At 73.5% G+C, this 56110-nt stretch carries 47 protein-coding genes and 1 pseudogene; 33 read left to right on the top strand and 15 right to left on the bottom strand.

The annotated features are described in order from the left end of the window. Positions 1-271: 271 nt before the first annotated feature. Both ABTZ17_RS14140 and ABTZ17_RS14135 read left to right on the top strand, forming a co-directional pair. A complete protein-coding gene (locus ABTZ17_RS14140) occupies positions 272-2200 on the top strand; it encodes an AMP-dependent synthetase/ligase (protein ID WP_352195849.1) in 1929 nt (642 codons plus the stop codon). A 158-nt stretch (positions 2201-2358) separates the two neighbouring features. After that, complete coding sequence (locus ABTZ17_RS14135; protein WP_352195848.1) at positions 2359-4017, top strand: alpha/beta hydrolase; 1659 nt, start codon at positions 2359-2361, stop codon at positions 4015-4017. Positions 4018-4069: 52 nt separating this feature from the next. Here the strand turns inward: ABTZ17_RS14135 and ABTZ17_RS14130 are convergent, their stop codons facing one another. Continuing rightward, positions 4070-5260 (bottom strand): lipase family protein, encoded by a 1191-nt coding sequence (locus ABTZ17_RS14130; RefSeq protein ID WP_352195847.1) that lies wholly within the window; start codon positions 5258-5260, stop codon positions 4070-4072. Positions 5261-5412: 152 nt separating this feature from the next. Next, the gene (locus tag ABTZ17_RS14125) at positions 5413-6426 is read right to left on the bottom strand and encodes an AraC family transcriptional regulator (RefSeq protein WP_352195846.1); all 1014 of its coding nucleotides are present in this window, start codon (positions 6424-6426) and stop codon (positions 5413-5415) included. Positions 6427-6561: 135 nt separating this feature from the next. On the opposite strand from ABTZ17_RS14125, the gene ABTZ17_RS14120 reads away from it, so the two are divergent. Then, positions 6562-8316 (top strand): AMP-dependent synthetase/ligase, encoded by a 1755-nt coding sequence (locus tag ABTZ17_RS14120; protein WP_352195845.1) that lies wholly within the window; start codon positions 6562-6564, stop codon positions 8314-8316. A gap of 43 nt (positions 8317-8359) precedes the next feature. Here the strand turns inward: ABTZ17_RS14120 and ABTZ17_RS14115 are convergent, their stop codons facing one another. Next, positions 8360-8767, bottom strand: coding sequence for a hypothetical protein (locus tag ABTZ17_RS14115; RefSeq protein ID WP_352195844.1), 408 nt, complete (start codon positions 8765-8767; stop codon positions 8360-8362). Between the two features lie 125 nt (positions 8768-8892). Here ABTZ17_RS14115 and ABTZ17_RS14110 point away from each other — a divergent pair, with 125 nt between their 5' ends. Together ABTZ17_RS14110 and ABTZ17_RS14105 are read left to right on the top strand one after the other, a co-directional pair. Then, the gene (locus ABTZ17_RS14110; RefSeq protein ID WP_352195843.1) at positions 8893-10128 is read left to right on the top strand and encodes an FG-GAP-like repeat-containing protein; all 1236 of its coding nucleotides are present in this window, start codon (positions 8893-8895) and stop codon (positions 10126-10128) included. Positions 10129-10413: 285 nt separating this feature from the next. After that, positions 10414-12132 carry a lytic transglycosylase domain-containing protein gene (locus ABTZ17_RS14105; protein WP_352195842.1) on the top strand — a complete coding sequence of 573 codons (1719 nt, stop codon included), beginning with the start codon at positions 10414-10416 and terminating at the stop codon, positions 12130-12132. A gap of 202 nt (positions 12133-12334) precedes the next feature. Here ABTZ17_RS14105 and ABTZ17_RS14100 read toward each other — a convergent pair whose 3' ends face one another. Beyond that, positions 12335-12538 (bottom strand): cold-shock protein, encoded by a 204-nt coding sequence (locus ABTZ17_RS14100; protein WP_007265804.1) that lies wholly within the window; start codon positions 12536-12538, stop codon positions 12335-12337. A 238-nt stretch (positions 12539-12776) separates the two neighbouring features. On the opposite strand from ABTZ17_RS14100, the gene ABTZ17_RS14095 reads away from it, so the two are divergent. The 4 genes from ABTZ17_RS14095 (at position 12777) to ABTZ17_RS14080 (ending at position 17715) form a co-directional block, all read left to right on the top strand. Beyond that, positions 12777-13631 carry a menaquinone biosynthetic enzyme MqnA/MqnD family protein gene (locus ABTZ17_RS14095; protein ID WP_352195841.1) on the top strand — a complete coding sequence of 285 codons (855 nt, stop codon included), beginning with the start codon at positions 12777-12779 and terminating at the stop codon, positions 13629-13631. 325 nt (positions 13632-13956) lie between these two features. Continuing rightward, positions 13957-15729, top strand: a complete 1773-nt coding sequence (locus ABTZ17_RS14090; RefSeq protein WP_352195840.1) for a serine/threonine-protein kinase — start codon at positions 13957-13959, stop codon at positions 15727-15729. Positions 15730-15857: 128 nt separating this feature from the next. Continuing rightward, the gene (gene mqnC, locus ABTZ17_RS14085) at positions 15858-17057 is read left to right on the top strand and encodes a cyclic dehypoxanthinyl futalosine synthase (protein ID WP_352195839.1); all 1200 of its coding nucleotides are present in this window, start codon (positions 15858-15860) and stop codon (positions 17055-17057) included. Positions 17058-17064: 7 nt separating this feature from the next. Then, positions 17065-17715 carry an imidazolonepropionase-like domain-containing protein gene (locus ABTZ17_RS14080; protein WP_352195838.1) on the top strand — a complete coding sequence of 217 codons (651 nt, stop codon included), beginning with the start codon at positions 17065-17067 and terminating at the stop codon, positions 17713-17715. Positions 17716-17785: 70 nt separating this feature from the next. Here the strand turns inward: ABTZ17_RS14080 and ABTZ17_RS14075 are convergent, their stop codons facing one another. Beyond that, positions 17786-18184, bottom strand: a complete 399-nt coding sequence (locus ABTZ17_RS14075; protein ID WP_352195837.1) for a hypothetical protein — start codon at positions 18182-18184, stop codon at positions 17786-17788. 297 nt (positions 18185-18481) lie between these two features. On the opposite strand from ABTZ17_RS14075, the gene ABTZ17_RS14070 reads away from it, so the two are divergent. Both ABTZ17_RS14070 and ABTZ17_RS14065 read left to right on the top strand, forming a co-directional pair. Then, entirely contained in the window at positions 18482-19180 is a 699-nt protein-coding gene (locus ABTZ17_RS14070) for a demethylmenaquinone methyltransferase (protein WP_352195836.1), read from the top strand. Between the two features lie 22 nt (positions 19181-19202). After that, positions 19203-20138, top strand: coding sequence for a glutaminase (locus ABTZ17_RS14065; RefSeq protein ID WP_502994672.1), 936 nt, complete (start codon positions 19203-19205; stop codon positions 20136-20138). A 68-nt stretch (positions 20139-20206) separates the two neighbouring features. Here the strand turns inward: ABTZ17_RS14065 and ABTZ17_RS14060 are convergent, their stop codons facing one another. Then, the gene (locus ABTZ17_RS14060; RefSeq protein WP_352195835.1) at positions 20207-20731 is read right to left on the bottom strand and encodes a GNAT family N-acetyltransferase; all 525 of its coding nucleotides are present in this window, start codon (positions 20729-20731) and stop codon (positions 20207-20209) included. A 97-nt stretch (positions 20732-20828) separates the two neighbouring features. Here ABTZ17_RS14060 and ABTZ17_RS14055 point away from each other — a divergent pair, with 97 nt between their 5' ends. Beyond that, positions 20829-22112: a geranylgeranyl reductase family protein gene (locus ABTZ17_RS14055; protein WP_352195834.1), complete on the top strand. Its 1284-nt coding sequence runs from the start codon at positions 20829-20831 to the stop codon at positions 22110-22112. Between the two features lie 68 nt (positions 22113-22180). On the opposite strand, the gene ABTZ17_RS14050 is transcribed toward ABTZ17_RS14055, so the two are convergent. Genes ABTZ17_RS14050 through ABTZ17_RS14040 form a run of 3 tightly spaced genes read right to left on the bottom strand, consistent with a single transcriptional unit; the run spans position 22181 to position 25943 of the window. Beyond that, a complete protein-coding gene (locus ABTZ17_RS14050) occupies positions 22181-23491 on the bottom strand; it encodes an ABC transporter permease (protein ID WP_352195833.1) in 1311 nt (436 codons plus the stop codon). Beyond that, the gene (locus tag ABTZ17_RS14045; RefSeq protein ID WP_352195832.1) at positions 23488-24219 is read right to left on the bottom strand and encodes an ABC transporter ATP-binding protein; all 732 of its coding nucleotides are present in this window, start codon (positions 24217-24219) and stop codon (positions 23488-23490) included. The genes ABTZ17_RS14050 and ABTZ17_RS14045 overlap by 4 nt, the downstream gene beginning before the upstream one ends. Then, positions 24216-25943, bottom strand: coding sequence for an efflux RND transporter periplasmic adaptor subunit (locus ABTZ17_RS14040; RefSeq protein ID WP_352195831.1), 1728 nt, complete (start codon positions 25941-25943; stop codon positions 24216-24218). Before ABTZ17_RS14040 ends, ABTZ17_RS14045 begins: the two co-directional genes overlap by 4 nt. Before the next feature lie 247 nt (positions 25944-26190). On the opposite strand from ABTZ17_RS14040, the gene ABTZ17_RS14035 reads away from it, so the two are divergent. Continuing rightward, a complete protein-coding gene (locus tag ABTZ17_RS14035) occupies positions 26191-27345 on the top strand; it encodes a hypothetical protein (protein WP_352195830.1) in 1155 nt (384 codons plus the stop codon). A 194-nt stretch (positions 27346-27539) separates the two neighbouring features. Here ABTZ17_RS14035 and ABTZ17_RS14030 read toward each other — a convergent pair whose 3' ends face one another. Further along, complete coding sequence (locus ABTZ17_RS14030; RefSeq protein ID WP_352195829.1) at positions 27540-28424, bottom strand: C40 family peptidase; 885 nt, start codon at positions 28422-28424, stop codon at positions 27540-27542. Positions 28425-29152: 728 nt separating this feature from the next. On the opposite strand from ABTZ17_RS14030, the gene ABTZ17_RS14025 reads away from it, so the two are divergent. The 14 genes from ABTZ17_RS14025 to nuoN are packed head-to-tail and all read left to right on the top strand — an operon-like array spanning position 29153 to position 44982. Next, complete coding sequence (locus tag ABTZ17_RS14025; RefSeq protein WP_352195828.1) at positions 29153-29512, top strand: NADH-quinone oxidoreductase subunit A; 360 nt, start codon at positions 29153-29155, stop codon at positions 29510-29512. Between the two features lie 12 nt (positions 29513-29524). Continuing rightward, a complete protein-coding gene (locus ABTZ17_RS14020; RefSeq protein WP_352195827.1) occupies positions 29525-30079 on the top strand; it encodes a NuoB/complex I 20 kDa subunit family protein in 555 nt (184 codons plus the stop codon). Then, on the top strand, positions 30076-30792 hold the full coding sequence (locus tag ABTZ17_RS14015; RefSeq protein ID WP_352195826.1) for an NADH-quinone oxidoreductase subunit C: 717 nt from the start codon (positions 30076-30078) through the stop codon (positions 30790-30792). The genes ABTZ17_RS14020 and ABTZ17_RS14015 overlap by 4 nt, the downstream gene beginning before the upstream one ends. Beyond that, positions 30789-32111 carry an NADH-quinone oxidoreductase subunit D gene (locus ABTZ17_RS14010; protein WP_352195825.1) on the top strand — a complete coding sequence of 441 codons (1323 nt, stop codon included), beginning with the start codon at positions 30789-30791 and terminating at the stop codon, positions 32109-32111. The genes ABTZ17_RS14015 and ABTZ17_RS14010 overlap by 4 nt, the downstream gene beginning before the upstream one ends. Beyond that, positions 32108-32845 (top strand): NADH-quinone oxidoreductase subunit NuoE, encoded by a 738-nt coding sequence (gene nuoE, locus ABTZ17_RS14005; RefSeq protein WP_352195824.1) that lies wholly within the window; start codon positions 32108-32110, stop codon positions 32843-32845. The genes ABTZ17_RS14010 and nuoE overlap by 4 nt, the downstream gene beginning before the upstream one ends. After that, positions 32845-34218, top strand: coding sequence for an NADH-quinone oxidoreductase subunit NuoF (nuoF, locus tag ABTZ17_RS14000; RefSeq protein ID WP_352195823.1), 1374 nt, complete (start codon positions 32845-32847; stop codon positions 34216-34218). Before nuoE ends, nuoF begins: the two co-directional genes overlap by 1 nt. Beyond that, positions 34215-36728 (top strand): NADH-quinone oxidoreductase subunit G, encoded by a 2514-nt coding sequence (locus ABTZ17_RS13995; RefSeq protein WP_352195822.1) that lies wholly within the window; start codon positions 34215-34217, stop codon positions 36726-36728. The genes nuoF and ABTZ17_RS13995 overlap by 4 nt, the downstream gene beginning before the upstream one ends. Next, positions 36725-38086 (top strand): NADH-quinone oxidoreductase subunit NuoH, encoded by a 1362-nt coding sequence (gene nuoH, locus ABTZ17_RS13990; protein WP_352195821.1) that lies wholly within the window; start codon positions 36725-36727, stop codon positions 38084-38086. The genes ABTZ17_RS13995 and nuoH overlap by 4 nt, the downstream gene beginning before the upstream one ends. Then, complete coding sequence (gene nuoI / locus ABTZ17_RS13985; protein WP_352195820.1) at positions 38079-38702, top strand: NADH-quinone oxidoreductase subunit NuoI; 624 nt, start codon at positions 38079-38081, stop codon at positions 38700-38702. Before nuoH ends, nuoI begins: the two co-directional genes overlap by 8 nt. Beyond that, the gene (locus tag ABTZ17_RS13980; protein ID WP_352195819.1) at positions 38699-39511 is read left to right on the top strand and encodes an NADH-quinone oxidoreductase subunit J; all 813 of its coding nucleotides are present in this window, start codon (positions 38699-38701) and stop codon (positions 39509-39511) included. Before nuoI ends, ABTZ17_RS13980 begins: the two co-directional genes overlap by 4 nt. Then, entirely contained in the window at positions 39508-39807 is a 300-nt protein-coding gene (gene nuoK / locus ABTZ17_RS13975) for an NADH-quinone oxidoreductase subunit NuoK (RefSeq protein ID WP_352195818.1), read from the top strand. Before ABTZ17_RS13980 ends, nuoK begins: the two co-directional genes overlap by 4 nt. Before the next feature lie 12 nt (positions 39808-39819). Then, entirely contained in the window at positions 39820-41715 is a 1896-nt protein-coding gene (gene nuoL, locus ABTZ17_RS13970; protein ID WP_352195817.1) for an NADH-quinone oxidoreductase subunit L, read from the top strand. A 1-nt stretch (position 41716) separates the two neighbouring features. Further along, positions 41717-43288 (top strand): NADH-quinone oxidoreductase subunit M, encoded by a 1572-nt coding sequence (locus ABTZ17_RS13965; protein ID WP_352195816.1) that lies wholly within the window; start codon positions 41717-41719, stop codon positions 43286-43288. After that, positions 43288-44982: an NADH-quinone oxidoreductase subunit NuoN gene (gene nuoN, locus ABTZ17_RS13960; RefSeq protein WP_352195851.1), complete on the top strand. Its 1695-nt coding sequence runs from the start codon at positions 43288-43290 to the stop codon at positions 44980-44982. The genes ABTZ17_RS13965 and nuoN overlap by 1 nt, the downstream gene beginning before the upstream one ends. 79 nt (positions 44983-45061) lie before the next feature. Here the strand turns inward: nuoN and ABTZ17_RS13955 are convergent, their stop codons facing one another. From ABTZ17_RS13955 to fahA, 3 genes are all read right to left on the bottom strand, one after another. After that, positions 45062-45673 carry a Uma2 family endonuclease gene (locus ABTZ17_RS13955; RefSeq protein WP_352195815.1) on the bottom strand — a complete coding sequence of 204 codons (612 nt, stop codon included), beginning with the start codon at positions 45671-45673 and terminating at the stop codon, positions 45062-45064. 137 nt (positions 45674-45810) lie between these two features. After that, on the bottom strand, positions 45811-46419 hold the full coding sequence (locus ABTZ17_RS13950; RefSeq protein ID WP_352195814.1) for a hypothetical protein: 609 nt from the start codon (positions 46417-46419) through the stop codon (positions 45811-45813). Positions 46420-46553: 134 nt separating this feature from the next. Then, positions 46554-47774, bottom strand: coding sequence for a fumarylacetoacetase (gene fahA / locus ABTZ17_RS13945; RefSeq protein ID WP_352195813.1), 1221 nt, complete (start codon positions 47772-47774; stop codon positions 46554-46556). 148 nt (positions 47775-47922) lie between these two features. On the opposite strand from fahA, the gene ABTZ17_RS13940 reads away from it, so the two are divergent. Continuing rightward, positions 47923-48717 carry an HAD family hydrolase gene (locus ABTZ17_RS13940; RefSeq protein ID WP_352195812.1) on the top strand — a complete coding sequence of 265 codons (795 nt, stop codon included), beginning with the start codon at positions 47923-47925 and terminating at the stop codon, positions 48715-48717. A gap of 140 nt (positions 48718-48857) precedes the next feature. Here ABTZ17_RS13940 and ABTZ17_RS13935 read toward each other — a convergent pair whose 3' ends face one another. Together ABTZ17_RS13935 and ABTZ17_RS13930 are read right to left on the bottom strand one after the other, a co-directional pair. Continuing rightward, positions 48858-50915 carry a CocE/NonD family hydrolase gene (locus tag ABTZ17_RS13935; protein ID WP_502994671.1) on the bottom strand — a complete coding sequence of 686 codons (2058 nt, stop codon included), beginning with the start codon at positions 50913-50915 and terminating at the stop codon, positions 48858-48860. Between the two features lie 15 nt (positions 50916-50930). Then, complete coding sequence (locus tag ABTZ17_RS13930) at positions 50931-52445, bottom strand: peptide MFS transporter (RefSeq protein WP_352195811.1); 1515 nt, start codon at positions 52443-52445, stop codon at positions 50931-50933. A 178-nt stretch (positions 52446-52623) separates the two neighbouring features. Here ABTZ17_RS13930 and ABTZ17_RS13925 point away from each other — a divergent pair, with 178 nt between their 5' ends. The 5 genes and pseudogenes from ABTZ17_RS13925 to ABTZ17_RS13905 form a co-directional block, all read left to right on the top strand. Continuing rightward, positions 52624-53634, top strand: coding sequence for a polyprenyl synthetase family protein (locus ABTZ17_RS13925; RefSeq protein WP_352195810.1), 1011 nt, complete (start codon positions 52624-52626; stop codon positions 53632-53634). A 276-nt stretch (positions 53635-53910) separates the two neighbouring features. Continuing rightward, the gene (locus ABTZ17_RS13920) at positions 53911-55179 is read left to right on the top strand and encodes a LolA family protein (RefSeq protein WP_352195809.1); all 1269 of its coding nucleotides are present in this window, start codon (positions 53911-53913) and stop codon (positions 55177-55179) included. 155 nt (positions 55180-55334) lie between these two features. Beyond that, on the top strand, positions 55335-55538 hold the full coding sequence (locus ABTZ17_RS13915) for a hypothetical protein (protein ID WP_352195808.1): 204 nt from the start codon (positions 55335-55337) through the stop codon (positions 55536-55538). Next, the gene (locus ABTZ17_RS13910; RefSeq protein ID WP_352195807.1) at positions 55535-55996 is read left to right on the top strand and encodes a hypothetical protein; all 462 of its coding nucleotides are present in this window, start codon (positions 55535-55537) and stop codon (positions 55994-55996) included. The genes ABTZ17_RS13915 and ABTZ17_RS13910 overlap by 4 nt, the downstream gene beginning before the upstream one ends. 19 nt (positions 55997-56015) lie before the next feature. Further along, positions 56016-56110, top strand: a pseudogene (locus tag ABTZ17_RS13905) (TerD family protein); the annotation flags it as partial.

The raw sequence follows: 56110 nt of genomic DNA, 5'->3' as shown, positions 1-56110 counted from the left end.
GGTGTCGCCGGCCTCCGCCTCGGCCTGGTGCCGCTGGTAGGCGTCGTGCAGCAGGCCGAGGGCGCGTTCGAGCAGGTGCTGCCGCCGACGGGGGCCGCGGCGCGTTCCGGCGCGGGGTGCGGGCCGGGCCGGCTCCGGTGGTGCGGAGGGGGTGGCTCCGGGGTGGGGTCCGCGTGGGTGGGGTGTGCGGGTTCGGTGCGGGGGGTGGTCAGGTCGGTTACCGATGGGTAAATTACCGGCGGTAACTCGCTGCTGAGGTGAGGAGACGCCCGTGCCGCACGACCGCACCGACCCCGCCGCCCCGCCCCGGCTCGTCGAACCCGCCAAGCGGCTGGTCGACGGAGTCGTGCGCGAGGTGTCCGTACCGGCGCTGGCCGCGTCCCCGCCGCGCGGCGGGCTCGGCGACACCCCGTTCACCAACGCCGCCGAGGCCCCCGCCGAGATCGTCGTGTCCCGGAAGACGCCCGGCGGGGGCCCCGGCAGCGCCTGGACCGACCTGAGCGCCACCGCCTTCGCCGCCGAGGTGCTGGCCGTGGCCAAGGGGCTGATCGCCGAGGGCCTCCAGTGGGGGGACCGGCTGGCCGTCATGGCCCGCACCAGCTACGAGTGGACCCTCATCGACTTCGCGGCCTGGGCCGCCGGGCTGATCACCGTGCCGATCTACCCCACCTCCTCCGCCCTCCAGGCCCGCTGGATCATCCAGGACTCCGGGGCCGTGGCCTGCGCCGTCGAGGACACCGCCCAGGCCCGGCTCATCAGCGGGGAACGCGCCCACCTGCCCGCCCTGGACCACCTGTGGGAGTTCGACACCGGCGCCCTCGACCGGCTGAAGCGCGCCGGCGAGCGGATCACCGACGCCGAGGCGCACGCCCGCCGCGGGCTGACCACCCCCGGCTCCGTGGCCACCGTCATCTACACCTCCGGCACCACCGGCCGCCCCAAGGGCTGCGTGCTCACCCACGGCAACTTCTTCGCCGAGGTGGACAACGCCATCGAACTGCTCCACCCCGTCTTCAAGAGCCTCAGCAAGGAGCCCGCCGCCACCCTGCTCTTCCTGCCGCTCTCCCACGTCTTCGGACGCATGGTCGCCGTCGGCTGCCTGCGCGCCCGGGTCCGCCTCGGCCACACCGAGTCCATCGCCTCCGAGGACCTCCTCAAGGACCTCGCCGGCTTCCGGCCCACCTTCCTCCTGGCCATCCCGTACGTGCTGGAGAAGGTCTTCAACACCGGCCGCGCCACCGCCGAGACCATGGGCCGCGCCTCCTCCTTCGACCGGGCCGCCCGCATCGCCCAGCGCTACGGGCTCGCCGTCGAGGCCGCCGAACACGGTCGGGGCCCCGGCCCCGGACCCCTCCTGCGGGCCGCCCGCGCCCTCTACGACCCCCTGGTCTACCGGCGCATCCGCACCGCCCTCGGCGGCCGGGTCCGCTACGTCATCAGCGGCGGCTCCCCCCTCGGACAACGCCTCGCCGCCTTCTACGCCGGCGCCGGCATCGAGATCTTCGAGGGCTACGGCCTCACCGAGACCACCGGCGCCAGCACCGTCACCCCACCGCTGCGGCCCCGGCTGGGCACCGTCGGCTGGCCGCTGCCCGGCACCGGCGTCCGCATCGCCCCCGACGGGGAGGTGCTGCTGCGCGGCGGCCACGTCTTCAGCGGCTACTGGGACTCCGCCCGCGCCGAGGTCGTCCCCGCCACCGACCGGGAGCACTGGCTGCCCACCGGCGACATCGGGGAACTCGACCCCGAGGGGTACCTCACCATCACCGGCCGCAAGAAGGACATCCTCATCACCTCCGGCGGCAAGAACGTGGCCCCCGCCCCCCTGGAGGACTGGCTGCGCGCCCACCCCCTGGTCGGGCAGTGCATCGTCATCGGCGACAACCGGCCCTACGTCACCGCCCTCATCACCCTGGAGCCGGACGGCCTCGCCCACTGGCGCCGGATGCGCCGCAAGGAGCACCTGCGCACCGCCGAACTGATCCGGGACGAGGAGCTGCGCGCCGAGCTCCAAAGGGCCGTGGACGAGGCCAACAAGCTGGTCTCCCGCCCCGAGTCCATCCGCCGCTTCGGGGTGCTGCCGGGGGACTTCACCGAGGAGCGCGGCCACCTCACCCCCTCGTTGAAGCTCCGCCGCTCCGCGATCGCCCGCGACTTCGAGGACGAGATCGAGGCGCTCTACCGGCGCTCCACCCCCTGAGGGACCGAGGGCGGAGGCGGGGGCGGCTCCCCGGCCCCGGCCCGGCCCCGACCCGGCTCCCGATCCCGCTCCCCGGCCCCGTTCCCCGCTCCCCGGTCCGGGGGCGGGTCGGGGCCGGGGACCTTATCGTGGTCCGGGGGCGTCCCGAGGAGGGTGCCGTGCACCGAGTCCGTTCCCGTACCGCGGCCGTCTGCGCGGGCCTGCTGGCCGTGGTCCCGCTGGTCGCCGCCCCGGGCCCGGCCCTCGCGGCCTCCGGCCCCGCCGCCGCCCCGGACCCGAGCGGTTCCACCACCCCGGGCCCCGACGGGACCACCCCCGCGACCACCCCTCCCGCGACCGGCACGCCCGTGCCGAGGAGCACCGCCTCCGGGACCGGGCCCGACCTGAGCCGCTTCTACGGGCAACGGCTCGACTGGGCCCCCTGCGAGGGCGCGGTCCCCGCCGCGATGCGCTGCGCGGACCTGACCGTCCCGCTCGACTACGCCGACCCGGCCAAGGGCACCACCACCGTCGCCGTGGCCCGGATGCCGGCGACCGGGCCCGGCGGGGCCGGCGGCTCCGTGGTCCTCAACTTCGGCGGGCCCGGCGGGCCGGGGGTGGAGATCCTGGGCGCCCTCTCGAAACGGTTCGCCGACCTGAACAAGACCCGCGACCTGGTCACCTTCGACCCCCGCGGCGTCGGCCGCAGCACCCCCGTGACCTGCGGCGGTTCCCTGGAACCTGCCCCGGCCCGGGACGCCGCGGGCCAGCTGGCCGCCCTCCGCGAGGTGGCCCGCCGCTGCGCCCGCGCGTCCGGGCCCGTCCTGCCGTACGTGGGGACCGTGCACGTGGCCCGCGACCTCGACGTGCTCCGCCAGGCCCTCGGCCGCCGCACCCTGGACTACCTGGGCTTCTCCTACGGGACCCGGCTGGGGGCCGTGTACGCCGCGCAGTTCCCCCGCCGCACCGGCCGGATGGTCCTGGACGGGGTGGACACCCTCACCGAGTCCCTGACCGAGCAGGCCCTGGTCTCCGCGCAGGGCCAGCAGCGGGCCTTCGACAACTTCCTCACCTGGTGCGCCCACCAGCGGGGCTGCGTGTACGGGACCAACACCCGCACCGCGAAGGAGCGGGCCGCCGAGCTGGTCACGCGCCTCGACACCGAGCCGCTGACGGGCTTCGACGGGACCCCGTTCACCGGGCAGGACGTCGTGAGCGCCGTCTCCCAGGCCCTGTACAGCCGGGAGGCGTGGCCGGCCCTGGCCCGCGGGCTGGCCCTGGCCGAGCAGGACGGGGACCCCTCCGGGCTGCTGGAGCTGGGCGGTCCGGTGGGTCCGCCCGAGGACGAGGACCCCGGCGCCGACGACTCCGGCGAACCGGTGCTCGTGCCCGCCGACAACGAGGCCGCCGCTCTCACCGCGGTCAACTGCGCCGACGATCCGGACCGGTCGGCCGAGGGCAAGGACCCCGAGGCCGTGGAGCGGGAGATCGAGGACCTGGTGGCCGAGTTCACGGCCGCCTCCCGGATCTTCGGCCCGCGCCAGCTGATGACGGTACTGGCCTGCTACGGCCGCCCCGCCGGGACCGGCTTCATCCGGTCCATCGACCACCCGGGCGCCCCCCGGATGCTGTTGGTCGGCACCCGCGGCGACCCGGCCACCCCGTACCGCTGGACCGAGGAGACCGCGGCCCGGCTGGGTTCGGCCGTCGTCCTCGACTACAAGGGCGACGGGCACGGCGCCTACCTGGCCTCGCCCTGCGTGCGGGGTTACGTGGACGCCTTCCTCGTCGACGGCCGGCTGCCGCACGGCACCCGGTCCTGCCCGGCCGGGGAATGAGACCCGGGCCGGGCGGGAGGGGGGCGCCGGCCCTCTTCGGGGGCCGGCCGGCTCAGCAGTCGCCGCGTTCGGGGCGACCCGCGAAGCGGTCCGCGAGCCAGGAGGCGGCGGAGGCGGTCTCCGTGATCACCCCGGAGACGTGCTCCCCGACCAGGATCGTCTTCCACTGGACCCGGGCCCCGAGCCCGCACCAGTCCGCGCGGAGCCGCCGCCCCACGCCGTACGGGATCAGCTCGTCGCCGAGGGCGTGGTACTGGTACACCGGCGCGGCGGGCGCCGTCCCGCCGAGCCGGGAGCGGCCCAGCCGGTCCTGCCAGTCGGGGCGGTCCAGCGGGTTCGAGGTGGTGAGGTCCGAGATCTTCCTGAAGGAGCCGGCCACCGCGTCCACGATCACGCAGTTCTCCTCGAAGAAGCCGACGAGGGCCTTCCCGGCCGGGTTCAGGTAGGAGTCCAGGTCCAGCTCGGGGAAGGCGGCGTCCTGCCCGGCGGCCGCCATGAAGATGAGGCCCGAGCCGTACGAACCGTCGTTGAAGTCGGCCACCTCCATGAGGTCGGCGGGGATGCCGCCGGCGGCCGTGCCCTTCACGTTCAGCTCGGGGGCGTACGAGCCGGACAGCTGGGCCGCCCAGCCGGCGGCCTGCCCGCCCTGCGAGTAGCCCATCACCCCGACCGGGGTGTCCGCGCCGAGCCCCGCCTCCGGCAGCCGGATCGCGGCCCGCGCGATGTCCAGCATGGCGTGCCCGGCGGACGGGCCGACCGTGTACGTGTGGGTGCCGGGCATGCCCAACCCCTCGTAGTCGGTCACGGCCACCGCCCAGCCCCGCAGGGTCAGTTGCTGGATGAGGTTGGCCTCCATCGCGGTCCCGTAGGGCAGGTTCGCGCTCGGCGCGCAGGAGTCGCCGAGGCCGACCGTGCCCACGGCGTACGTGACCAGCGGGCGGGGCCCGGTCCGGCCGTCCCGCGGGACGATCACCGTGCCGGAGACGAGGTTCGGCCGACCGTCGGCGGCCGTCGAGCGGTACCGCACCTTCCAGGCCCGGGTGTTCGTCCACTGGCCCGGCAGCGGGTGGAAGGCGGAGGGCTCCACGTGGACGAGATCGCCGGGGGCGAGAGCGCCGGGGCCCGGGGCGGGCGTCGCCGCCGTGGCGGGCGGCGCGGCACCCAGCAGGAGGGCGGCGACGACGGGAACGAGGTGGCGGAGACGAGGACGGACGCGGGTACGGACGCGGGTACGGATACGCATGGGCGGCTCTCCCAAGGGTCCGGTGGGGGTTTCCGGCCAAGGTAGTGACCGGTGCCGCACCGGGTGCCTGACCGTACGGCTCAGGTTCGTTGACCGGGATGCCGCCGGGCGGGGCCGGGCGCGGCCCCGGCGTCCGGGTGCGGGCGCGCCCCTCACCCGCCCGGACCGCGCACGCGGTAGGCCGCCGGCGTCGTCCCCGTCCACCGCCGGAAGGCCCGGTGGAAGGCGGTGTCCTCGGAGAACCCCAGCCGCTCGGCCAGCTCCCCGATCGCCTCGCCGCCCTCCACCAGCCCCGCGATGGCCGCGTCCCGCCGCACCTGGTCCTTGAGCTGCTGGAAGGAGGTGCCCTCCCGCTGGAGCCGCCGCCGCAGCGTCGCCGGGCTCACGGCCAGCCGCGCCGCGACCTCGCCGAGCTCCGGAAGCCGCGGCGAGACGCGGAGTCCGCGGGACAGCGCCCGCCGCACCTGCTCGGCGACGGTGGTGCCGTACTCCGGCCGGGTCAGCAGGTCGAAGGGGGCCCGGCCCAACATCTCGTCCAGCCCGGCCTCGTCCCGGACCAGCGGGGCCGACAGCCACCGGGCCTCGAACACCGCCCCCGTCCGCTCCGCCCCGAACCGCACCGGGCAGTCGAAGAGCACCGCGTACTCCTCCCGGTGCGGGGGCGCCGGATAGGCGAACTCGGCCCGGACCAGCGGGATCCGGCGCCCGATCAACCAGCTGCTCAACCGGTGCCAGATCGCGAGCAGGCACTCGGTCAGGAAGCGTTCCTCGTCCCCGGCGGGCGCGCTGCGCACGGTGAACCGGGCCTCCGCCCCGGACCGTTCCAGCCCCAGATCGGGTCCACCGGGGAACAGCCCGTAGAAGGCGGCGCCCCGCTCGACGGCCGCGCCCAGGTCGGGGCAGGGCAGGGCGGCGTAGCACATCATCGCGAAGGTGCCGGGCCGGCTGGGGACGGTGCCCAGGCCCAGGAACTCGTCGCGGGTGGTCCGGTAGAGGGCCCGGAACAGCCGGGCGAACTGGGCCTCGGTGACCCGGGCCCGGTCGTCCCCGAGGAGGGAGGCCGGGATCTGCGCCGCCTGGAGCAGGGGCACCGGGTCGAGGCCGGCCCGGCGCACGCCCGCGAGCAGGGCCCGCACCTGGTGCACGGTGATCGTCCGCCTCCCCATGGCGCCGACGGTAGCCGCCCTGAGCGCTGTGGTCAGCGGGGCTGACGCTTCCGGTCATGCCGGGGCGGGGATCCGGCTCCTTAGCGTCGGTGTGCGGGCCGGAACCGGCCCGCCCACCGGCACCGGGAGGCGGAGATGGGCGAGGCACGGCCGAGGACCCTGGCGGTGTTCACGGACTGGGCGGCGGAGCGGTACGGCCCGGAGCCGGCCCTGCGCTTCCGGCCCCGGACCCCGGCGGCGGGCGCGGACCCGCTCTGGGAGACCCGCGACTACGAGGAGCTGCGGGAGGCGGCGTCGGCGGTGGGCCGGGCGCTGCTGGCGCGCGGGGTGGCGGCCGGGGACCGGGTCGCGGTGCTGGCGGAGACCTGCCCGGAGTGGACGTACGCGCACTTCGGGATCCTGGCCTGCGGGGCGGTGCTCGTCCCGGTGTATCCGACGGCCGGGGAGGAGGAGCTGGCCTGGGTGCTGGGGGATTCCGGGGCGGTGGCCGTGTTGTGCGAGGACGGGGCGCAGGAGGGGCGGGTGGCGGCGCTCCGCGGCCGGTTGCCCGCCCTGCGAGAGGTGCTGCCGTTGGACGCGGGGGCCGGGCCGGACGGGCACCGGCACCTGGCGGGGGCGCTGGCCGCCCGGGCCGCCGCGGTGGTCCCGGGGGACGGGGCGGCGATCGTGTACACCTCGGGGACCACCGGTCCGCCGAAGGGATGTCGGCTGACCCACGGGAACCTGGGCGCGGTGCAGGACGCCACGCTGCCGTTGGTCCGGGGCGGGCCGGGGGATTCCACGTACCTGTACCTGCCGTTGGCGCACCTGTTGGCCCAGCTGATCCAGTTCACCACCCTGCTTGAGGGCGGGGAGCTGTGCTACTTCGGCGGTCGGATCGAGGAGGTGCTGGGCGAGTTGGCGGAGGCGCGGCCCACGCACCTGCCGTCCGTGCCGCGGCTGTTCGAGAAGGTGCACGCGGTGGTCCGGTCGCTCGCCGAGTCCGAGGAGGGCGGGGCGGAGCGCTTCCGGGAGGCGGTCCGGCTGGGGTTGCTGGCCGCGGAGGGGAGGCTGCCCGCGGAGTCGGCGGAGGCGCACCGGGCGGCGGAGGAGGTCCTGTACGGGCCGGTGCGGGCCTCGTTCGGGGGCCGGCTGCGGTGGGCGCTCACGGGCGGTGCCCCCATCGATCCGGAGACCCTGGACTTCCTGCGGGCCTGTGGGATCGCGGTGTTCGAGGGGTACGGGATGACCGAGTCTGCCGGGGTGATCTCCCTGAACCATCCGGGTGCGGTCCGTCCGGGTTCGGTGGGGCGTCCGGTGGCCGGCTGCGAGGTCCGGATCGCGGCGGACGGGGAGGTGTTGGCCCGGGGGCCCATGGTCTTCCCCGGCTACCACGGCGACCCGGCGGGCGGCGGTGAGGTGCTGGACGCGGCGGGCTGGCTGCACACCGGCGATCTGGGACGTCTCGACGAGGACGGCTTCCTGCACATCACGGGTCGCCGGAAGGAGCTGGTCATCACCTCGGCGGGGAAGAACCTGGCTCCCGCGGAGGCGGAGTTCGCCCTCCAGCGCAGCCGGTACGTCTCCCGCGCCGTGCTGATCGGCGACCGCCGCCCGCACCCGGTGGCGCTGATCACCCTGGACCGGGAGGAGGTGGCGGCCTGGGCGGCCCGGGAGTCGGTGGACGCGGGGGCGGCGCCGGAGGAGCATCCCGCGGTGCGCGCCCTGGTCGAGGAGGCCGTGGCGCGGGCCAACGAGGGGTTGTCCCGGCCCGCGCGGATCCGGGCCTTCCGGATTCTGCCGGGGGAGTTCACGGTGGCCGACGGGCTGCTGACCCCCACCCTGAAGCTCCGCCGGGCCGCGGTGGCCGCCCGCTACGCCGCCGAGATCGAGGAGCTGTACGCCCCCTGAGGGGTGCCGCGCCGAACCGGGGCCGGGAGGCGTGGCCGGCCGGTCACCGTCCGCCCGGCCACGCCTCCCGGGCCTGCGGGACCTCGTCCGCCTCCCGGCCGCCGTGCAGGTACAGCAGCGGTTCCGCCCGGTTCAACGGGCAGCACAGGTAGGCCCGGTCCTCGCAGACCTCCACGACGGCCGGGTGCGCGTGGCCCGGACAGGGCGGGAAGGGCTCCCCGTGGTACAGGTCCTCCTGCACGATGTCGATGACCCGGTCCGCGATCCACCAGGCCAGCACGGCCGGGTCGTCGGTGTCCGCGGCGAAGGCCCGCAGGCGCTCCCCGGCGACCTCCACGTCGATGGGGATGGTGGAGCCGTCCCGTTTCGCGACCACCGCGGTCAGCCGCACGGGCCGTCCGCCAGCGGTGCTCAGTCCCCGGGCCACCGCCGCCGTCACCGACTCGATCATCCGTGTACCCCCTCCTCCGGCCCGCCCGGAGCACCGGAACGCGCCATCGCTATGATCTCGCCACCACGAGGGCCCGTTCCGGCCCTCGTTCCTTCATTCTTCACGCGTTTCCACGGGGGGAATCCGTGCGTCCGTCCATCCTTCGCCGTGCCGTCGGCACGGTCGCCGCCGTCACCGCCGCGCTCGCGGGGCTGCTCACCACGGCCCCGCAGGCGGCCGCCGCCGACGGCCGTGACCGCTGCCCGGCGAACCGGCTCTGCCTGTTTCGGTACCCGGACTTCCAGGGCGAGATGAAGGTGCTCTCCGCGAGCGCCGCGAGCCTGGGGGCCTTCGACGACAAGGCGTCGTCGCTGGTCAACAAGACCCGCCTGTACGGGATGCTGCACACCCGGCCCGGCTACGACTGCGCCGTGTACTGCGCCTGGATCGAACCGGGCGCCTCGATGTGGCTGAACGGGCCCGAGTACGAGGGACGGCTGGACAACGCCGTCAGCTCGGTCCGGCTCGCGAGCACGGAGTTCGAGATCGCCACCGGGCTGCCGTACCTGCGTTGGTACCGGGAGCCCGCCTTCCGGCGGCCCGCGGACCTGCCCGCGGCCGGTCGGTTCGGGGACCTGGACGGCGACCGGCGCCCCGACCTCCTGGAGCGGGCCGCCGACGGCCGCCTGTGGTTCCTGGACGGCGGCACCGACGCCCGCGGCACCGCCCGCGGCAGCCTCGTCGGCGGCGGCTGGAACACGATGACCCAGCTCGTCCGGCACGGGGACTACGGCACGGACGGCCGCGAGGACCTGTTCGCCCGGGACACCGCCGGGGTCCTGTGGTTCTACCCGGGCGACGGCAAGGGCGCCTTCGGCACCCGGAGCCGGGTGGGCGCCGGTTGGAACACCATGCGCGAGATCGCCGCCGCCGGGGACCTCACCGGGGACGGCCGCGCGGACCTGCTGGCCCGGGACACCGTCGGAGTGCTGTGGACCTACCCCGGCGACGGCAAGGGCGCCTTCGGCACCCGGGTCCGCGTGGGTGCCGGCTGGAACACCGTGAACCGGCTCGTCACCCCCGGGGACTTCGACGGGGACGGCCGCGCCGACCTCCTCGCCCGGGACGGTGCGCGCGCCCTGTGGCTGTACCCGGGCAACGGCGAGGGAGGGTTCGCCGCCCGCAAGAAGCTGTCCGGTACCTGGCCCGCCGACGCCCCCGTCATCGCCACCGGCGATGTCACCGGGGACGGCCGCTCCGACCTGATGACCCCGGAGGCGTGGAGCCGGCTGACGGTCCTCCCCGGCACGGGTCGCGGGGGACTCGGTCCCGCCCGTACCGAGATGGACTGGGACGACTCGGACGCGGTGCGGGTGTTCTGACCCCCGGCCCGCCGTCGGCGGGCTTGTGCGGACTTCCGTGGACGTTCCGTGCGGACGTTCCGTGCGGACCGTCCACGGGAACTCCCGCACGGGACGGGGTCAATACGGGACCGATCGGCTCATTTCGACTGTCCGACGGGTGGCTTGTGCCCGGAGGAGAGAACCCCGTATGCGAAAGGGCCGTCATATAACCGGGGGGGACGGCGAGTCTCCCTCGATTACCTGATAGACAGTGGATATTCACGGCTCGACCGGCCTGGTCCGTCTTGGGGGGAACGCCGCACTGTGAAGCCTCTTCACCGTCATCTCGTCAGCACCTCGCGCAAGGTGCTGTGCACCGCCGCGCTCGCGGCGAGCCTGACCACGGCCGCCGTGGTCGGCGGCAGCGCGCCCGTGGCCGGTGCCGGCGAGTCCGAGCCCACCGGTGACAGCCCCCAGGCCCAGGACCGCGGCAACGCCCGACTGGATCTGCCGGACCTCGTCGCCGACCCCCCGGTGGACCAGAACACCCCCGCGCCCGCCGGCTCCGGCGAGATCCCGGCCACGGCCCTCGACGCCTACCAGCGCGCCGCCAACTCCGTCGCCGCCGCCCTGCCCGGCTGCAAGCTGCCCTGGCAGCTCCTCGCGGGCATCGGCCGCGTGGAATCCGTGCACGCCTCCGGCTACGGCCTCAAGCCCGACGGCACCACCGAGAAGGTCATCCGCGGCCCCCGCCTCGACGGCGTGCAGTTCGCCCGGATCCTCGACACCGAGCAGGGCCGCTGGGACGGCGACGCCCAGTTCGACCGGGCCGTCGGCCCGATGCAGTTCATCCCCTCCACCTGGGCGCAGTGGGGTGCCGACGGCAACGGCGACGGCGACCGCAATCCCAACAACATCTACGACGCCGCCCTCGGCGCCGGGCTCTACCTGTGCGCGGGCGACCGCGACCTCAGCCAGGCCGCCGCCCTCGACCGGGCCGTCCTCAGCTACAACAACTCCCGCGAGTACGTGAACACCGTGCTCGGCTGGATGCGCCGGTACCAGCAGGGCGGCGGCACCACGGTGCCCAACCCGCCCGTCACGGTCCCGCCGCCGGTGATCACCCCGACCCCGCCGCCCGTGGTGGTCCCGCCGCCGCGGCCCCCGGTCACCACCCCGCCGGTCCGGCCCACCCCGCCGACCCGGCCCACGCCCCCCGTCACGCCGCCGGTGGTCGTCCCGACCCCGCCCGCGACGGTGTCCGGGCTGGAGCGGCTGGGCGAGGGCACCCTGGTCACCCAGGCCGGGTCCCGGTTCACCACCCCCGCCCAGGTCAAGGCGAAGCTCGGCAACGGCAAGCCCGCCGTCCGCGAGGTCATCGTCTTCGAGATCGAGGGCGACGACTCCGGCACGGTCTTCGAGGGCAGCGGGAAGACCCACGCCGTGGTCCGCACCGACGGCACCGGCACCGCCACCGCCCCCGTGCTCAAGGCGGGGGTGAAGGCCGGGGAGAAGCCGGGCTCCTTCACCCTCCGGGCCACCCTGTACGGCACCCGCGAGTTCACCGTGAAGTTCGCCGGCACCGTCACCCCGAAGCCCGTCGTGGCCAAGGCCGACCAGCTGGTCCGGCTCGGCGGGGACCCGCTGGAGGCCGTCGCCGGCGGCGCCTTCGACCACCCGGTGGAGCTCTCGGCCCGCGCCAAGGGCAAGCCCGTCGCCGGTACGGTGGCCACCGCCGCCATGGCCGTCCGCGACGACCGGGGCCAGTGGGTCCCCGCCGAGTCCGGCCCCTTCTTCAAGGACGCCCGGGGCAAGGAGGTGCGGACGGTCGTCCTCGCCCCGTCCGGCGCCGACGGTCGGATCGCGCTCCCCGAGGTCTTCGCGGGCGCCCAGGCCGGCACGTACAAGCTGCGGCTGACCACCCCCGAGGGCGTGGAGCTGGTCCTGGACCTCGTGGTGAAGGCCGCCCCGGCCTCCGAACCGACCCCGACCACCCCCGCCCCCACCACCTCGGCCCCCGCCGGCGAGGCGGTCAAGCCGTAGCCCCGGCCGCACCGGGCCCGGAACGCACCGAGGGGCCGCCACCCGCACACCGCGGGTGGCGGCCCCTCGGCCGCGCCCCCGCGGCCCGGCGGAGGCCCGCCACAAAGGCAGGAGCCCTGCCCCCCGCTCGCGCGGGGGGCAGGGCTCCTTGGGTACTGCGCTCAGAGGTGCCGAACCGTCCCCGGAGGGACGGAAGAGCAACTTAGGCGGGGGTGACGTTCTCCGCCTGCGGACCCTTCGGGCCCTGGGTCACGTCGAAGTTGACCTGCTGGTTCTCCTCAAGGGAGCGGAAACCAGAGGCGTTGATCGCGGAGTAGTGGACGAAGACATCCGGGCCGCCGCCGTCCTGGGCGATGAAGCCGAAGCCCTTTTCAGCGTTGAACCACTTCACGGTTCCGGTAGCCATGAGCCCTCCTATGGGCCAAAGGGTTGCCCTGCTCCAGAACCTGCTAAGAAGTCTGAAAACTACAAAAGCCTGCGGGGTCACATGCTCCGCAGGCTCTGTACTGCAAGGGAAACCAAACTGCAACTTGCGTCGAGCCTAGCACGCACTGTGCGCGGGAGACCAGAGGGAAAGATCACGTCACCCGGACGTTTGAGACCCTCGGCGGGGCTGACGCCGGACCTCCGGCTAGTCTCGCGATGTGGACGCCAATCGCAGCCGGCCCCGGGTCGGCCACATCCAGTTCCTGAACTGCCTGCCGCTCTACTGGGGCCTGGCGCGCACCGGCACGCTCCTCGACCTCGAACTGACGAAGGACACCCCCGAAAAGCTGAGCGAGCGCCTCGTCGCCGGTGAGCTGGACATGGGGCCCATCACCCTCGTGGAGTTCCTGCGTCACGCCGACGAGCTGGTGGCCTTCCCCGACCTCGCCGTGGGCTGCGACGGCCCGGTGATGTCCTGCGTGATCGTCTCCCAGGTGCCGCTGGCCTCCCTGGACCGGGCCCGCGTCGCCCTGGGCTCCACCTCGCGGACCTCGGTACGGCTGGCCCAGCTGCTGCTCTCCGAGCGGTACGGGGTCAGCCCCGACTACTACACCTGCCCGCCCGACCTGGGGCTGATGATGCAGGAGGCCGACGCCGCCGTCCTCATCGGGGACGCCGCCCTGCGGGCCTCCCTGCACGACGCGCCCCGGCTGGGACTGGAGGTCCACGACCTCGGCCTCATGTGGAAGGAGTGGACGGGGCTGCCCTTCGTCTTCGCCGTCTGGGCCGCCCGCAAGGACTACCTGGAGCGCGAGCCGCTGCTCGTGGAGAAGGCCCACGAAGCCTTCCTCGCCTCCCGCGACCTCTCCCTCGAAGAGGTCGCCAAGGTGGCCGAGCAGGCCGCCCGCTGGGAGTCCTTCGACGCGGATCTCCTGGAGCGCTACTTCCGCACCCTCGACTTCCGCTTCGGCCCGGAACAGCTCGCCGGAGTACGGGAATTCGCCCGCCGCACCGGCCCCACCACGGGTTTCCCCGCGGATGTCGACGTGCGGCTCCTCGGGCGAATGCGCTAGCGCACTCCGTACGCGTTCGGCGCGTACTCCCCGTGCGCCCGGCGCACGGACGGGAGGGGAATTCCCGGTGAATTCCGACCTCCATTCCGACGTGCCCCTTTCCGCTTACCGTGCGCCTTCCGGCCGGAAAGGATCGGTTCTCCGCCACGGGTGGGGCCCCCGCCCCCCGGCCCGCCCCGGCGTGCTCCCCGCGCACCGGATCCGGCCGATCACCCCGGTGGCGGCCGCCCGCGGGGCTAGGGTCTCTTCGACCGGTCACGGCCCGCCGGACGGACCCGGGTACCGCCCCGGTCAGGGCTGAGCCGGCACGTCAGGAGGGGGCGCCATGCAGCCGCTGGAAGCGGGGGATCCACGGACCGTCGGGGCCTACCGGCTGCTGGGGCGGCTCGGCGCCGGGGGCATGGGCGCGGTCTACCTCGGCCGCAGCGAGGGCGGCCGGACGGTCGCCGTGAAGGTGGTCCACCCCCACTTCGCCCTGGACGAGGACTTCCGGGCCCGGTTCCGGCGCGAGGTCGCCGCCGCTCGCCGGGTGGGCGGCTCGTGGACCGCTCCCGTGCTCGACGCCGACCCGGATGCCCCGGTGCCCTGGGTGGCCACCGGATACGTGGCGGGACCCTCCCTGGACCGGGCGATCGCGGCCCACGGCCCGCTGCCGGAGTCCGGGGTCCGGGCCGTCGGCGCCGGCCTGGCCGAGGCCCTGACCGCGGTGCACGGCCTGGGGCTCGTCCACCGCGACGTGAAGCCCTCCAACGTGATGCTCTCCCTGGACCGGCCCCTCCTGATCGACTTCGGGATCGTCCGGGCCGCCGACGGCACCGCCTCCCTGACCTCCACCGGCGTCTCGGTGGGCTCGCCCGGCTACATGGCCCCCGAGCAGATCCTGGGTCGCGGGGTCACCGCCGCCGCCGACGTGTTCTCCCTCGGCGCCGTCCTCGCCTTCGCCGCCACCGGGGTGCCCCCCTTCACCGGGGACAACTCCGCCACGCTCCTCTACAAGGTGGTCCACGAGGACCCCGAGATCGGTGCCGGGCTGCCCGCCGGGCTCCGCGAACTGGTCCTGGCCTGCCTGGCCAAGGACGCCACGGCCCGGCCCACCCCGGCCGAGGCCGTCGCGGTGCTCGCCCCGGCGGGCGCGGCCGCCCTCACCGGGCCGGGCTGGCTGCCCGCCCCCGTGCTGGAGGACATCTCCCGGGCCGCCGTACGGCTCCTGGACCTGGAGCCCGGCCCCGAGCCCGCCGACCGCTCCGGCCCCGTCCCCTTCACCAGCCCCTCCGAGCCCGGCCCCGACGCAGCCCCCGGAACCGGCGCCACCGGGACCCCCGCCGCAGAGGCCCCCGACGCACCCGCGAAGACCCCCGCGGGCGTCTTCGGCCCGCCCGACCCCGGGTACGGGGCCGCCGCCCTCGCCGCGGACGGACCGGGCGGCGACCCCGGGGCCGCGACACCTGCCGGGACCGGCCGGCAGCTCAGCATCACCGCCCGCGCGGGCCGCCGTACGAGCTGCACCCTGGCCCTCGCGGTGGCCGGCGCCCTGGCGGCGGTGACCATCGGCGGGGCCGTCCACTTCGACCTGTTCCCGCAGGGAGGCGGGGACACCGGGCGGTCCGGGAACGCGGACGCGCCCACCACCCCGCGCAGCGCCACGCCCCCGCGCGGCCCCTCCGCCTCCGCGCCCTCCGGCACCCCGTCCCCCTCGGGCGCCCCCTCCGGGCTGCCGGGGACCCCGCGCGGCTCCCTGCCCGACGCCTTCGTCGGCACCTGGAAGGGCACCGTCGTCAGCAGGAACCTCAACGTCCCCTCCCAGGTGGAGATCACCTTCCGGGCGGGCCGGGTCGGGTCCGTCGTGGGGCGGGACGCCCCGCAGGACGGCGGACTGCCCGGTCTGGACTGCTCCACCGACTGGAAGCTGGTCTCCGCCACCGACCGGGCCCTCGTCCTCGACAGCACCGGCGGCGGGGCCGAGGACCGCTCCGTGCTCTGCTCCCGCGGCTCCGCGGAGGAACGGTTCACCCTCGGCGCCGACGGCCGCACCCTGCACTACTCCTCCGGGGACGCCGCCGCCGGGAACCCGGAAGGCGATCTGACCCGCAGCCCCTGACCGGCAGCCGCTGAGCCCCGTCCTCGGAGCACGGCTCCCGAACCCCGACCCCCGAACCGCCCCGCGGGGCCCTGGCGTAGGCTGAACCGGTCCGCGCCCTTGACACAACGCCGAAAGGTGAGGCACCGGTGACCGACCAGGCCGCTCTCCAGTCTGTCCTCGACCGCGCCGCCGAAGGGGGCCGGATCTCCGCGGAGGAGGCTCTGGACCTCTACCGGCACGCCCCCCTGCACGCGCTGGGGAAGGCGGCCGACGCCGCCCGCCGCCGCCGGTACGCCGGCACCGAGCACATCGCCACGTACATCATCGAGCGGAACATCAACTACACGAACGTCTGTGTGACGGCGTGCAAGTTCTGCGCCTTCTACGCGGCCCCCAAGGACACCAAGAAGGGCTGGACCCGCGACCTCGACGACATCCTGCGCCGCTGCGCGGAGACCGTCGAGCTGGGCGGCACCCAGATCATGTTCCAGGGCGGGCACCACCCCGACTTCGGCGTGGAGTACTACGAGGAGCACTTCTCCGCGATCAAGAGGGCCTTCCCGCAGCTGGTCATCCACTCCCTCGGCGCCTCCGAGGTCGAGCACATGGCCCGCATCTCCGGGGTGAGCGCCGAGGAGGCCATCAAGCGGATCCACGCCGCCGGCCTGGACTCCTTCGCCGGCGCGGGCGCCGAGCTGCTGCCCGCCCGCGCGCGCAAGGCCATCGCCCCGCTCAAGGAGTCCGGCGAGCGCTGGCTGGAGATCATGGAGCTGGCCCACGGCCTGGGCGTGGAGTCCACCTCCACCATGCTCATGGGCACCGGCGAGACCAACGCCGAGCGCATCGAGCACATGCGGATGATCCGCGAGGTGCAGGACCGCACGGGCGGCTTCCGCGCCTTCATCCCGTACACGTACCAGCCGGAGAACAACCACCTCAAGGGCCGCACCCAGGCGACGATCTTCGAGTACCTGCGGACGATCGCCATCGCGCGGCTCTTCTTCGACAACGTGGCCCACATCCAGGGCTCCTGGCTCACCGTGGGCAAGGAGGCCGGTCAGCTCTCCCTGCACTACGGGGCCGACGACCTGGGCTCGATCATGCTGGAGGAGAACGTCGTCTCCTCCGCCGGCGCCAAGCACCGCTCCAACCGGCAGGAGATCATGGACCTGATCCGCAAGGCGGACCGGGTCCCGGCCCAGCGGGCCACCACCTACGAGCACCTGGTCGTGCACACCGACCCGGCGCAGGACCCGGTGGACGAGCGGGTGGTCTCGCACATCTCCTCCATCGCCATCGAGGGCGGCACCGCCCACCCGGAGCTGAAGCTCCTCGACGCGCGCTGACCGGCCCGTGCTGACCCTGCACACCGCCCCGCTCCTGCTCCCGGTGGGCTCCCCGCCGGTGCCGGACGGGGCGGTGCTCGTCGAACGGGACCGGATCGCGGCGCTCGGCCCGCGGGCCGAGCTGGAGTCCCTGCGCCCCGACGCCCGGGTGCGGGCCTGGTCGGGGGTGCTCGCGCCGGGGCTGTGCCAGTGGCGGGCGGAGTTCCTGCTGAAGGGCTGCTACCACCCGGACCCGCGCGAGGCGGACCGGCTGGGCAGGCTGCCGTTGGCCGGGGCGGAGCTGGCGGTCCTGGAGCCGGAGCTCGACGCGGCCCGCCGTTCGGGCAGCGTGCGGCGGGGCCTCCAGCAGATGCTGCGGCACGGCACCACCGCGGTGGCGGTGCCCGCCGGGGACCGGCTGCTGGCCGCGCCGGTGAGCCGGTCCGGGCTGGAGACCGTGGCCCCGCGCCCCTCGGCGGCGACCGGGAGCCCCGCCGACCTGGACCCGCTGGCCGGCGGGGCCGGGCTCGCCGACGCGGTGGTGCGGCCCCTCGCCGTGGGCGGCCGGGCCGATTTCGCGGTGTTCGCCGTCCCCGACGAGGACGGGCTGCGGGCGGCGGGCGCCGCCTCCTGCGCGGCCACCGTCATCGCCGGCAGGCTCCTGTACCGGGCGCGCTGACCCCGGGGCGTCCCCGGCGCGCCGGGCCCGGGGCGCCGGGTCGACCGGTCCGCCGGTGGGCGGTCCCCGGTCAGGGCTCCATGTACGCCGAGGAGATCTTGTTCCGGTAGAGGGTGCTGGCGTTGCCCCGGTACCCGGCCGGGATGAAGCCCGCGTACCCGCCGCGGTTGGGCTCCGTGTACACCGACCACTCGGCGGAGTCCCGGTTCAGGTAGGACTCCGTGTAGTCGTTGGTGGTGTGCTGGGCGCAGGCCAGGCCGCCCTTGAAGTAGTTGTTCCGGAAGTCCGCGTCGGGGACGTACAGGTCGAAGACGGCCCCGCCCTGGTTCTGGAGGCAGAACAGCCCGAATTCCCCGGGGTCGAGGATGCCGTCCTTGTCGACGGCGGCGGAGGCCGTGCCGGTACCGGTGCCGAGGAGGGCCACGAGGGCCAGGGCGGCGCCGAGGGCGCGCAACTGCGGGCGGTGCATGGGGCCTGCCTTTCCGTGGGGAAGTACGGGCGCGGAAGATGGAACACCACTCCCGTGTGCCACACCACTGGCTTTCCGGACGCTCTTTCCGGCCGGCGCCCGATGGGCGGACCGGCGGGCGGGCGGACGGGGGAGCGCGGCGGTCCGGCGGACGGGTGGTGTGCGGCTCGGCGGGGCGGCTCGGCGGGGCGGCCGGACCGGAGGCCCCGGTCGGGAGCGGGCCTGCGAGAATGGCGGCGAACGTGCAGCCGCGCGCCCGAGCGCACCGCACCCCGACATCTGCGAGGCCGAACGCCAGTGACCCGCGCATCCCTGGACAAGCAGCCCCACGAGGTCGCCTCCATGTTCGACGGAGTCGCGGCGAAGTACGACCTCACCAATGACGTGCTCTCCCTGGGGCAGGCCCGCCTGTGGCGCCGGGAGGCGGCCCGCGCGGTGGACGCCCGACCGGGGCAAAGGGTGCTGGACCTGGCGGCGGGCACCGCCACCTCCTCGCTGCCGTACGCGGCGACCGGGGCGTTCGTGGTGCCCTGCGACTTCTCCCTGGGCATGCTCCGCGAGGGCAAGAAGAAGCACCCGTGGCTGCCGCTGACCGCCGGGGACGGCACGAAGCTGCCCTTCCGCGACGAGGTCTTCGACACCGTCACGATCTCCTTCGGGCTGCGGAACGTGCAGGACACCGAGGGCGCGCTGCGGGAGCTGTACCGGGTCACCAAGCCGGGCGGCAAGGTGGTCATCTCCGAGTTCTCCCAGCCGGTGTGGGGCCCCTTCCGCACCGTCTACACCGAGTACCTGATGCGGGCGCTGCCGCCGGTGGCCCGCGCGGTCTCCTCGAACCCGGACGCGTACGTGTACCTGGCCGAATCCATCCGCGAGTGGCCGGACCAGGCGGGCCTGGCCGGGCTCCTCACGAAGGCGGGCTGGGAGCGGTCGGCCTGGCGGAACCTGTCCGGCGGCATCGTGGCCCTGCACCGCGGCTTCAAGCCCGCCGCCTAGCCGGGGAAGAGGGGGTACCGCCGTGTCCGTCGCGCTGTCCGCTTCCGTGGACCATCCGGCGCTGCTGGAGCGGATCGCCGCCGAGGTCGCCCCGCTCGTGGGCACCGGTACCCCCGCCGGTTACATCCCGGCCCTGGCCGGGGTGGACCCGCGGAGCTTCGGGATGGCGGTGGCCACCCTGGACGGCACCGTGCACGGGGTGGGGGACTGGCGGGTGCCCTTCTCCACCCAGTCGATCACCAAGGTGTTCACCCTGGCGCTGGTCCTCGCGCACGGCGGGGACAGCGTCTGGGAACGGGTGGGCCGGGAGCCCTCCGGCAACCCCTTCAACTCGCTGGTGCAGCTGGAGTACGAGAACGGCATCCCGCGGAACCCGTTCATCAACGCGGGTGCCCTCGTGGTCACCGACCGGCTGCAGACCTGGACCGGTGACGCGAGCAGCGAACTGCTGGAGTTCCTGCGGCGGGAGAGCGGCAACCCGGACCTGGCCTTCGACCCGGACGTGGCGGGCTCCGAGTCCGACCACGGGGACCGCAACGCCGCCCTGGCCCACTTCATGGCCTCGTACGGCAACATCTCGAACCCCGTGCCGACCCTCCTGGACCACTACTTCTGGCAGTGCTCCATCACCGCGAGCTGCGCCGATCTGGCCCTGGCCGCCCGCTTCCTGGCCCGGCACGGGCTGCTCGCGGACGGCTCACGGCTGCTGACGCGCAGCGAGGCCAAGCAGGTCAACGCGGTGATGCTGACCTGCGGCACGTACGACGCGGCGGGGGAGTTCGCCTACCGGGTGGGCCTGCCGGGCAAGAGCGGGGTCGGCGGCGGGATCGTCGCGGTGGTGCCGGGACACGGCACCCTGTGCGTGTGGAGCCCCGGCCTCGACGAACGCGGCAACTCGGTGGCGGGGGTGGCGGCCCTGGACCGGTTCACCACCCTCACCGGCCTGTCCGTGTTCTGACCCCCCGGCCCCCGCCCCCTCCTCCCACCACCCCTGCCACCCCTGTCCTGCCCCCTGATCCGGAGCGGTCAGGCGGCCTGCTCGACCGCCCCGAACTCCAGGCCGTAGCGGCGGCCGGTGCGCCCGGCCGACAGCGGGAAGGTCTCCTCCAGGGTCATCCCGAGGCGTTCCGCCACCGCGATGGACCGGGTGTTGAGGGAGTCCACCATCGCCACCACGCGGGGGATCCCCGCGGACCGGACCCGCTCCAGGGTCTCGCGGGCGGCGGCGGTCACGTAGCCGCGACCCCAGTACGGCCTGGCCAGCCGCCAGCCGATCTCGATCTCACCGACCGGGCCCCAGTCCCGGGGCCAGGGCTGCGCGCCGGTAAAGCCGATGACCCGGTCCTCCTCGTCGAGGAGGGTCCAGAAGCAGACCCCGAGGGTGGCGTCGTGCATCCGCTGCCGGGCGGTCAGCTCCTCGTACACGGACAGTTCGGCGGGGGCCCCGCCCTGGAACTCCATGACCTCGGGATCGGCGAAGATCCGGTGCCAGGCGAGGGCGTCCTCCTCGGTGGGAACACGGAGCCGGACGGTGGGGTACTGCTCGCTCATCGGACAGCCCTTCGGGATCGTGATCACACTTCGCTGCATAGACTGCCCATGTCCTGTGCATTCGGCACCCCCTAACGAGTCTTCGGGAGACCCCGCAGTGACCGAGCCCCTCTCCGAACAGACCGCCGATGTGATCGTCGTCGGTGCCGGGCCCGCCGGCTCGACCACCGCGTACTACCTGGCCAAGGCCGGACTGGACGTCCTGCTGCTGGAGAAGACGGCTTTCCCGCGCGAGAAGGTGTGCGGCGACGGCCTCACCCCCCGCGCGACCAAGCAGCTGGTGTCGATGGGCATCGACATCTCCGAGGAGGCGGGCTGGCTCCGCAACAAGGGCCTCCGCATCATCGGGGGCGGGGTCCGCCTCCAGCTGGACTGGCCCGAGCTGGCCTCCTTCCCCGACTACGGCCTCGTCCGCAAGCGCGACGACTTCGACGAGCAGCTGGCCCGGCAGGCCCAGAAGGCCGGGGCCCGGCTGTACGAGCGCTGCACGGTCGGCGAGCCGATCCGCGACGAGCGCACCGGACACATCACGGGCGTCCACGCCAAGCTCGGCGAGGAGAAGCGGGCCGTCACCTTCCACGCCCCGCTGGTCGTGGCCGCCGACGGCAACTCCTCGCGGCTGTCCCTGGCGATGGGCCTGCACCGGCGCGAGGACCGGCCGATGGGCGTCGCGGTGCGCACGTACTTCGAGTCCCCGCGCCACGACGACGACTACCTGGAGTCCTGGCTGGAGCTGTGGGACCGGCGGGGTCCGCAGGACCGGCTGCTGCCCGGCTACGGCTGGATCTTCGGCATGGGCGACGGCACCTCCAACGTGGGCCTGGGCATCCTCAACTCCTCCGCCGCCTTCCGGGAGCTGGACTGGCGCGAGGTCCTCAAGGCGTGGTGCGCCTCGATGCCGGAGGAGTGGGGCTACACCCCCGAGAAGATGACCCAGCCGATCCGCGGCGCGGCGCTGCCGATGGCCTTCAACCGGCAGCCGCACTACACCAAGGGGCTGCTGCTCGTCGGTGACGCGGGCGGTCTCGTCAACCCGTTCAACGGCGAGGGCATCGCCTACGCGATGGAGTCCGGGCAGATCGCCGCGGAGGTCATCACGCAGGCCCACTTCCGCTCCACCCCCGCCCAGCGGGAACTGGCCCTGCACCGGTACCCGCAGGTCCTCAAGGACACCTACGGCGGCTACTACACGCTGGGCCGCGCCTTCGTGAAGCTGATCGGCAACCCGAAGGTCATGAAGATCGCGACGCAGCGGGGTCTGACGCACCCGCTGCTGATGAAGTTCACGCTGAAGATGCTCGCGAACCTGACCGACCCCACGGGCGGCGACGCCATGGACCGCGTCATCAACGGCCTCTCGAAGGTGGCCCCCCGGGCCTGACCCCACCCGCCGGGCCGCCCCGCGCGGCCCGGCACCGGTGCGTCCGGCCCGCCCTCGTGGGGCGGGGGTCAGTGGCGGAGGGCTTCGGCGGGGGTGATCCGGGTCGCCCGACCCGCCGGGTACAGGCCCGCCAGGAGGCCGGCGGCCAGGCCCACGCAGGGTGCGGCCAGGGCCACCGCGGGGGAGAGCACCGGGGTCCAGCCCCGGGCCGTCGCGATCCCGGTCACGGTGAGCACGCCCAGGGCCGTGCCGACCAGCCCCCCGAGTCCGCCGAGCAGCCCGGCCTCCGCCAGCACGTGCGCCGCGACGTGCCGGCCGCGGGCCCCGAGCGCCCGCCGCAGCCCGATCTCCGCGGTCCGCTCCACCACCGCCACCAGCGTGGTGTGGGCGATCCCGGCCGCGCCCACCACCAGGCACACCGCCGCCAGCAGCAGGAAGAGCAGCCCCAGGTCGTCCCCCACCCCGCTCCGCAGGGCGCGCGGATCGGGCGGCGGCACCGTCTTCAGCTGCTCGGGCCGGTCCGGCCGCAGGGCGAGCGGGGCCAGCGCGGCCACCTGCCGGGCCGCGCCCGGCTCGGTGGCGACCAGCATCCGCGCGGACCCCGGCTTCGGCGGCCCCCACAGCCCGGCGGCGGTGGCCCGCGGCACCAGGGCGGCGAGCAGGTTCTCCGGTTCCCGCCCGAGGTCGGCGAGGATCCCCGCCACCACGAAGGGTTCCCCGCCGATCCGTACGGCGGGCCGGGTGGCCAGGGTGGTCACGCCGAGCCGGGCCGCCGCCCCGCTGCCGAGGAGCACCACCCGCTGCCGGGTCCGCTCGGCGAACTCGTCGTACAGCCGGCCCTGGCGCAGGCGCGGCACCATGGCCCGGACCGCGCCGGGCGAGGCCGCCACCACCGGTACCGCCGCCTCCGTGCTCCCGGGACCCGGGTCCGGTCCCGTACCGGCGATCCCGGGGACGGCCCCCGCGTCGGTGACCGGCCAGTGCAGCCCGGCCTCGCGGACCCCGGCCAGCACCCGGATCCGCCGTTCGGCATCCGCGGGGAAGCCGCTCCCGGGTCCGGTGGCCCCGCCCGCGGTCTCCTCCTGCGCGGCCACGTCCTCCACGGTCACCGCGGTCGCCGTGAGCACGGTGAACCGGCCGTCGATCCGCGCCGCGAGGGTGCCCGTCAGGCCCAGCACCGCCACGAACCCGCCGACCCCGAGGACCGTGCCGAGCGCGGTCAGCACCGACCGGGCGGGCCGTCGTACCACCCCGGCCACCGCCTCGGCGGCGGCGTCGCGCGCCGAGAGCCGGGTGGCGGGCGCTCCGTGCTCCGGGCCGTCGTGCTCCGGGCGCCCGTCCTCGGAGCGGCGTCGCCCGATCCGCCGGAACGGCCTCATCCGGTGCCGCCCCCACGGCTTCCGGACCCACCGCTCCCGGGCCCGCCGGGTTCCGCGGGCAGGAGGCGGCCGTCCCGGAGGACCGCCGTCCGGGTGCCCCGCGCGGCCACCGCCGGATCGTGGGTGATCAGGACCACGGTCATGCCGTCCGCATGGAGTTCCGCGAGGAGTTCCAGTACGACACCCGCGCTCACCGAGTCGAGGTTGCCGGTGGGCTCGTCGCACAGCAGGAGGTCCGGACGGCCCACGAGGGCCCGCGCGATCGCGACCCGCTGCCGCTCGCCCCCGGACAGCCTCGCCGGGGTGGCCCCGGCCCGATGCCCGAGCCCCACCCGCTTCAGGGTCCGGGCCGCCCGCGCCGCCCGCTCCCGCTGCGGCACCCCGGTGTAGAGCAGGGCCAGGGCCACGTTCTCCAGGGCGGTGCGCCGCGGCAGCAGGTGGAAGGACTGGAAGACGAAGCCGATCCGGCGCCCGCGCAGCGCGGCCCGTTCCCGGTCCCGCAGGCCCCGGGTGTCGATCCCGTCGAAGAGGCAGCACCCGGAGGTGGGCACGTCGAGGAGGCCGACCAGGTTCAGGAAGCTGGACTTCCCGGAGCCGGAGGGACCGGTCACGGTCAGGAACTCGCCCCGGGCCACGGTCAGATCGCAGTCGCTCAGGGCGGTCACGGCGGGCGGCCCCGGGTACCGGAGTCCGGCTCCGCGCAGCTCCACCACCGGCGCCCCGGTCACGAGGGGTCCCCCGTCCCGTCCTCCGCGCCCACTCCGATTCCTGTTCCGTTTCCCGTTCCGCTTTCCGTTCCGTCCGCCGATCCGTCCGTGGTTCCTGCCCCGGCCCCTGGGGTGCCTTCCGGCCCGTCCGGGCCCGCCGTTCCGGTCACCACCCGATCGCCCTCGGCCAGCGATCCGGGCCGGACCGGGACCACTTCGACGTAGCCGTCGCCGCCGGTGCCCGTCCGTACCTCGACCCGGCGGCCCGGTCCGGGGGCGGTCCACACGGTGACGGAGGTGCGGCCGTCCGCCCCGGCCGAGACGGCCGTGACGGGCACGACGAGGGCCTTCCCGGCGGTGGCGGCGGCCTCCACGGTGAGCCGGACGTCCTGACCGGTGAACCCGGCGGGCAGCGGCCGGTCCGGCCGCACCAGCATCCGGTGCCCGGACGCGGCGGGGACCCCGGCCGCCTCCGACCCGCCCCCGCCGTCCGACCCGCCGTCCGCGCCGGCGGCCGGGGCCGCCGCCGTGGTCCGCTCCGGGGAGACGAGCAGGACCCGCCCGGACACCTCCGTGCCCAGGGCCTCGGAGGAGATCCGCACGGGCATCCCGGGCCGCAGCAGCCGCCGCCGGTCGGCGGGGAGCAGGGTCTCCACGAGGAGTTCGCCCGCGGCGAGGGTGAGCAGCGGACCGGTCACGGGCTCGCCGACCCGGCCGCCCACCCCGCTGACCCGGGCGGGCAGGGCCCGCAGGAAGACCACCTCGTCCACGGGGAGGAGGGGCCCGTCGGCGGCCTCGGCCGCGGCCAGCCGCCGCCTGGCCTCCGCCAGCACCTCCCGGGCCCGCAGTACGGCCCGTTCGGCGGCCCGGCCCGCCCGGCCGCCGTCCCCGGCCCGCCCGCCGGTACCGGTCCCGATGCCGGGAAGGCTTCCGGCACGGTCGCCCTGCCCGCCCCCGGCCGCCGCCGTCCGTCCGGCCTCCGTTCCTCCCGCACCCGCCCCTCCCGCACCCGTCCCGGCCGCCTCCGCCCGCCCGGGTTCCGGCCCGGCGGGTCCGGCGGCCTCCACCCGTCCCGTCTCCGTCCGGGCCGTCTCGGCGTCCTCCAGGGACCAGCGGGCCTCGCGGACCGCCTCCCGGGCGGTGGCCAGGACCTCCGCCCCGTCCGCCACGGCGGGGGACGGCCGGTAGCCCAGGGCCCGGTACAGGGCGGTCAGGGCGGCCCCGGTGCCGGGCCCGAAGCTGCCGGAGCGGTCCGGGGCGGTGTCGCGGCCCAGCTCCCGCAGGGCCCGCTGGAGCTGGGCCACGTCCGCGCCGGTGCTCCCGGGGCGCAGGTCCCGGTAGGCGGGGAGCGGGCCGCGGAGGGCGAACACCGGCCGGCCGGACACCTCCGCGAGCAGTTGGCCGGCGCGCACCCGGCCGCCCGCGGCGAGCGGAAGTCGGGTCACCACGGCCGCCGCGCCCGCTGCCTGCGGGCGTACGGCCACGCTCTGGTCGGCGACCACGGTGCCCCGCACCACCACGGTTTCGGCCAGGACCCGCCGCTCGACCGGGGCGAGCAGCGGGCCCTGTTCGGGGGGCGCGGCCTCGGCGGCGAGGCGGGCGGGGGACTTCACCAGCACGGTGGCGAGCAGTCCGCCCGCCGTCATCAGCGCGGCCCCCGCGGCCACCCCGAGCACGAGGCGCCGTCCCCGGCCCCGCCCCGCCACCGGCGCGTGCGCGTCCGCGTCCCCCGTCTCCTTCGACATGAAGGCGCATCCTAGGAATCCGTTTCAGCCTCGAACAAGTGGCCTGTGAGACACGTCGGTTGGCTGCTTGTGTGCCTTGTGCGGCGGCTGGGGCAGGGCCTTTACTCCCGGCGGACTCCGCCCCGGCCCGGCACGGTCCCGCCCCCGTGGCGGCCCCGCCGGTCCGGCCCGGGCCCCGTCCGGCCCCGGACGCAGCGGCTCCGGCCGCCCGCTCCCACCGCCCTCCCCGACCGAAGGACCCGCCCCGATGCAGCCCCCGCCCCGCCCCGGTACCCCTCCGTCGCCCCGGAACCCCCGGCCCGCCCCGGCCGCCGATCCCGCCGCCGCTTCCCGCCCCGCGTCCGCCCCCGCCCCCGCCCGCTCCCGTCCACCCGCGCGGCTCCGCGCCCGCGCCCGACCCCTGCCCCGACCCCTGCCCGGATCCCGACCCCGGTCCCGGGCCGCCGCGGCCGCCGCCGTGGTCACGGCCGTCGCGGTCCTCCTCGCGGGCTGCTCGGGGGCCGGTGGAGGCGCCGCGGCCGGGAGCGGGGGCTCCGGGACGGGGGAACCGCCCCTGGGCCGGGTGGCCGTGGACCCGCCCACGGCCTCGCTGACCCTGCCCCTGGACGCGTACGCGGACAGCGCCGAGGAGGCCCGGCGCAGCGATCTGGCCCAGCGCCGCCTGGTGAGCCGCTGCATGGCCCGCTTCGGGTTCGCGTACGAGCCTCCGGCGCGGACGGGCGGGACCGGCACCCGGGCGGAGGGGCACCGCTGGCTGTACGGCCTCACCGATCCCCGGCACGCCGCCGTCCACGGCTACGACCGGGAGGCGGGCCGGCCGCGCCCGGCCCGCGAGCCCGCCGCCGCGTTGAGCGACAGCGCCCGCACCGTGCTGCACGGGCAGCGCCCGGGGGAGACCGGCCCGGCCGGTCCGGATCCGCGGACGCAGGAGGAGGCGGCCCGCACCGACAGCGGGCTCGTGGTCGGCGGGCTGCGGGTGCCCGCGGGCGGTTGCCTGCGCGAGGGGTACCGCACGCTCTACGCCCCGCACCGGGACAGCGTGGACCTGCTCTTCGCCTTCGGGCTCGCCGCCGAGGCGCACACCCGGGCCCGTCGGGACTCCCGGGTGGTGGCGGCCCTCACCCGGTGGTCGGCCTGCCTGGCGCGGTCCGGGTACCGGGGGGTGGCGAGCCCGTACGAACTCCCGGAGAAGCTGGGGCCGGGCACGGATCCGGGCGGTCCGGCGGCGGTGGCCGCCGCGGTCCGGGACGTGGCCTGCAAGCGGGAGGTCAACCTCGTGGGCGTCTGGGCGGCGGTGGAGACGGCCCATCAGCACCGGCTGGCGGAGCGGCACGCCGAGACCCTCGCGCTGTTCCGCGAGCAGCGCGAGGCCCGCTTCCGGCTGGCGGCGCGGCTGGGCTGAACTCCGGCCCCGGGCACGGCGAAGGGCCGGTACTCCACCCCCGAGCGGGGGAGTACCGGCCCTTCGGACCTCGTGGCTCCGGGCCGCCGGAGCGGTCCTCGGCGCCGCGCACCCGGGGACGTACGGTGCGCGGTCGGACGTCCAGGGACGTTCCGGACATCAGGCGGCGTCAGGAGGCGCCGGGGAGGGGTGGGTCAGAGGACGCGGACGGCGCCGGAGGGGCGGTCCCAGTCCATGGAGCGCTTGACGACGCCCGTGGAGGGGTTCTGGGCGCCGACGAACTCGCCGCCGCCCACGTAGATGCCCACGTGGTAGGCGCTGCCCTTGCCGCCCCAGTAGACGATGTCGCCCGGCTGGAGGTTGCTCAGGGAGACGGAGCGACCGGCGTTGGACTGGTCCTGGGACATGCGGTCCAGGGTGATGCCGACCTGGCGGTACGCGGCCTGCACCAGGCCGGAGCAGTCGTACGCGGAGGGGCCGGTGGCGCCGCGGACGTAGGACTTGCCGACCTGCGCCAGGGCGAAGTTGACGATCTGGGAGGCGGAGCTGGAACTCGCCTTGGACTTGCTGGAGGAACCGCCGTCGCTGACGGTGCCCTCGTCGGCGGAGGACGAGGAGGAGCCGTTCCCGTTGCCCAGGGAGGTGCGGGAGGCGCTGCGGGAGGCGCGCTCGGCGACGGCGGCGCGCTGGGCCTCGGCCTCCGCTTCGGCCTGGGCCTCGGCCTTGGCGACCTTTTCCTCTTCCGCCTTCTGCACGGCGGCCTGCTTGGACTTCTTGGCCGTGGTGGCGGCGCTCTTCTCGGCACTCTGCTGCTGCGCGGTCAGCTCGGTGTCGAGCGCACGGGCCTTGGCCGCGTCGGCGGACTGCGTCAGGGCGGTGGCGACGTGGGCGGCCGCGAGGTCCAGGTCGAGGACCGGCATTTCGAGCGTCTCGGTCACCGGCTCGGACGGCGCGGCGCTGGCCGGCCCGGCCAGGGCCAGGGTGCTGAGGACGCCACCGGCAACTCCGGCGCGGACCGCGAGCTTCGAGGCGCTCCGGCGGGGCTTCCGGTGGCTGGGTATGTGAGCGGTATGGGACATGGGAACAACCGCTATCAGGGCTCGCGGGTTCCCTTCAAGAAACGTGGTCTGCGCCACAGTTGCCCGCCGGAGGGCGCGAACCGGGCGTGTTGCCCCGCTCATTGACGGCACAACGGGCGAATCGGACAGGCCGTCACAAGGCTGTGATCATGGGTTTTCAGCAATAAGTCCGAATTGATCCGGTGCCTACCATCCGTCGGCAAGGATGGCCAAGCCCCCTTTTGCCGCCACGGAGACCGAGTGGCGCAGGTCACAGGAACATCACGGAGTCCGGGTCGAAATCCGGCCGGCCCCCGCTCGTGAACGCACGCACGCGGGGATCCGTGGAAGAAGGGCGTCCACTCCGCTCCCCGAGGGGTCCCCCGCACGAGCGATGGCAGTCCGTATACCACTCGCACGACCGTGCACAAAATTTGCATGCAGTTACCACGGTTTGATAGGGGAACCGGCCGCGGACCAGCGAGAACGCCCCTCGATGTCACCTTTGGTGATCATGCGAGTGCTTCGCGTGTATAGATCACCGGTCATCTGACTTCATGATCGTTCGTCAGGTGGTGGAGATCACAAATCAGTTGGCGTTACCCGTGTCGCAGATCACAGATGTACAGGCATAGGATGCGGGGCAGTCCGGCTTGTGAACTGCCTCACATGTACACGATCTTCGCGAGGCGGGACATGCGCCGGCGATGCGGTCCAACGGTCAAGGACGACTGGAAGGAGCGAGGAGCGTGAATGCCTACGCGCCCATCCTCGTGCTCGGCGCCCTCGGGGCAGGGTTTGCGATCTTCTCCGTGGTCATGGCCACGCTGATCGGCCCCCGGCGGTACAACCGGGCGAAGCTCGAAGCCTACGAGTGCGGGGTCGAACCCACTCCCATGCCGGCGGGCGGCGGGCGTTTCCCGATCAAGTACTACCTCACGGCGATGCTGTTCATCGTCTTCGACATCGAGATCGTCTTCCTCTACCCCTGGGCCGTCACCTTCGACTCCCTGGGGATCTTCGGGCTCGTGGAGATGTTGCTCTTCGTGCTCACCGTCTTCGTCGCGTACGCGTACGTGTGGCGTCGCGGCGGCCTGGAATGGGACTGAGGGGCTGAACCCATGGGACTCGAAGAAAAACTGCCGAGCGGCTTCCTGCTGACCACCGTCGAGCAGGCCGCGGGATGGGTGCGCAAGGCGTCCGTCTTCCCCGCCACCTTCGGCCTCGCCTGCTGCGCCATCGAGATGATGACCACCGGCGCCGGCCGCTACGACCTCGCCCGCTTCGGCATGGAGGTGTTCCGGGGCTCCCCGCGCCAGGCCGACCTCCTGATCATCGCCGGCCGCGTCAGCCAGAAGATGGCCCCCGTCGTCCGCCAGGTCTACGACCAGATGGCAGAGCCGAAGTGGGTCATCTCCATGGGCGTCTGCGCCTCCTCCGGAGGCATGTTCAACAACTACGCGATCGTCCAGGGCGTCGACCACATCATGCCCGTGGACATCTACCTCCCCGGCTGCCCGCCCCGCCCCGAGGCGCTGATGGACGCGATCCTCAAGCTCCACCAGAAGATCCAGACCTCCAAGCTCGGCGTGAACCGGGAAGAGGCGGCCCGGGAGGCGGAGGAAGCGGCCCTGAAGGCGCTCCCCACCATCGAGATGAAGGGCCTGCTGCGGTGACCGAGGACCCCACGGCCGAGAGCGGCAACGTTCCTGCCCCCCGGAACCAGGGCGGCGAGGTGATCGGCGTCCGCACCGGGATGTTCGGCGCCCGTGACGGCTCCGACACCAGCGGCTACGGCGGCCTGGTCCGGACCGTGGCCATGCCCGGCCCGTCCGCCCGCCCCTACGGCTCCTACTTCGACGAGGTCGCCGACGAACTCGAAGGCGCCCTCGACGAGCAGGACCTGCTGCCCGCCAACGCCATCGAGAAGACCGTCGTGGACCGCGGGGAGCTCACCTTCCACATCGCCCCCGAGCACCTGGTCCGGGTGGCCCGCACCCTCCGCGACGACCCCGCGCTGCGCTTCGAGCTCTGTACCGGCGTCTCGGGGGTCCACTTCCCGGCGGACAAGGGCCGCGAGCTGCACGCCGTCTACCACCTGCGCTCGGTGACCCACGGCCGGCTGATCCGGCTGGAGGTCTCCGTCCCCGAGAACGACCCCCGGGTCCCCTCCCTCGTCGAGGTCTATCCGACCAACGACTGGCACGAGCGGGAGACGTACGACTTCTTCGGGATCCTCTTCGACGGACACCCGGCCCTCACGCGGATCATGATGCCCGACGACTGGCAGGGCCACCCCCAGCGCAAGGACTACCCGCTCGGCGGGATCGCCGTCGAGTACAAGGGCGCCCAGATCCCGGCTCCCGACCAGCGGAGGTCGTACTCGTGAGCACTTCGCCTGCCTCGCCCCGTGAAACCACCGAGGGCACCGTCTACACCGTCACCGGCGGGGACTGGGACGAGCTCGTCCGCTCCGCGGTCAAGGCCGACGACGAGCGCATCGTCGTCAACATGGGCCCCCAGCACCCCTCCACCCACGGCGTGCTGCGCCTGATCCTGGAGATCGACGGCGAGACCGTCACCGAGGCCCGCTGCGGCATCGGCTACCTCCACACCGGAATCGAGAAGAGCCTCGAATTCCGCACCTGGACCCAGGGCACCACCTTCGTCACGCGCATGGACTACCTCACCTCGTTCTTCAACGAGACGGTGTACTGCCTCGGCGTGGAGAAGCTCCTCGGCATCACCGAAGAGGTCCCCGACCGGGCCTCCGTGATCCGCGTGATCCTCATGGAGCTCAACCGGATCGCCTCGCACCTGGTCTGCATCGCCACCGGCGGCATGGAACTCGGCGCCACCACGATGATGATCTACGGCTTCCGCGACCGCGAGATGATCCTCGACATCTACGAGCTGATCACCGGCCTGCGCATGAACCACGCGTACGTCCGGCCCGGCGGCCTCGCCCAGGACCTGCCCCCCGGCGCCGTGGACCAGCTCCGCGACTTCGTGAAGACCATGCACAAGAACCTGCCGGAGTACGACAAGCTCGCCACCGGCAACCCCATCTTCAAGGCCCGCATGCAGGACGTCGGCTACCTCGACCTCACCGGCTGCATGGCCCTCGGCGCCACCGGCCCGGTCCTGCGCTCCGCGGGCCTGCCGCACGACCTCCGCAAGAGCGCCCCCTACTGCGGCTACGAGAACTACGAGTTCGAGGTCGCCACCGCCGACACCTGCGACGCCTACGGCCGCTTCCTCGTCCGCATGGAGGAGATGCGCCAGTCCCTGCGGATCGTCGAGCAGTGCCTGGAACGCCTGGAGCCCGGCCCCGTCATGGTCGGCGACAAGAAGATCGCCTGGCCCGCCCAGCTCGCCCTCGGCCCCGACGGCCTCGGCAACTCCCTCGACCACATCAAGAAGATCATGGGCACCTCCATGGAAGCCCTGATCCACCACTTCAAGCTGGTCACCGAGGGCTTCCGGGTCCCGCCCGGCCAGATCTACGAGGCCGTGGAATCCCCCAAGGGAGAACTCGGCGTCCACATGGTCTCCGACGGAGCCACCCGGCCCTACCGGGTGCACTTCCGGGAGCCGTCCTTCACCAACCTGCAGGCCATGGCCGCGATGTGCGAGGGCGGCCAGGTCGCCGACGTCATCGTCGCCGTCGCCTCCATCGACCCCGTGATGGGAGGCGTCGACCGATGACCGACGTTCCGCTCGGCATGCCGCAACTCCCGGCACCCGACTACCCCGAGGGGGTACGGGCCCGCCTGGAGGCCGATGCCCGGGAGGTGATCGCCCGCTACCCGGACAGCCGCTCCGCCCTGCTCCCCCTGCTCCACCTCGTGCAGTCGGAGGAGGGGTACGTCTCCCGCACCGGCATGCGCTTCTGTGCCGAGATGCTCGACCTCACCACCGCCGAGGTGACGGCCGTCGCCACCTTCTACACCATGTACCGGCGCAAGCCCTCCGGCGAATACCAGGTCGGGGTCTGCACCAACACCCTGTGCGCGGTCATGGGCGGCGACGCCATCTTCGAGGAGCTCCAGGAGCACCTCGGGGTCGGCAACAACGGCACCACCGACGACGGCAAGATCACCCTCGAACACATCGAGTGCAACGCGGCCTGCGACTTCGCCCCCGTGGTGATGGTCAACTGGGAGTTCTTCGACAACCAGACCCCCCGCTCCGCCAAGGAGCTCGTCGACGACCTCCGCGCCGGCCACCCCGTCGAACCCACCCGCGGCGCCCCCCTGTGCACCTACAAGGAGACCGCCCGGATCCTCGCGGGCTTCCCCGACACTCGCGAAGGCGCCGTGCACGCCACCGGCGGAGCGGGCCCCGCCTCCCTGATCGGCCTCCGACTGGCCCGCGGCGAAGCCGCCCACGCCCCGATCGTGCACCCGCGCGGCGAGACCACCACCGAGGGAGGGGAGTGATGAGCGTGTCCTCACCGGAGAACCTCGGCGGGACCTCCCGGCCCGGCAGCGGATCCGACAGCCCCGAGAAGCTGCTCGCACCCGTACTGTCCGCCTTCTGGGACGACCCCGAGTCCTGGACCCTGTCCACCTACCTGCGCCACGAGGGCTACCAGGGCCTGCGCAAGGCCCTGGCCATGAGCCCCGACGACCTCATCGCGTACGTCAAGGACTCCGGTCTGCGCGGCCGAGGCGGCGCGGGCTTCCCCACCGGCATGAAGTGGCAGTTCATCCCGCAGGGCGACGGCAAGCCCCACTACCTCGTGGTCAACGCCGACGAGTCCGAGCCCGGCACCTGCAAGGACATCCCGCTCCTCTTCGCCAACCCGCACTCCCTCATCGAGGGAATGATCATCGCCTGCTACGCGATCCGCTCCGAGCACGCCTTCATCTACCTCCGCGGCGAGGTCGTGCCCGTCCTGCGCCGCCTGCACGAGGCGGTCCGCGAGGCGTACGAGGCCGGCTACCTCGGCGAGGACGTCCTCGGCAGCGGACTCAAGCTCGACATCACCGTCCACGCCGGCGCCGGCGCGTACATCTGCGGTGAGGAGACCGCCCTCCTCGACTCCCTCGAAGGGCGCCGCGGCCAGCCCCGGCTCCGCCCGCCCTTCCCGGCCGTCGAGGGCCTGTACGCCTGCCCCACCGTCGTGAACAACGTCGAGTCCATCGCCTCCGTGCCCGCGATCCTCAACCGCGGCAAGGACTGGTTCAAGTCGATGGGCACCGAGAAGTCCCCCGGCTTCACCCTCTACTCCCTCTCCGGGCACGTGGCGGGCCCCGGCCAGTACGAAGCCCCCCTGGGCATCACCCTGCGCCAGCTCCTCGACATGAGCGGCGGCATGCGCCCCGGGCACCGGCTCAAGTTCTGGACCCCCGGCGGCTCCTCCACCCCCATGTTCACCGACGAGCACCTCGACGTGCCCCTCGACTACGAGGGCGTCGGCGCCGCCGGCTCCATGCTCGGCACCAAGGCGCTCCAGTGCTTCGACGAGACCACCTGCGTGGTCCGCGCCGTCACCCGCTGGACCGAGTTCTACGCCCACGAGTCCTGCGGCAAGTGCACCCCCTGCCGCGAGGGCACCTACTGGCTGGTCCAGCTCCTCCGCGACATCGAAGCCGGCAAGGGCTCCCTCGCCGACCTCGACAAGCTCCACGACATCGCCGACAACATCAACGGCAAGTCGTTCTGCGCCCTCGGCGACGGCGCCGCCAGCCCCATCTTCTCCTCGCTCCAGTACTTCCGCGACGAGTACGAGCAGCACATCACGGGCGGGGGCTGCCCCTTCGACCCGGCGAAGTCGACCCTCTGGGCCGACACGGAGGTGACCGCATGACCGTGACCAGCAGCGCCCCCGCCGGGGGCGGCGAGGCGGCCGCCCCCCGCGAAGACCTGGTCTCCCTCACCATCGACGGGATCCCCCTGTCGGTGCCCAAGGGCACCCTGGTCATCCGGGCCGCCGAACAGCTCGGCATCGAGATCCCCCGGTTCTGCGACCACCCCCTCCTCGACCCCGCGGGCGCCTGCCGCCAGTGCATCGTCGAGGTCGAAGGCCAGCGCAAGCCCATGGCCTCCTGCACCATTACCTGCACCGACGGCATGGTGGTCCGGACCCAGCTCACCTCCCCCGTGGCCGACAAGGCCCAGCGCGGGGTCATGGAGCTGCTCCTCATCAACCACCCGCTGGACTGCCCCGTCTGCGACAAGGGCGGCGAATGCCCCCTGCAGAACCAGGCCGTCTCCCACGGCAACGCCGAATCCCGCTTCGAAGGCCGCAAGCGCACCTACGAGAAGCCGGTCCCCGTCTCCACCCAGGTCCTCCTGGACCGGGAACGCTGCGTGCTCTGCGCCCGCTGCACCCGCTTCTCCAACCAGGTCGCCGGCGACCCGATGATCGAACTCCTCGAACGCGGCGCCCTCCAGCAGGTCGGCACCGGCGAAGGCGACCCCTTCGAGTCCTACTTCTCCGGCAACACCATCCAGATCTGCCCGGTCGGCGCGCTCACCTCCGCCGCCTACCGCTTCCGCTCCCGCCCCTTCGACCTCGTCTCCTCCCCGAGCGTCTGCGAACACTGCTCCGGCGGCTGCGCCACCCGCACCGACCACCGGCGCGGCAAGGTGCTCCGACGGCTCGCCGCCGAGGACCCCGAGGTCAACGAGGAGTGGATCTGCGACAAGGGCCGCTTCGGCTTCCGCTACGCCCAGCGCCCCGACCGCCTCACCACCCCCCTGGTCCGCGACCCCGCCACCGGCGAACTCCACGAAGCCAGTTGGCCCGAGGCCCTCGAAGCCGCCGCCCGCGGCCTGGCCGCCGCCCGAGGCCGCGCCGGAGTCCTCACCGGCGGCCGCCTCACCGTCGAGGACGCCTACGCCTACGCCAAGTTCGCCCGCGTCGTCCTCGACACCAACGACATCGACTTCCGGGCCCGCGTCCACAGCGCCGAGGAAGCCGACTTCCTCGCCGCCACCGTCGCCGGACACGGCACCGACCTCGACGGCGAAGGCGTCACCTACACCGCCCTGGAGAAGGCACCCGCCGTCCTCCTCGCCGGACTCGAAGCGGAGGAAGAGGCCCCCGGCGTCTTCCTGCGGCTCCGCAAGGCCCACCGCAAGCACAAGCAGCGGACCTTCGGCCTCACCGCCTTCGCCACCCGCGGCCTCACCAAGGCCGGCGGCACCCTCCTCGCCGCCGCCCCCGGCACCGAACCCGAATGGCTGGACGCCCTCGCCTCCGGCACCGGACTCGACCCCGCCGGCACCGAAGCCGCCGAGGCCCTGCGCGCCCCCGGCGCCGTCATCCTCGCCGGCGAACGGCTCGCCGCCGTCCCCGGCGCCCTGACCGCCGCCGTCCGCGCCGCCGCCGCCACCGGCGCCCGCCTCGTCTGGATCCCCCGGCGGGCCGGCGAACGCGCCGCCGTCGAAGCGGGCGCCCTGCCCTCGCTGCTCCCCGGCGCCCGCCCGGCCACCGACCCGCGGGCCCGCGAAGAGGTCGCCGACGCCTGGGGCCTGGACGAACTCCCGCACCGCTACGGCCGCGACACCGGCCAGATCATCGAGGCCGCCGCCGGCCGCGAACTCGGCGCCCTGCTCGTCGCGGGCGTCGAACTCGCCGACCTGCCCGACCCCGCCCGCGCCCGCGAAGCCGTCCGGGAAGCCTTCACCGTCGCCCTGGAACTGCGCCCCAGCGAGGTCACCGACCACGCCGACGTCGTCTTCCCGGTCGCCGCCGTCGTCGAGAAGGCCGGCACCTTCCTCACCTGGGAAGGCCGCGTCCGCCCCTTCGAAGCGGCCGTCAAGCCCGACCACATGACCCGCACCCTCGCCCCCGCCGACCTCCGCGTCCTGCACATGCTGGCCGACGCCGCCGACCGGCCCCTGGGCCTGCCCGACGTGCACGCCGTCCGCCGCGAGTTCGACGCCCTCGGCCCCTGGACCGGCCCCCGCGCCACCGAGGACCCCGTCCGCCCCGAACCCCTGCCCCGGCCCGCCGCGGGCGAGGCGGTCCTCGCCGGACACCGGCTCCTCCTCGACCGCGGCCGCCTCCAGGAAGGGGACGACGCCCTCGCCGGCACCCGGCACGCCGCCGAAGCCCGGCTCTCCGCCGCCACGGCCGCCGAGACCGGGGTCGAGAACGGCGACCTGCTCGCCGTCACCGGCCCCGCGGGCACCACCGAACTCCCGCTCCGGATCACCGGCATGCCCGACCGCGTGGTCTGGCTCCCGCTGAACTCCACCGGCGGCGGAGTCCTCTCGGACACCGGTGCCCGGCCGGGCACCCTCGTCCGCATCGGCCCGGCCGTACCCGCGGCCCGGCCCAGCGACGGCACGCCGGAGGTGCGCGCGTGAACGCGGTAGAACTGGCCGCGGAGGACCTGTCCCTCTTCGGCCGCGACGTGTGGTGGCTGGTCGTCCTGAAGGCGGTGTTCTGCTTCGCCTTCCTGATGGTCACCGTGCTCCTGTCCATCGTGTGGGAGCGCAAGGTCGTCGCCTGGATGCAGCTGCGCATCGGCCCCAACCGGCACGGCCCCTGGGGCCTCCTCCAGTCCCTCGCCGACGGCGTCAAGCTGATGCTGAAGGAAGACCTCGTCGTCAAGCGCGCCGACAAGGTCGTCTACATCCTCGCCCCCATCGTCGCCGCGGTCCCGGCGTTCATGGCCATCGCCGTGATCCCCTTCGGACCCCCCGGCAACGAGGTCTCCATCTTCGGCCAGCGCACCACCATGCAGCTGACCGACCTGCCCATCGCGATGCTCTACATCCTCGCGGTGGCCTCCGTCGGCATCTACGGCATCGTGCTCGCGGGCTGGTCCTCCGGCTCCACGTACCCGCTGCTCGGCGGACTCCGCTCCTGCGCGCAGATGATCTCCTACGAGATCGCCATGGGCGCCGCCTTCGCCTCGGTGTTCCTCTACTCCGGATCCATGTCCACCTCCGCGATCGTGGAGGCCCAGCAGGACCGCTGGTTCGTGATCCTGCTGCCGGTGTCCTTCCTGATCTACGTGATCACGATGGTCGGCGAGACCAACCGCGCCCCCTTCGACATGCCCGAGTCCGAGGGCGACCTGGTCGGCGGCTTCAACACCGAGTACTCCTCGATCAAGTTCGCGATGTTCATGCTCGCCGAGTACGTCAACATGGTCACCGTCTCCGCGGTCTCCGTCACCCTCTTCCTCGGCGGCTGGCGGGCCCCGGCCCCGATCTCCACCTACTGGGAGGGCGCGAACCACGGCTGGTGGCCGATGCTCTGGTTCGTCCTCAAGGTGCAGGTCCTCCTCTTCTTCTTCATCTGGCTCCGCGGCACCCTGCCCCGGGTCCGCTACGACCAGCTGATGAAGCTCGGCTGGAAGGTGCTCATCCCGGTCTCCGTGGTCTGGCTCATGCTCGTCGCCACCGTCCGGGCCCTGCGCAACGAGAACTACGACTTCCAGTCGATCGTGCTGTACGTCGGCGGGGCCGTCCTCGGCATCCTGCTGATCTCCCTGGTGGTGGACGTGATCCGGGACCGCAGGGGCGCCGCGAAAGCGACCGCCCCCACCGCCCCGGCCGAGTTCGACCCCATGGCGGGCGGCTACCCCGTGCCGCCCCTGCCCGGCCAGACCCTTCCGCCGGTACCGCGCCGACGGCCCCGCGGCGACCGCGAACTGATCGCCAGCGGCGGGACCCAGACCGACAGTGACCGAGAGGAGGGTGCCGGGAATGTCTGACGAGAAATGGCAGAACCCGGTCGCCGGCTTCGGCGTGACCTTCAAGGCCATGTTCAAGAAGCGGCTGACCGAGCAGTACCCGGAGCAGCCGAAGACCACCGCCCCCCGCTTCCACGGGCGGCACCAGCTCAACCGCCACCCCGACGGCCTGGAGAAGTGCATCGGGTGCGAGCTGTGCGCCTGGGCCTGTCCGGCCGACGCCATCTACGTGGAGGGCGCGGACAACACCGAGGAGGAGCGCTACTCCCCGGGCGAGCGCTACGGCCGCGTCTACCAGATCAACTACGCCCGCTGCATCCTCTGCGGGCTCTGCGTGGAGGCCTGCCCCACCCGCGCCCTCACCATGACCAACGAGTTCGAACTCGCCGACTCCAGCCGCCAGTCGCTCATCTACACCAAGGAGCAGCTGCTGGTCGGACTCACCGAGGGCATGGTGGACAGCCCGCACGCCATCCACCCCGGCACCGACGAGCAGGACTACTACCGCGGCCTCGTCACCGCGGCCGCCCCCGACACGGTCCGCCAGACCGCCGTCTCCCAGGGCGAGACCCCCGCCGACCCCTCCGACGCCTCCGACGCCACCGGCGCCGGGAAGCCCGAGGAGGTACAGGCGTGAGCGCGATCGCGGCCGCCGCCTCGACCACCTCCACCGGCGAGGCGGTGCAGTTCTGGATCCTCGGCACCGTGGCCGTCATCGGCGCGCTGAGCACCATCCTGCTCAAGCGGGCCGTGCATAGCGCCCTGTCGCTGGCCGGCACGATGATCATCCTGGCGGTGTTCTACCTCGCCAACGGCGCCTACTTCCTGGGCATCGTCCAGGTCGTCGTCTACACCGGCGCCATCATGATGCTGTTCCTCTTCGTGGTGATGCTCGTCGGCGTCACCGCCGCGGACTCCCTCAAGGAGACCCTGAAGGGGCAGCGCCGGCTGGCCCTGCTGTGCGGCCTCGGCTTCGGCGTCCTGCTGATCGGCGGCATCGGTAACGCCGGCCTGAAGACCTTCAACGGACTCGGCCGGGTCAACTCCGGCGGACACGTCGAGGCCCTGGCCGAGCTGATCTTCACCAAGTACGTGTTCGCCTTCGAGCTCACCGGCGCCCTGCTCATCACGGCGGCGGTCGGCGCGATGGTGCTCACCCACCGCGAGCGCACCGAGCGCGCCGCCACCCAGCGCGAGCAGGCCGAACGGCGGGTCCGCGAGGGCAAGCAGGTCACCCCGCTGCCCGCGCCCGGCGTCTACGCCCGGCACAACGCCGTGGACGTGGCCGGTCTGCTGCCCGACGGCACCCCGTCCGAGCTGACGGTCAACCAGACCCTGCGGGCCCGCGGTCAGATCCGCGACGTGTCCCCGGAGGCACTGAGCGACCTGAAGGCCCTGGAGCAGCGCTCCGCGGAGCGCCTCGGCCGTGAGGAGGCGGCGAAGTGAACCCGGTCAACTACCTCTACCTGGCCGCCCTGCTGTTCACCATCGGTGCCGCGGGCGTCCTGGTCCGGCGGAACGCCATCGTGCTGTTCATGTGCGTGGAGCTCATGCTCAACGCCTGCAACCTGGCCCTGGTGACGTTCTCCCGCATGCACGGCAACCTCGACGGCCAGATCATCGCCTTCTTCGTGATGGTGGTCGCCGCCGCGGAGGTCGTGGTCGGCCTCGCGATCATCGTGTCCCTGTTCCGTACCCGCCACTCGGCCTCGGTCGACGACGCCAGCCTGATGAAGCTGTAAGGGGCGTTCACCGTGGAGAATCTGATTGCGCTGCTGGTGGCGGCGCCCCTGCTCGGAGCGGCGGTGCTGCTCTGCGGCGGCCGCCGCCTCGACCGGGTTGGCCACTGGCTGGGCACCCTGCTCGCCGCCGCCTCCTTCGGCATCGCGGTGGTGCTGTTCGCCGACCTGCTGGGTCGGGACGGCGACGACCGGACGCTGTCCCAGCACCTGTTCAGCTGGATCCCCGTCGAGGGCTTCCAGGCGGACATCGCCTTCCAGCTGGACCAGCTGTCGATGACCTTCGTCCTGCTCATCTCCGGGGTGGGCACGCTCATCCACGTGTACTCCATCGGCTACATGGAGCACGACGAGCGCAGGCGCCGCTTCTTCGGCTACCTGAACCTCTTCCTCGCGGCGATGCTGCTGCTGGTCCTCGCCGACAACTACCTCCTGCTGTACTTCGGCTGGGAGGGCGTGGGCCTGGCCTCGTACCTGCTGATCGGGTTCTGGCAGCACAAGCCCAGCGCGGCCACCGCGGCGAAGAAGGCGTTCCTGGTCAACCGGGTCGGCGACATCGGCCTGTCGATCGCGATCATGCTGATGTTCACCACCTTCGGGACCTTCGCCTTCGGCGAGGTGCTGGGGGCCGTGGGGGAGACCTCCGAGGGCACGCTGACCGCGATCGGGCTGATGCTGCTGCTGGCGGCCTGCGGCAAGTCGGCCCAGGTGCCGCTGCAGTCCTGGCTCGGGGACGCGATGGAGGGCCCGACCCCGGTCTCGGCCCTGATCCACGCGGCCACCATGGTCACGGCGGGCGTGTACCTGATCGTCCGCTCCGGGGCGATCTTCAACGCCTCCCCGGACGCCCAGCTGGTGGTCACCGTGGTCGGCGCGGTCACGCTCCTCTTCGGTGCGATCGTCGGTTGCGCGAAGGACGACATCAAGAAGGCCCTGGCGGGCTCCACGATGTCGCAGATCGGCTACATGATCCTGGCCGCGGGCCTCGGCCCCATCGGCTACGCCTTCGCGATCATGCACCTGGTCACCCACGGCTTCTTCAAGGCGGGGCTGTTCCTCGGGGCCGGTTCGGTCATGCACGGCATGAACGACGAGGTGGACATGCGCCGCTACGGCGGCCTGCGGAAGTACATGCCGGTCACCTTCGTCACCTTCGGCCTCGGCTACCTGGCCATCATCGGCTTCCCCGGCCTGTCCGGCTTCTGGTCCAAGGACAAGATCATCGAGGCGGCCTTCGCGAAGGGCGGCACCGAGGGCTGGATCCTCGGCGCGGTCACCCTGCTGGGCGCCGCGATCACCGCCTACTACATGACCCGGGTCATGCTGCTGACCTTCTTCGGTGAGAAGCGCTGGCAGCCGGACGCCGAGGGCAACGAGCCGCACCCGCACGAGTCGCCGAAGTCCATGACGCTCCCGATGGTGGTGCTGGCCTTCGGGTCGGTGTTCGCCGGCGGTCTGTTCAGCTGGGGCGACGCCTTCGTCAACTGGCTCAAGCCGGTGACGGAGTTCGAGCACGGACACCCCCCGCTGAGCGCGGCGGCCATCACGGCCTCCACGGTCGTGGTGATGGTCCTCGGGGTCGGCGCGGCCTGGGCCCAGTACGGCCGGAAGCCGGTGCCGGTGGTGGCCCCCCGGGGTTCGCTGCTGACCCGAGCGGCCCGGCGCGACCTCTTCCAGGACGACTTCAACCACGTGGTCCTGGTCCGCGGCGGGGAGCACCTGACCCGTTCGCTGGTGTACGTGGACCACACCCTGGTCGACGGCGTGGTCAACGGCACGGCCGCCTCGGTCGGCGGTCTCTCCGGCCGGCTCCGCAAGCTGCAGAACGGCTACGCCCGCAGCTACGCGGTCTCGATGTTCGGGGGCACGGCGGTCCTGGTCGCCGCGGCCCTGCTGATGAGGGCGGTGTGAGATGAGTTTCCCGCTTCTGACGGCCACGGCCGTGCTGCCCGCGGCGGGCGCGGTCCTGACCGCGGCCGTCCCGGCCGCCCGCCGGTCCGCCGCCAAGTGGCTGGCGCTGCTGGTGTCCCTGGGCACGCTGGCGCTGGCCGCGGTGGTCGCGGTCCGCTTCGATCCGGGCGGCGACCGCTACCAGCTGACCGAGTCGCACTCCTGGATCGCGGACTTCGGCGTCCGGTACGAGCTGGGCGTCGACGGCATCGGGGTGGCGCTGATCGCGCTGACCGCGCTGCTGATCCCCTTCGTGATCGTGGCGGGCTGGCACGACGCCGACCCGCTGGAGACCTCGTCCACCCGGTGGCGTCCGACCCAGGGCTTCTTCGCCCTGATCCTGATGGTCGAGGCGATGGTGATCATCTCCTTCGCCGCCACGGACGTGTTCCTCTTCTACATCTTCTTCGAAGCCATGCTGATCCCGATGTACTTCCTCATCGGCGGCTTCGGGGACCGGGCCCACGCGGGCAGCGACGAGAACGCCGCCACGCAGCGCTCGTACGCGGCGGTGAAGTTCCTCCTCTACAACCTGGCCGGCGGTCTGATCATGCTGGCCGCGGTGATCGGGCTGTACGTGGTCGCCGGGAGCTTCTCGCTCCAGGAGATCGCCGCGGCCCGTGCGGCGGGCGAGCTGGACATGGCCACCAACACCGAACGCCTGCTGTTCCTCGGCTTCTTCTTCGCCTTCGCGGTGAAGGCCCCGCTGTGGCCGCTGCACACCTGGCTGCCGAACGCCATGGGCGAGGCCACGGCCCCGGTCGCGGTCCTCATCACGGCGGTGGTCGACAAGGTCGGCACCTTCGCGATGCTCCGCTTCTGCCTGGGCCTGTTCCCGGAGGCCAGCAAGTGGGCCACCCCGGTGGTGCTGGTGCTGGCGCTGATCAGCATCGTCTACGGGGCGCTGCTCGCGGTGGGCCAGCGGGACATCAAGCGGCTGGTGGCCTACGCCTCCATCTCGCACTTCGGCTTCATCATCCTGGGCATCTTCGCGATGACCTCCCAGGGGCAGTCCGGGGCCACGCTGTACATGGTGAACCACGGGCTGAGCACGGCCGCCCTGATGCTGGTGGCCGGGTTCCTGATCTCGCGCCGCGGCTCCCGGCTCATCGCCGACTACGGCGGCGTGCAGAAGGTGGCCCCGGTGCTCGCGGGCACCTTCCTGATCGGTGGCCTCGCCACCCTGTCGCTGCCGGGGCTCGCGCCCTTCGTCAGTGAGTTCCTGGTCCTGGTGGGCACCTTCTCCCGCTACCCGGTGGCCGGGATCATCGCGACCGTCGGCATCGTGCTGGCGGCGCTGTACACCCTGGTGCTGTACCAGCGGACCATGACCGGTCCGGTGCCGGAGGAGATCCGGGCCATGCCCGATCTGAAGGCCCGTGAACTGCTGGTCGTGGCCCCGCTGATCGCCCTGCTGATCGGCCTCGGGGTGTACCCGAAGCCGCTCACGGAGATCGTCAACCCGGCGGTCACGCACACCCTGTCCGACGTGCAGCAGCACGACCCCGAGCCCGAGGTGGAGGCGGCGAAGTGATCACCGCAGCTGTCCCCGAGGCCGCGGCCCGTTGGGCCGCCCTCGCCGCCGACCCGGTCGAGCGGATCCCGGCCCCGCACATCGAGTACGCGCAGCTCGCGCCGATCCTCATCGTGCTCGGGGCGGCCATCCTCGGCGTCCTCGTCGAGGCGTTCGTCCCGCGCCGGTCCCGTTACGTGGTTCAGGTGTTCCTCACCGTCGCCGCCATCGCCTCGGCCTTCGCGGCCGTGGTCGGGCTGGCGGCGGGCGGGTACGGCTCGACCAAGGCGCGGATCGCCGCGATGGGCGCCATCGCGGTGGACGGGCCCTCCCTGTTCCTCCAGGGCACCATCCTGCTGGCCTCGGTGGTGGCGGTGTTCACCTTCGCCGAGCGCCGGCTGGACCACACCGGGCACCTGGCGGCCGAGGGGGCGGCGGCGGATGCCGCCTCCTCCGGTCGGGCCGACTCCTTCGCCGCGCAGGCGGCCTCGGTGCCCGGCAGCGACAGCGAGAAGGCGGCGGTCCGGGCCGGGTTCGCGACGACCGAGGTCTACCCGCTGGCCCTGTTCGCCATCGCCGGCATGCTGATCTTCCCGGCGGCCAACGACCTGCTGACGCTGTTCGTGGCCCTGGAGGTCTTCTCCCTCCCGCTCTACCTGCTGTGCGCCCTCGCCCGCCGGCGGCGGCTGCTGTCGCAGGAGGCCGCGGTCAAGTACTTCCTGCTGGGCGCCTTCTCCTCGGCCTTCCTGCTCTTCGGCATCGCCCTGATCTACGGCTACGCGGGCTCGGTCTCGTACGCCCGGATCGCGGACGTGGTCGACGGCACGGTCACCAGCGTGGACCCCGCCCTCGCCGGGACCATGGGCAACGACGCGCTGCTGCTGATCGGCGCGGCGCTGCTCCTGATGGGCCTGCTGTTCAAGGTGGGCGCGGTGCCCTTCCACATGTGGACCCCGGACGTGTACCAGGGCGCCCCGACCCCGATCACCGGGTTCATGGCGGCGGCCACGAAGGTCGCGGCCTTCGGCGCCCTGCTCCGCCTCCTGTACGTGGCCCTGCCGGGGCTGCGCTGGGACTGGCGGCCGGTGATGTGGGGGGTCGCGATCGTCACGATGCTGGCGGGCGCGGTCATCGCGGTCACGCAGACCGACGTGAAGCGGCTGCTGGCGTACTCCTCGGTGGCGCACGCCGGGTTCATCCTGGCCGGTGTGATCGCGACCTCGGAGGAGGGGGTCTCCTCGGTCCTCTTCTACCTGGTGGCGTACTCCTTCGTGACCATCGGCGCCTTCGCGGTGGTGACCCTGGTGCGGGACGCGGGCGGCGAGGCCACCCACCTGTCCAAGTGGGCGGGGCTGGGGCGGCGTTCGCCGCTGGTGGCGGCGGTGTTCGCGGTGTTCCTGCTGGCCTTCGCGGGCATTCCGCTGACCTCCGGGTTCTCCGGGAAGTTCGCGGTGTTCAAGGCGGCCGCGGAGGGCGGCGCGGGCGCGCTGGTCGTGGTCGGCGTGATCTCCTCGGCGATCGCCGCGTTCTTCTACGTGCGGGTGATCGTGCTGATGTTCTTCAGCGAGCCGAAGGCCGACGGCCCCTCGGTGGCGGTCCCGTCCCCGCTGACCATGGTCACCATCGCGGTGGGCGTGGCGGTCACGGTGGTGCTGGGCGTGGCCCCGCAGTACTTCCTGGACCTGGCGGGTCAGGCGAGCGTCTTCGCCCGCTGACCGGCCCCGGACGGAACACCGGAAGGGCCCGGCCCCCTCTTCGTGAGGGGGCCGGGCCCTTCGGCGTGGGCGGGGCGGGTCAGCCGCGCCGTTTGGCGGTGATCTCGGCCAGGTCGAGGTCGAGGGGGAAGGGCACGGGGACCTTGAGGCGGTCGCGGAAGATGCCGGTGGCCACGTAGCGGCCGGTGGTGGGCTCCAGTTCGAAGACGAACACGACGGCGCGCCCGCCCTCGTTCTCCACGCGCCAGTAGTGCGCGATGCCGGCCTTGGCGTACTTGAGCGGCTTGACCTCGCGGTCCCGGCCCACCGATTCCGGTGAGACCACTTCGATGGCGAGCAGCACCGAGGCGGCGGACAGCCGGGTCATGGCGGGGTCGTCCGCCACGTCGCCCGCGGCGACCACGATGACGTCCGGCTCGGGCCGGTTCTGCCGGTCCAGGTCGATGGTGAACTCGCGGAGCACGTCGTACTCGCCGGGGACGAGCGAATGCAGCTGCCATTCGAAGAAGCTGATGGCACGCATGTGGAACAGAGTCTGCGGACTCACGAAGACGAGGCTCCCGTCGATCAGCTCCGTGTGCGGAGGCAGGTCCGGAAGCGTGTCCAGGTCGTCGGCGGTCCAGCCGCCCTCGGGCGGGACCGGCCAGTGGTATGCGGTCTCCGGCTCGGGGATCTCGGGATCGACGCTCATCGGTAGTGCTCCCATGCGACGGAGTCTCGCGAGTGCTCCCATGCGACGGAGTCTCGCGAGTCCGTCCAGCGTATCGCCGGGGATCCGGGGAGGGCCGCCCGCACGTGTGAACGTCAGCCGGGTGTTGGTGGTCCGTGTCAGGGGCTCGCGGGCGGGGTCGTGGGCGGGGTCGTGGAGCCCGGGGGGCAGGTGACGTTCGGGTTCCAGGGCTTGAAGTAGCCGCTGGGGTTGGGTTCGTAGGCCCAGGCGTGGAGGTCGTAGTGGACGGGCATGCCGGGGGAGTGGCCGGGCATGGGGCCGTCGAAGCCGAGGCCGAAGAGTTCGGGGCGGTCGCCGGCGGTCGTGAGGTCCTGGTCCTCGTCGGGGACCAGCCACTCCAGGGCGAGGAGCTTCCGCTTGCCGTCGGGGCCCTTCTCGGTGCCGTACACGAGCGCGGCGGGTTTCGTCGGGTCCACCGAGCCGATCAGGGACTCCTTGACGTAGTGGTAGCCCATGGCGCCCGAGCCCTCGGGGTCGGCGGCGCACACGGTGTCGGCCACGTAGCCGTCCCGGACCGCGGCCGCCTCGTCCGTGTACTTCAGCGTGGCCAGGTGGGCCCGGCCGAGGTCGAGGACGTGCTCCCCGGCGGTGCCGCCGACGGAGGGCGAGGGGGAGGGGGAGGGGCTCTCGGCGGCGTGCGCGGGGACGGCGGTCAGGATCAGACAGGCCGTGGCCGCGCCGGTGAGGACTGCCTTGAGGTGTCGCATCGACGCATCGCCTCTCGTGCGGGTCCGCGCGGGCCCGTGCCGGCCCGCGCCACCTCCCACCATCACGCGGACGCGGCGGGCCCGCACCCGGAGACCGGGGGCGGGCCCGTGCGCGCGGCGGTGTGGGGCGGGACTCAGACCGCCGGGGCGATCCGGCCGCTGACCTCGCCGAGGCCGATGCGGGTGCCGTCGGGGCCGGGGGCCCAGGCGGTCAGGGTGACGGTGTCCCCGTCCTCCAGGAAGGTCCGCTTGCCGTCGGTCAGCTCGATGGCGTCCCGACCGTTCCAGGTCAGCTCCAGCAGGGAGCCGCGCTGGTCGGTCTCGGGGCCGCTGACGGTGCCGGAGCCGTACACGTCGCCGGTGCGCAGGGAGGCGCCGTTGACGGTCATGTGGGCGAGCTGCTGGGCGGCGGTCCAGTACATGGTGGCGAAGGGCGGGGCGGCCACCTCCTGCCCGTTGATCTGCACGGTGATCCGCAGGTCGAAGCCGCCGGGGCGGGCGTCGGCGTCGTCGAGGTAGGGCAGCAGCGGGAAGTCCCGGGCGGGCGGGGCGGTGCGGGCCGCGTCCAGGGCCTCCAGCGGGGTGACCCAGGCGGAGACGGAGGTGGCGAAGGACTTGCCGAGGAAGGGGCCGAGGGGCACGTACTCCCAGGCCTGGAGGTCGCGGGCGGACCAGTCGTTGAGGAGGAAGAGGCCGAAGACGTGGTCCTCGAAGGAGCCCAGGGGCACCGGGCGGCCGTGCTCGGAGGGCGTGCCGACGACGAAGCCGACCTCGGCCTCGATGTCGAGCTTGACGCTGGGGCCGAACACCGGCGCCGGGTCGGTGGGGGCCTTGCGCTGGCCGGAGGGGCGGACCACCTCGGTGCCGGAGACCACGATGGTGCCGGAGCGGCCGTGGTAGCCGATCGGCAGGTGCTTCCAGTTGGGGGTGAGCGGCTCGCCGTCGGGGCGGAAGATGCGGCCCACGTTGGTGGCGTGGTGCTCGCTGGCGTAGAAGTCCACGTAGTCGGCGACCTCGTACGGCAGGTGCAGGGTCACCTCGTCCAGGGGCGTGAACAGGGGCTCGACGGTGGCGCGGTGCGCCGGGTCGGTGACCCAGGAGGCCAGCTCGGCCCGGACCTCGGACCAGACGGGGCGGCCCGCGGCGAGCAGCGGGTTCAGGGAGGGCGCGGAGAGCGGCCCGGCGTGCGCCGAGCCGAGGGCGGTGGCGGCCGCTCCCGCGTCCAGCACGTGCGCGCCCAGGCGTACGCCGATCCGGCGCCGCTCCTCGCCGGTCTTGGTGTACACGCCGTAGGGGAGGTTGTGCGGCCCGAACGGGTCGCCCTCGGGGAGGTCGAGGGGGCTCTGCTGGGGCATGGGGTGCAGCCTCATTTCCACGTCTTCCGGGGGTGGCCCGGGGGAGCACAGTGCGAGACGACACGTTACGTGGCCGGTGGGGCGTGCGGGAGGCCGAATTCGGGTCCCATTTATCAGACTTGTACCGAGGGGTCCGTATCCTTGGCGGGTGTCCTACGCCTTGATCGCCACCGACCTCGACGGAACCCTGCTCTGTGCCGGGGATTTCGTGTCCCCCGGCTCCCGGACGGCGCTCGCGCGGGCGCGCGCTGCGGGCGCGGAGCACATCGTGGTCACCGGGCGCCCCGTACCGCAGGTCCGGCACGTCCTCGACGGCCTCGGGTACACCGGTCTGGCGGTGTGCGGACAGGGGGCCCAGGTCTACGACGCGGCCGCCGGCCGGATGCTGCACTCGGTGCCGATGGACCGGGAGCTGGCGGACCTGGCCCTCGGCAAGATCGAGGCGGAGACCGGCGAGCTGTACGCGGCGGTGAACCGCGAGGGCGTGGACGCGGAGATGTTGATAGGGCCGGGCTACCGGATGTGGCATCCGCACCTGCCGACGGTCCGGGTGCCCCGGCGCGGGGACCTGTGGTCGGAGCCGATCAACAAGGTGCTGATCCAGCACCCGCTGCTGTCGGACGACGAACTGACGCGGACGGCGCGGGCGGTGGCCGGGGACCTGGTCAACGTCACGATGGCCGGGGAGCACACGGTGGAGCTCCAGCCGCACGGCATCGACAAGGCGGGCGGCCTGGCGCTGGCGGCGGCCGAGCTGGGCCTGTCGGCGGGGTCGGCGATCGCTTTCGGGGACATGCCGAACGACCTGCCGATGTTCGCGTGGGCGGCGCACGGGGTGGCCATGGCCAACGCCCACGCGGAGCTGAAGGCCGTCGCGGACGAGATCACGCTCTCGAACGAGGAGGACGGGGTCGCGGCGGTCCTGAACCGGCTCTATCCCTGAGGCGGGCCGACTCCGGAGGGGGCCCGCCTCCCGAGGCCCCGGCCCGGCCCGGCCCGGGCCGGGGCGGGAGCCGCCGCGGCCGGCCACCCGTGGCGGGGAGCCGCCGCGGCCACCCGCCCCTTCCCGTCCCGGCGGTGCCCTCAGCCCGCCTCGCGAGGGATGCGGCGTTCCCAGGTGCGGTGGAAGACCACCTCTTCGCCCTCCCGGCAGACCACCTCGTCGGTGGTCACGAAGGCGCCCTCGGTGCAGCCGATCTCGGAGCGGGTCTCCACGGAGGTGTCCCAGCCCCGGTCGGGCCGGTGCAGCCTGATCCGCCACTCGGAGCGGGTCCGGGCGGAGAGCGGGTCCCCGTCCCGGACGGTGTAGGTCTCGCGGGCGTCCTCGGAGAACTCCAGCCCGTCCGGGTAGACCCGGGTGCCGCCGTACCGGGGGTCGACCTCCAGCCGCCACTCCCCGGCGGCCACGTCCCGGACCACGAGCCGTTCGGGTCCGGGCCCGTCCAGGGTCTCGGGGTAGGAGACGCCGAGCGGCGCGGACTGCTCGGGGCCCTCGAAGGCGACCCGGTCGTCGGCGGGGGAGGGGGTGCGCACGGGGAGCTCCAGGGAGCTGCCCGCGGGGTCGAGGGTCCAGCCCGCCTCGGACCCGGCGCGGGGCCAGATCCACGGCCAGTACGCGGAGGACAGGGCGAGCCGGATCCGGTGGCCGGGGGCGAAGGCGTGCCCGATGCCGTTCAGCTCGAACAGCACGTCCTCGGTGGCCCCGGGCGGCCAGGAGACGGCCCGGTCGCGGCCGTGCCGGGCGGAGAGGTTGAGGACCCCGCGGGTGACCAGGGTGGAGGAGCCGTCGGGGGCGATGTCGCAGAGCCGGGCGACGACCTGCCCGTGCGGGACGTCCATGCGCAGCCGGGCGCGGACCCGCGGCCGGCCGAGGATCTCCACCGGCGGGCCGTCCTCGGGGACGGGGAACTCGAAGCAGGCGGACTTGGCGTCCTCCTCGCGCTGGTCGGGGGGCAGGTCGGCGTCGTTGCCGAAGGGGAAGAAGCGGCCCGCGTCGAGTCCGGTGTGCTGGGGGGAGGCCACGGTGACGGGGCCGCCGCGGAGCCCGTACTCCACCGGGGTGATCTGCGGGGAGGGCCAGGCGGGGTCGGCGACCCAGCGGCCGGGCAGCACTTCGTAGGTGGTGGCCGGGGGGTGGGAGGAGCTGATCCAGGAGCGGAGCAGGGGTTCCTCCATGACCCCGTTGTCCACGCCCTTGAGCCAGTGGTCCCACCAGCGCAGCGTCTCCTGGAGGAAGCCGATGGCGGGGCCGGGGGGCAGTCCGCGGTCGGGGTACTGGTGGGACCAGGGGCCGATGATGCCGCGGACCCGGTCCCGGGGCAGGTGCTCGGCCAGCCGCAGCACGGTGTCGCGGTAGGGGTCGTGCCAGCCGCCGACGGCGAGGACGGCGGCGCGGAGGGCCCCGTAGTCCTCGCAGACGCTGCCGTGCCGCCAGTAGGCGTCCCGGGTCTGGTGGGCCAGCCAGGTGTGCACGAGGGGTTCCACGGCCTCCAGGCGGTCCAGCCACCGCTCGCGCCAGCCGTCCCCGGCGTACGCGGGGTCCGGCGGGCGGGAGGCGAAGGCGAGCATGGTGGCCGCCCAGGCGTGCATGTCCACCGCGAGGACCGATCCGCCCATGTAGTGCACGTCGTTGTCATAGCGGTCGTCGGTGGAGCAGACGGTGACGACCGCCTTCAGCGGCTCCGGGGCGAGCGCGGCGATCTGGAGGGAGTTGAACCCGCCCCAGGAGATCCCGAACATGCCGACGTTCCCGCTGCACCAGGGCTGCGCGGCCAGCCATTCCACGACGGCCACCCCGTCGGCCAGTTCGCGGGCGTCGTACTCGTCGCCGGGGCGGCCGCCGCTGTTGCCGTGGCCGCGGACGTCCACGCGGACGGAGGCGTAGCCGTGGCCCGCGTACCAGGGGTGGCGCTGCCGGTCCCGGGGGGCCGTCCAGTCGGTGAGGCGGTAGGGCAGGTACTCCAGCAGGGCGGGGACGGGGGCGTCGGTCACCGGCCGCCAGATCCGCGCGTACAGCTCGGTGCCGTCGGGCATCGGGATCCGCAGGTCCTCCTGGGTGGTCCCGTAGGGGAAGACGGTGCGGACGGTCGGGGTGGGGGCGGCGGCCCGGTCGGTGGTCGGGCGGGCGTGCTCGTCGGTCATGGGGGGCCTCGGGCGTCAGTGGACGGGGTGCATGGTGCGCCGCAGCCACGGCGCGAGGGCGATCACGGCGAGGCCGACGGCGACGGCCACGGCGCCGTTGACCCCGAAGTACACGGGGTGGGAGACCTCGTCGTAGACCTTGACCACCTGGGCCTGGATGCCGTTGGCGAGGGCCAGCGACAGGAACCACAGGGCCATGGTCTGGCTGCTGAACGCCTTGGGGGCGAGCTTGGAGGTGGCGGACATGCCGGAGGTCTCCAGGAGCACGTCGCCGAGGCCCAGCAGCAGGTAGGAGCCGACGATCCACCAGGCGGCCATCTTGTAGGTGTCGTCCGCGTGCCCGGACGTGGGCAGCACCATCAGCAGGAAGGACAGGCCGCCGAGGACCACCCCGATGGCGATCTTGTTGGAGGCGTGCGGCTGGCGGGGGCCCATCCGGGCCCACAGGGCGGCCACCACGGGGGCGAGCGCCACCTCGAAGGCGCCGAGGGCGGAGGCGTACCAGCCGGCGGGGAAGTCGAAGCCGAGGATGGTGGTCCGGGCGTTCGTCGAGGCCAGCAGCATCATCGTCGAGTACGCCTGGAAGAGGATGAAGTTGAAGGCCACCGAGGCCAGGAACAGCACCAGGTAGGGGCGGAGCCGGCCGCGTTCCTCCGGGGTGACCCGGGGGCTGCGGAACATCACCGTGAAGTAGACCGCCGGGGCGATCACCGAGATCAGGGTGAGCAGGTCCACGAACCGGTCCATGGTCAGCCATCCGGCGGCCGCCAGCAGCCAGCACAGGGCGGCGACGGCCAGCAGGCCCGCCACGAGCGCCCGCACGGTGCGCCGCAGGGTGTCCGGGGCCAACGGGAACTCGGCGGAGTGCTTGCGCCCGGCCAGGTGGCGGCGGCCCAGCACGTACTGGACGAGGCCCGCGGTCATGCCCACGGCGGCGGCGGAGAAGCCCCAGTGCCAGCCCTCGTGCTCGCCGAGCCAGGCGGTGATGAGCGGGCCGGCGAAGGCGCCGATGTTGATGCCCATGTAGTAGAGGGCGAATCCGGCGTCGCGCCGCTCGTCGTCGGTGCGGTAGAGCTTGCCGACCATGGTGGCGACGTTCGGCTTCAGCAGGCCGGTGCCCGCGCTGATCAGGCCGAGTCCGACCCAGGTCATGGCGGCGGTGGGGACGGCCATGGCGTAGTGGCCGCAGGCGATCAGGACGCCGCCCCACAGGACGGCGCGGTAGGAACCGAGGATCCGGTCGGCGAGCCAGCCGCCGGCGACGGAGACGAGGTAGACCATGGTCCCGTACGCCGCCGAGACGGAGGCCGCGGTGCCGGGGTCCATCCCGAGGCCGCCGTTCGCCACCGTGTCGGCGAAGTAGAGGACCAGGATGGCCTGCATGCCGAGGAACGAGAACCGCTCCCACACCTCCAGCCCGGACAGGGTGGCGAGGCCGCGGGGGTGTCCGAGGAAGGCGTGGTCGTCGCCCGGCGGCGGCTGGTCCGCCTCCGGGTCGTTCGGGTCGGGATCGGCCTTTGTTCTGGACAAAAGGGTCTCTCCGGTTCGTATCGACTCCACCCGAACATACCGGGGCCCTTCGGGCAGTGCGCGGGCGGTGCCGCCCGGGTGCGCTCCGTGATCGAAAATGGACCGGATACGCTGACTTGAGTGATGGCAGCGACACATCGACAAACCGTGTGATCGTCAGCAGACAGGAGTACCCCTCGTGACCGTCGTCGGGCCGTTCGGACTCAGCGTGCGGGACCAGGCTCTCGAAACCGATGTCCAGGCAGGACTGGCCGCCGTCGAGGAGGGTCTGCTCGAAGCCACCAAGAGCGATGTCCCCTTCATCACCGAGGCGGCCCAGCACCTGGTGCGCGCGGGCGGCAAGCGCTTCCGCCCGCTGCTGGTGATGCTCGCTGCCCGGTTCGGAGACCCCTACGCCCCGCGGATCGTGCCCTCCGCCGTGGTCGTCGAGCTCACCCACCTGGCCACGCTGTACCACGACGACGTCATGGACGAGGCCGCGGTGCGCCGCGGCGTGCCGAGCGCCAACGCCCGCTGGGGCAACTCCGTCGCCGTCCTGACGGGTGACTTCCTCTTCGCGCGGGCCTCGCACATCCTTGCGGACCTGGGCCCCGAAGCGGTACGGATCCAGGCCGAGGCGTTCGAGCGGCTGGTCACCGGCCAGATCCTGGAGACCGCGGGTCCGCGCGACGGCCGCGACCCGATCGAGCACTACCTCGACGTGATGGCCGGCAAGACCGGCTCCCTGGTGGCGGTCTCCTGTCGCTTCGGCGCCATGATGTCCGGGGCCGACGAGAGCGTGGTCGACATCCTCACCCAGTACGGGGAGCGGCTCGGCCTGGCCTTCCAGCTCGCCGACGACGTCCTCGACATCGCCTCCGACTCCCACGAGTCCGGCAAGACCCCCGGCACCGACCTGCGCGAGGGCATCCCGACCCTGCCGGTCCTCCGGCTCCGGGAGGCCGCCGCCAAGCACGGGCTCGCCGAGGACCTCGACCTCCTGGCCCTCCTCGACTCCGACCTCACCGACGACGCCCGGCACGCCGAGGCCCTCACCCGGCTCCGCGCCCACCCGGCGCTGGCGCAGGCCCGCCGGGACACCGTGCGGTACGCGGAGGAGGCCCGGGCCACCCTGGCCCCGCTGCCCGACTGCTACGCCAAGGCGGCGCTGACCGAGCTGTGCGACGCCGTGGTGCACCGCGCCGGCTGATCCCTCCCGGGCCGTGGCCGGCGCCGCCCCTCCCGCTCCACCGCGGCGCGCCTCCGGCCCCGATCCGTCCCCTACGGGACGCCCCGGGTCGGGGGCGCTTCGTGTCATCCCAGGGTCGTACGCGGAGTTGGGCCCGGGGGCTGACGCTTCCCGGCGCCCGATTTGGTCAGATGGATCCACCATCCCCACCAGATCGGGTGACGAAGGCGGCACGGGGGGAAGGAACCGACCCGTAGCGGGTGGGTCGCCGCCGTGGACACTGGAGGCAGGGAAGACATGGCACCGAACGCACAGATTCCGACCGACGGCCCCGAGGCGGTCGAGGACCTCCGTGCGGGCCGCCGCAAGGCCGCACGGTACGTCGTCCCCGTGGCGGTGGCGGGCGTCGCCGCGGCCACCATCGCGATGGTCCCGGCCATGGCCAACGCCGGCAGCCCGGACCTCCCGAAGCTGACCGCGCAGCAGCTCATCGAGAAGATCGCCGCCTCCGACACCGAGCAGCTCTCCGGCACCGCCCGGATCTCCACCGACCTGGGCCTGCCCTCCTTCGCCTCCGGCCTGCTCGGCGGCGGCGGTGTGACCGGCGGCTCCGCCGACCCGCAGGAGAAGCTGACCAAGCTGGCCTCCGGCACCCACACCGTCAAGGTGGCCGCCGACGGCCCCGAGCGGCAGAAGCTCACCTTCCTCGACGGCAAGGACGAGTACTCCCTCATCCACAACGGCTCCGAGGTCTGGGCCTACGACAGCAGCTCCAAGGAGGTCTTCCACGAGAAGGCCCCCGAGGGCGCCGGCACCGGCAAGGGCAAGGAGCACAAGACCGCCGACCGCCTGGCGGGCACCCCCAAGCAGTTCGCCGAGGAAGCCCTCGAGGCCGCCGGCCCGACCACCGCGGTCACCGTCGGGGACTCCGCGCGCGTCGCGGGCCGGGACGCCTACCAGCTGGTTCTCAAGCCCAAGCAGTCCGGCTCCACGGTGGAGTCGGTCCGGATCGCGGTGGACGCGAAGACGGGCACCCCGCTCCGCTTCCAGGTGCTCTCCTCCGAGGGCGGCAAGCCGATCCTGGACGCCGGCTTCACCCAGGTCGACTTCTCGAAGCCGGCCGCCGACACCTTCGCCTTCACCCCGCCCGCGGGCACCAAGGTCACCGAGGGCGGCCCCGGCGCCGACCACGGCACGAAGGGCTCCGAGGCCCTGCCCCCCGGCCTGAAGGCACTGGAGTCCCTGCCCGGCCTGGAGGGCCTGGCGGGCGGCGCCGAGGGTCCCGGCAAGGGAGACGTGAAGGTGCTCGGCGAGGGCTGGGCCACCATCGCCCGCATCGACGCGGGCCAGGGAATCGACCTCGACGAGGCCGCCAAGGCCGAGGGCGCCCCCAAGGAGGCCGGGCAGTTCCTCGACGCCCTCGGGGACAAGGTCTCCGGGAAGTTCGGCTCCGGCCGGGTCTTCTCCACCCGCGTGATCAACGCCCTCGTCACCGACGACGGCAAGGTGTACGTGGGCGCCGTCACCAAGGACGCCCTCGTGAAGGCCGCCGACGGCGCCAAGTAGTCGGTGCTCGGGTAGCACCACCGGCCGCGCCCCGTCCCGGGGATGCGGCGGATCGTCCGGAACGGGGTGGTCGGGGCTGTGTCCCCGGCCACCCCCCGGCCGTTTTCCGGGGGTTCGCGTACCCCGTACAGCGGGCCCGCTGTACGGTGAACGGCATGTCGAGACACGTCACCATCCGCCTGGACGAGGAGTTCCACGACCGCCTCAAGGCGCGTGCGGCGGCGCTGGGGACCACCGTCACCGCTCTGATCACCGAGGTCACCGAGCGCGAACTGGACGAGGACAGGCGCAAGTTCCTGACCGGCATAGAGGAGTTCGCCGACCACTGGGGCTACTTCCAGGAGCGGTTCGGGAATTGAAGATCACCATGGAGTGGGCCTGGACCGCCCTGGCCCACCACCTGCCCTCGGACCCGGCGGTCTGGGACCCTTCCGGGGTCGAGGCGGCGGTCGCCCGGCACCAGAGCGACCTCGTGCTCGTACCGGAACAGCCCGCCCCCGACACCGCCTGGCGGGCGGCGGCCTTCCTGCACACCCTCGCGGTGTGCCCGGCCCTCGAATCGCCGATGAACGAGTTCTACGCCGCCGCGGCCACCCGCTCCTACCTGCGCGTGGCCGGGGCCCGGCACCTGCCCTCCCCGGAGGACCTGGGCGATCTCGTCGAGGCCGCCAAGCTGGGCCGGGCCGACATCGGGGCCGTGGCCAAGGAACTGCGCGCCGCCATCGAGGAGCCCAGCCCCCCGGCCGCCCTCAGCCTGGACCTCGGCGCGGGCGGCACCGGTACCGGAGCGGGCTCCGGGGACGCGGACGGGTCCTGAGGGAGCCCCGGACCATGGGGACGGCCAGCCGGTGGACGTGGTCTTCTTCCAGCACCTGACCAGCAACGACGGGTCGGTCCGGCACACCGGCGACAACCTCGTCGGCGGCGTCGG

Source organism: Streptomyces sp. NPDC097619 (assembly GCF_040302735.1).
In the GTDB taxonomy this organism is placed as follows: domain Bacteria; phylum Actinomycetota; class Actinomycetes; order Streptomycetales; family Streptomycetaceae; genus Streptomyces.
This window is presented reverse-complemented; position numbering and strand designations above follow the sequence as displayed.

What these genes read in the sequence shown, in the direction of transcription:
- ABTZ17_RS14035 (WP_352195830.1), top strand. Translation starts at nt 26,191, where the DNA reads ATGCAGCCCCCGCCCCGCCCCGGTACCCCTCCGTCGCCCCGGAACCCC.
- ABTZ17_RS13955 (WP_352195815.1), bottom strand. Translation starts at nt 45,673, where the DNA reads ATGAGCGTCGATCCCGAGATCCCCGAGCCGGAGACCGCATACCACTGG.
- ABTZ17_RS14030 (WP_352195829.1), bottom strand. Translation starts at nt 28,424, where the DNA reads ATGTCCCATACCGCTCACATACCCAGCCACCGGAAGCCCCGCCGGAGC.
- ABTZ17_RS14090 (WP_352195840.1), top strand. Translation starts at nt 13,957, where the DNA reads ATGCAGCCGCTGGAAGCGGGGGATCCACGGACCGTCGGGGCCTACCGG.
- ABTZ17_RS14130 (WP_352195847.1), bottom strand. Translation starts at nt 5,260, where the DNA reads ATGCGTATCCGTACCCGCGTCCGTACCCGCGTCCGTCCTCGTCTCCGC.
- ABTZ17_RS13915 (WP_352195808.1), top strand. Translation starts at nt 55,335, where the DNA reads ATGTCGAGACACGTCACCATCCGCCTGGACGAGGAGTTCCACGACCGC.
- ABTZ17_RS14075 (WP_352195837.1), bottom strand. Translation starts at nt 18,184, where the DNA reads ATGCACCGCCCGCAGTTGCGCGCCCTCGGCGCCGCCCTGGCCCTCGTG.
- nuoE (WP_352195824.1), top strand. Translation starts at nt 32,108, where the DNA reads ATGACCGACGTTCCGCTCGGCATGCCGCAACTCCCGGCACCCGACTAC.
- fahA (WP_352195813.1), bottom strand. Translation starts at nt 47,774, where the DNA reads ATGCCCCAGCAGAGCCCCCTCGACCTCCCCGAGGGCGACCCGTTCGGG.
- ABTZ17_RS13995 (WP_352195822.1), top strand. Translation starts at nt 34,215, where the DNA reads ATGACCGTGACCAGCAGCGCCCCCGCCGGGGGCGGCGAGGCGGCCGCC.
- nuoF (WP_352195823.1), top strand. Translation starts at nt 32,845, where the DNA reads ATGAGCGTGTCCTCACCGGAGAACCTCGGCGGGACCTCCCGGCCCGGC.
- ABTZ17_RS14115 (WP_352195844.1), bottom strand. Translation starts at nt 8,767, where the DNA reads ATGATCGAGTCGGTGACGGCGGCGGTGGCCCGGGGACTGAGCACCGCT.
- nuoI (WP_352195820.1), top strand. Translation starts at nt 38,079, where the DNA reads ATGTCTGACGAGAAATGGCAGAACCCGGTCGCCGGCTTCGGCGTGACC.
- ABTZ17_RS14050 (WP_352195833.1), bottom strand. Translation starts at nt 23,491, where the DNA reads ATGAGGCCGTTCCGGCGGATCGGGCGACGCCGCTCCGAGGACGGGCGC.
- ABTZ17_RS14020 (WP_352195827.1), top strand. Translation starts at nt 29,525, where the DNA reads ATGGGACTCGAAGAAAAACTGCCGAGCGGCTTCCTGCTGACCACCGTC.
- ABTZ17_RS14100 (WP_007265804.1), bottom strand. Translation starts at nt 12,538, where the DNA reads ATGGCTACCGGAACCGTGAAGTGGTTCAACGCTGAAAAGGGCTTCGGC.
- ABTZ17_RS14060 (WP_352195835.1), bottom strand. Translation starts at nt 20,731, where the DNA reads ATGAGCGAGCAGTACCCCACCGTCCGGCTCCGTGTTCCCACCGAGGAG.
- ABTZ17_RS14040 (WP_352195831.1), bottom strand. Translation starts at nt 25,943, where the DNA reads ATGTCGAAGGAGACGGGGGACGCGGACGCGCACGCGCCGGTGGCGGGG.
- ABTZ17_RS14125 (WP_352195846.1), bottom strand. Translation starts at nt 6,426, where the DNA reads ATGGGGAGGCGGACGATCACCGTGCACCAGGTGCGGGCCCTGCTCGCG.
- ABTZ17_RS13965 (WP_352195816.1), top strand. Translation starts at nt 41,717, where the DNA reads ATGAGTTTCCCGCTTCTGACGGCCACGGCCGTGCTGCCCGCGGCGGGC.
- ABTZ17_RS13920 (WP_352195809.1), top strand. Translation starts at nt 53,911, where the DNA reads ATGGCACCGAACGCACAGATTCCGACCGACGGCCCCGAGGCGGTCGAG.
- ABTZ17_RS14120 (WP_352195845.1), top strand. Translation starts at nt 6,562, where the DNA reads ATGGGCGAGGCACGGCCGAGGACCCTGGCGGTGTTCACGGACTGGGCG.
- ABTZ17_RS13935 (WP_502994671.1), bottom strand. Translation starts at nt 50,915, where the DNA reads ATGACCGACGAGCACGCCCGCCCGACCACCGACCGGGCCGCCGCCCCC.
- ABTZ17_RS13950 (WP_352195814.1), bottom strand. Translation starts at nt 46,419, where the DNA reads ATGCGACACCTCAAGGCAGTCCTCACCGGCGCGGCCACGGCCTGTCTG.